This is a genomic window from Serratia sp. HNCC26DJ206, from assembly GCF_057180605.1.
In genome coordinates this window covers 1-56528 of the sequence record NZ_JBXUGP010000022.1, presented here as the reverse complement: position 1 = coordinate 56528, position 56528 = coordinate 1, and the positions used below count along the sequence as shown (strand labels likewise).

General features: G+C 54.8%; 57 protein-coding genes (1 of these 57 running past the window's edge). 22 read left to right on the top strand and 35 right to left on the bottom strand.

Features of this window, described 5'->3' with window-relative positions; genetic code table 11:
• Positions 1 to 1481, bottom strand: partial view of an aerobic respiration two-component sensor histidine kinase ArcB gene (arcB, locus tag AC2A1E_RS15715; protein WP_484384516.1) — the 5' portion only. It extends 859 nt beyond the left edge of the window; only the first 1481 of its 2340 coding nucleotides appear in the window; the start codon lies at positions 1479 to 1481; its stop codon lies off the left edge, out of view.
• Positions 1482 to 1595: 114 nt separating this feature from the next.
• Positions 1596 to 2522 carry a tRNA modification radical SAM protein MnmL/YtqA gene (gene mnmL, locus AC2A1E_RS15710; RefSeq protein WP_484384515.1) on the bottom strand — a complete coding sequence of 309 codons (927 nt, stop codon included), beginning with the start codon at positions 2520 to 2522 and terminating at the stop codon, positions 1596 to 1598.
• A gap of 696 nt (positions 2523 to 3218) precedes the next feature.
• Between mnmL and gltB the strand changes: the two genes are divergently transcribed.
• Entirely contained in the window at positions 3219 to 7679 is a 4461-nt protein-coding gene (gene gltB / locus AC2A1E_RS15705) for a glutamate synthase large subunit (RefSeq protein WP_484384514.1), read from the top strand.
• Positions 7680 to 7690: 11 nt separating this feature from the next.
• Entirely contained in the window at positions 7691 to 9109 is a 1419-nt protein-coding gene (locus tag AC2A1E_RS15700; RefSeq protein WP_484384513.1) for a glutamate synthase small subunit, read from the top strand.
• 122 nt (positions 9110 to 9231) lie between these two features.
• On the opposite strand, the gene sspB is transcribed toward AC2A1E_RS15700, so the two are convergent.
• The 5 genes from sspB to zapE form a co-directional block, all read right to left on the bottom strand.
• On the bottom strand, positions 9232 to 9729 hold the full coding sequence (gene sspB / locus AC2A1E_RS15695; protein ID WP_484384512.1) for a ClpXP protease specificity-enhancing factor: 498 nt from the start codon (positions 9727 to 9729) through the stop codon (positions 9232 to 9234).
• A 5-nt stretch (positions 9730 to 9734) separates the two neighbouring features.
• Entirely contained in the window at positions 9735 to 10376 is a 642-nt protein-coding gene (gene sspA / locus AC2A1E_RS15690; RefSeq protein WP_484384511.1) for a stringent starvation protein SspA, read from the bottom strand.
• A 388-nt stretch (positions 10377 to 10764) separates the two neighbouring features.
• A complete protein-coding gene (gene rpsI, locus AC2A1E_RS15685; protein ID WP_076942061.1) occupies positions 10765 to 11157 on the bottom strand; it encodes a 30S ribosomal protein S9 in 393 nt (130 codons plus the stop codon).
• A gap of 15 nt (positions 11158 to 11172) precedes the next feature.
• Complete coding sequence (gene rplM, locus AC2A1E_RS15680) at positions 11173 to 11601, bottom strand: 50S ribosomal protein L13 (protein WP_459400174.1); 429 nt, start codon at positions 11599 to 11601, stop codon at positions 11173 to 11175.
• Positions 11602 to 11821: 220 nt separating this feature from the next.
• Positions 11822 to 12949 carry a cell division protein ZapE gene (gene zapE, locus AC2A1E_RS15675; RefSeq protein WP_484384510.1) on the bottom strand — a complete coding sequence of 376 codons (1128 nt, stop codon included), beginning with the start codon at positions 12947 to 12949 and terminating at the stop codon, positions 11822 to 11824.
• Between the two features lie 231 nt (positions 12950 to 13180).
• On the opposite strand from zapE, the gene zapG reads away from it, so the two are divergent.
• The 3 genes from zapG (at position 13181) to degS (ending at position 16294) form a co-directional block, all read left to right on the top strand.
• Positions 13181 to 13582 carry a Z-ring associated protein ZapG gene (gene zapG / locus AC2A1E_RS15670; RefSeq protein WP_484384509.1) on the top strand — a complete coding sequence of 134 codons (402 nt, stop codon included), beginning with the start codon at positions 13181 to 13183 and terminating at the stop codon, positions 13580 to 13582.
• 190 nt (positions 13583 to 13772) lie between these two features.
• A complete protein-coding gene (gene degQ, locus AC2A1E_RS15665) occupies positions 13773 to 15146 on the top strand; it encodes a serine endoprotease DegQ (protein WP_484384508.1) in 1374 nt (457 codons plus the stop codon).
• Between the two features lie 89 nt (positions 15147 to 15235).
• Positions 15236 to 16294, top strand: a complete 1059-nt coding sequence (gene degS, locus AC2A1E_RS15660; RefSeq protein ID WP_484384507.1) for an outer membrane-stress sensor serine endopeptidase DegS — start codon at positions 15236 to 15238, stop codon at positions 16292 to 16294.
• A 44-nt stretch (positions 16295 to 16338) separates the two neighbouring features.
• On the opposite strand, the gene murA is transcribed toward degS, so the two are convergent.
• The 7 genes from murA to mlaF all read right to left on the bottom strand — a co-directional run bounded on the left by murA (position 16339) and on the right by mlaF (position 21126).
• Entirely contained in the window at positions 16339 to 17598 is a 1260-nt protein-coding gene (murA, locus tag AC2A1E_RS15655; protein WP_484384506.1) for a UDP-N-acetylglucosamine 1-carboxyvinyltransferase, read from the bottom strand.
• 54 nt (positions 17599 to 17652) lie between these two features.
• A complete protein-coding gene (gene ibaG / locus AC2A1E_RS15650; protein WP_459400180.1) occupies positions 17653 to 17907 on the bottom strand; it encodes a BolA family iron metabolism protein IbaG in 255 nt (84 codons plus the stop codon).
• Positions 17908 to 18036: 129 nt separating this feature from the next.
• Positions 18037 to 18339 carry a lipid asymmetry maintenance protein MlaB gene (gene mlaB, locus AC2A1E_RS15645; RefSeq protein WP_484384505.1) on the bottom strand — a complete coding sequence of 101 codons (303 nt, stop codon included), beginning with the start codon at positions 18337 to 18339 and terminating at the stop codon, positions 18037 to 18039.
• Positions 18339 to 18968, bottom strand: a complete 630-nt coding sequence (gene mlaC, locus AC2A1E_RS15640) for a phospholipid-binding protein MlaC (protein ID WP_484384504.1) — start codon at positions 18966 to 18968, stop codon at positions 18339 to 18341. The genes mlaB and mlaC overlap by 1 nt, the downstream gene beginning before the upstream one ends.
• Before the next feature lie 14 nt (positions 18969 to 18982).
• Positions 18983 to 19519 carry an outer membrane lipid asymmetry maintenance protein MlaD gene (gene mlaD / locus AC2A1E_RS15635; protein ID WP_484384503.1) on the bottom strand — a complete coding sequence of 179 codons (537 nt, stop codon included), beginning with the start codon at positions 19517 to 19519 and terminating at the stop codon, positions 18983 to 18985.
• A 4-nt stretch (positions 19520 to 19523) separates the two neighbouring features.
• Positions 19524 to 20306: a lipid asymmetry maintenance ABC transporter permease subunit MlaE gene (gene mlaE / locus AC2A1E_RS15630; RefSeq protein WP_484384554.1), complete on the bottom strand. Its 783-nt coding sequence runs from the start codon at positions 20304 to 20306 to the stop codon at positions 19524 to 19526.
• A gap of 4 nt (positions 20307 to 20310) precedes the next feature.
• Positions 20311 to 21126 carry a phospholipid ABC transporter ATP-binding protein MlaF gene (gene mlaF, locus AC2A1E_RS15625; RefSeq protein ID WP_473189721.1) on the bottom strand — a complete coding sequence of 272 codons (816 nt, stop codon included), beginning with the start codon at positions 21124 to 21126 and terminating at the stop codon, positions 20311 to 20313.
• A 433-nt stretch (positions 21127 to 21559) separates the two neighbouring features.
• On the opposite strand from mlaF, the gene AC2A1E_RS15620 reads away from it, so the two are divergent.
• The 11 genes from AC2A1E_RS15620 to npr all read left to right on the top strand — a co-directional run bounded on the left by AC2A1E_RS15620 (position 21560) and on the right by npr (position 29653).
• Positions 21560 to 22540 (top strand): calcium/sodium antiporter, encoded by a 981-nt coding sequence (locus AC2A1E_RS15620; protein ID WP_484384502.1) that lies wholly within the window; start codon positions 21560 to 21562, stop codon positions 22538 to 22540.
• 15 nt (positions 22541 to 22555) lie between these two features.
• A complete protein-coding gene (gene kdsD / locus AC2A1E_RS15615) occupies positions 22556 to 23542 on the top strand; it encodes an arabinose-5-phosphate isomerase KdsD (protein WP_459400187.1) in 987 nt (328 codons plus the stop codon).
• A gap of 17 nt (positions 23543 to 23559) precedes the next feature.
• Entirely contained in the window at positions 23560 to 24114 is a 555-nt protein-coding gene (gene kdsC / locus AC2A1E_RS15610) for a 3-deoxy-manno-octulosonate-8-phosphatase KdsC (RefSeq protein ID WP_484384501.1), read from the top strand.
• The gene (lptC, locus tag AC2A1E_RS15605) at positions 24111 to 24689 is read left to right on the top strand and encodes an LPS export ABC transporter periplasmic protein LptC (RefSeq protein WP_459400189.1); all 579 of its coding nucleotides are present in this window, start codon (positions 24111 to 24113) and stop codon (positions 24687 to 24689) included. Before kdsC ends, lptC begins: the two co-directional genes overlap by 4 nt.
• Positions 24658 to 25197, top strand: a complete 540-nt coding sequence (gene lptA, locus AC2A1E_RS15600) for a lipopolysaccharide ABC transporter substrate-binding protein LptA (protein ID WP_484384500.1) — start codon at positions 24658 to 24660, stop codon at positions 25195 to 25197. Before lptC ends, lptA begins: the two co-directional genes overlap by 32 nt.
• A gap of 6 nt (positions 25198 to 25203) precedes the next feature.
• Positions 25204 to 25929 carry an LPS export ABC transporter ATP-binding protein gene (lptB, locus tag AC2A1E_RS15595; protein WP_484384499.1) on the top strand — a complete coding sequence of 242 codons (726 nt, stop codon included), beginning with the start codon at positions 25204 to 25206 and terminating at the stop codon, positions 25927 to 25929.
• A gap of 30 nt (positions 25930 to 25959) precedes the next feature.
• Positions 25960 to 27393 carry an RNA polymerase factor sigma-54 gene (rpoN, locus tag AC2A1E_RS15590; RefSeq protein WP_484384498.1) on the top strand — a complete coding sequence of 478 codons (1434 nt, stop codon included), beginning with the start codon at positions 25960 to 25962 and terminating at the stop codon, positions 27391 to 27393.
• Positions 27394 to 27416: 23 nt separating this feature from the next.
• Positions 27417 to 27704, top strand: coding sequence for a ribosome hibernation promoting factor (gene hpf / locus AC2A1E_RS15585; protein WP_411753371.1), 288 nt, complete (start codon positions 27417 to 27419; stop codon positions 27702 to 27704).
• A gap of 230 nt (positions 27705 to 27934) precedes the next feature.
• Positions 27935 to 28396 (top strand): PTS IIA-like nitrogen regulatory protein PtsN, encoded by a 462-nt coding sequence (gene ptsN / locus AC2A1E_RS15580; protein ID WP_473189713.1) that lies wholly within the window; start codon positions 27935 to 27937, stop codon positions 28394 to 28396.
• Positions 28397 to 28529: 133 nt separating this feature from the next.
• Positions 28530 to 29384, top strand: coding sequence for an RNase adapter RapZ (rapZ, locus tag AC2A1E_RS15575; RefSeq protein WP_473189712.1), 855 nt, complete (start codon positions 28530 to 28532; stop codon positions 29382 to 29384).
• On the top strand, positions 29381 to 29653 hold the full coding sequence (gene npr / locus AC2A1E_RS15570) for a PTS phosphocarrier protein NPr (RefSeq protein ID WP_459400196.1): 273 nt from the start codon (positions 29381 to 29383) through the stop codon (positions 29651 to 29653). Before rapZ ends, npr begins: the two co-directional genes overlap by 4 nt.
• A 144-nt stretch (positions 29654 to 29797) precedes the next feature.
• Here the strand turns inward: npr and AC2A1E_RS15565 are convergent, their stop codons facing one another.
• From AC2A1E_RS15565 to AC2A1E_RS15550, 4 genes are all read right to left on the bottom strand, one after another.
• Entirely contained in the window at positions 29798 to 31291 is a 1494-nt protein-coding gene (locus tag AC2A1E_RS15565) for an aldehyde dehydrogenase family protein (RefSeq protein ID WP_484384497.1), read from the bottom strand.
• Between the two features lie 20 nt (positions 31292 to 31311).
• Positions 31312 to 31677 (bottom strand): cupin domain-containing protein, encoded by a 366-nt coding sequence (locus AC2A1E_RS15560; RefSeq protein WP_484384496.1) that lies wholly within the window; start codon positions 31675 to 31677, stop codon positions 31312 to 31314.
• Between the two features lie 189 nt (positions 31678 to 31866).
• On the bottom strand, positions 31867 to 33168 hold the full coding sequence (locus tag AC2A1E_RS15555; protein WP_484384495.1) for an NAD(P)/FAD-dependent oxidoreductase: 1302 nt from the start codon (positions 33166 to 33168) through the stop codon (positions 31867 to 31869).
• A 99-nt stretch (positions 33169 to 33267) separates the two neighbouring features.
• Positions 33268 to 34032: a response regulator transcription factor gene (locus tag AC2A1E_RS15550; protein ID WP_484384494.1), complete on the bottom strand. Its 765-nt coding sequence runs from the start codon at positions 34030 to 34032 to the stop codon at positions 33268 to 33270.
• 270 nt (positions 34033 to 34302) lie between these two features.
• Between AC2A1E_RS15550 and AC2A1E_RS15545 the strand changes: the two genes are divergently transcribed.
• Complete coding sequence (locus AC2A1E_RS15545) at positions 34303 to 35430, top strand: iron-containing alcohol dehydrogenase (RefSeq protein WP_484384493.1); 1128 nt, start codon at positions 34303 to 34305, stop codon at positions 35428 to 35430.
• A 365-nt stretch (positions 35431 to 35795) separates the two neighbouring features.
• Here the strand turns inward: AC2A1E_RS15545 and AC2A1E_RS15540 are convergent, their stop codons facing one another.
• From AC2A1E_RS15540 to AC2A1E_RS15495, 10 genes are all read right to left on the bottom strand, one after another.
• Complete coding sequence (locus AC2A1E_RS15540; RefSeq protein WP_484384492.1) at positions 35796 to 37712, bottom strand: BglG family transcription antiterminator; 1917 nt, start codon at positions 37710 to 37712, stop codon at positions 35796 to 35798.
• Between the two features lie 50 nt (positions 37713 to 37762).
• A complete protein-coding gene (locus tag AC2A1E_RS15535; RefSeq protein ID WP_484384491.1) occupies positions 37763 to 38959 on the bottom strand; it encodes a lactonase family protein in 1197 nt (398 codons plus the stop codon).
• A 214-nt stretch (positions 38960 to 39173) separates the two neighbouring features.
• Positions 39174 to 39914, bottom strand: coding sequence for a 2-dehydro-3-deoxy-phosphogluconate aldolase (dagF, locus tag AC2A1E_RS15530; RefSeq protein ID WP_484384490.1), 741 nt, complete (start codon positions 39912 to 39914; stop codon positions 39174 to 39176).
• A gap of 2 nt (positions 39915 to 39916) precedes the next feature.
• Positions 39917 to 41029 carry a DgaE family pyridoxal phosphate-dependent ammonia lyase gene (locus AC2A1E_RS15525; RefSeq protein ID WP_484384489.1) on the bottom strand — a complete coding sequence of 371 codons (1113 nt, stop codon included), beginning with the start codon at positions 41027 to 41029 and terminating at the stop codon, positions 39917 to 39919.
• Positions 41013 to 42152 carry an amidohydrolase/deacetylase family metallohydrolase gene (locus AC2A1E_RS15520; protein WP_484384488.1) on the bottom strand — a complete coding sequence of 380 codons (1140 nt, stop codon included), beginning with the start codon at positions 42150 to 42152 and terminating at the stop codon, positions 41013 to 41015. The genes AC2A1E_RS15525 and AC2A1E_RS15520 overlap by 17 nt, the downstream gene beginning before the upstream one ends.
• A 247-nt stretch (positions 42153 to 42399) precedes the next feature.
• Positions 42400 to 43050 (bottom strand): DUF4310 family protein, encoded by a 651-nt coding sequence (locus tag AC2A1E_RS15515; protein WP_459402878.1) that lies wholly within the window; start codon positions 43048 to 43050, stop codon positions 42400 to 42402.
• Between the two features lie 11 nt (positions 43051 to 43061).
• On the bottom strand, positions 43062 to 43838 hold the full coding sequence (locus AC2A1E_RS15510) for a DUF4311 domain-containing protein (protein ID WP_459400207.1): 777 nt from the start codon (positions 43836 to 43838) through the stop codon (positions 43062 to 43064).
• An 89-nt stretch (positions 43839 to 43927) separates the two neighbouring features.
• Complete coding sequence (locus AC2A1E_RS15505) at positions 43928 to 44224, bottom strand: DUF4312 family protein (protein WP_484384487.1); 297 nt, start codon at positions 44222 to 44224, stop codon at positions 43928 to 43930.
• A complete protein-coding gene (locus AC2A1E_RS15500; protein ID WP_459400209.1) occupies positions 44224 to 44589 on the bottom strand; it encodes an SFCGS family glycine-rich protein in 366 nt (121 codons plus the stop codon). The genes AC2A1E_RS15505 and AC2A1E_RS15500 overlap by 1 nt, the downstream gene beginning before the upstream one ends.
• A 36-nt stretch (positions 44590 to 44625) precedes the next feature.
• Positions 44626 to 44973, bottom strand: coding sequence for a glycine dehydrogenase (locus AC2A1E_RS15495; protein WP_484384486.1), 348 nt, complete (start codon positions 44971 to 44973; stop codon positions 44626 to 44628).
• 424 nt (positions 44974 to 45397) lie between these two features.
• Here AC2A1E_RS15495 and rnk point away from each other — a divergent pair, with 424 nt between their 5' ends.
• The gene (rnk, locus tag AC2A1E_RS15490; RefSeq protein WP_484384485.1) at positions 45398 to 45808 is read left to right on the top strand and encodes a nucleoside diphosphate kinase regulator; all 411 of its coding nucleotides are present in this window, start codon (positions 45398 to 45400) and stop codon (positions 45806 to 45808) included.
• 67 nt (positions 45809 to 45875) lie between these two features.
• On the opposite strand, the gene cybC is transcribed toward rnk, so the two are convergent.
• Positions 45876 to 46262, bottom strand: coding sequence for a cytochrome b562 (gene cybC, locus AC2A1E_RS15485; RefSeq protein ID WP_484384484.1), 387 nt, complete (start codon positions 46260 to 46262; stop codon positions 45876 to 45878).
• 133 nt (positions 46263 to 46395) lie between these two features.
• Positions 46396 to 47736, bottom strand: coding sequence for a metalloprotease PmbA (gene pmbA / locus AC2A1E_RS15480; RefSeq protein WP_484384483.1), 1341 nt, complete (start codon positions 47734 to 47736; stop codon positions 46396 to 46398).
• A 395-nt stretch (positions 47737 to 48131) separates the two neighbouring features.
• On the opposite strand from pmbA, the gene yjgA reads away from it, so the two are divergent.
• On the top strand, positions 48132 to 48680 hold the full coding sequence (gene yjgA, locus AC2A1E_RS15475) for a ribosome biogenesis factor YjgA (RefSeq protein WP_484384482.1): 549 nt from the start codon (positions 48132 to 48134) through the stop codon (positions 48678 to 48680).
• A 33-nt stretch (positions 48681 to 48713) separates the two neighbouring features.
• Here yjgA and AC2A1E_RS15470 read toward each other — a convergent pair whose 3' ends face one another.
• The 5 genes from AC2A1E_RS15470 to aaeX all read right to left on the bottom strand — a co-directional run bounded on the left by AC2A1E_RS15470 (position 48714) and on the right by aaeX (position 52763).
• Positions 48714 to 49013, bottom strand: coding sequence for a barstar family protein (locus tag AC2A1E_RS15470; protein ID WP_484384481.1), 300 nt, complete (start codon positions 49011 to 49013; stop codon positions 48714 to 48716).
• Positions 49014 to 49017: 4 nt separating this feature from the next.
• Entirely contained in the window at positions 49018 to 49476 is a 459-nt protein-coding gene (locus tag AC2A1E_RS15465; protein WP_484384480.1) for a ribonuclease domain-containing protein, read from the bottom strand.
• A 176-nt stretch (positions 49477 to 49652) separates the two neighbouring features.
• Positions 49653 to 51620: a p-hydroxybenzoic acid efflux pump subunit AaeB gene (gene aaeB / locus AC2A1E_RS15460; protein WP_484384479.1), complete on the bottom strand. Its 1968-nt coding sequence runs from the start codon at positions 51618 to 51620 to the stop codon at positions 49653 to 49655.
• A complete protein-coding gene (gene aaeA, locus AC2A1E_RS15455) occupies positions 51620 to 52552 on the bottom strand; it encodes a p-hydroxybenzoic acid efflux pump subunit AaeA (protein ID WP_484384478.1) in 933 nt (310 codons plus the stop codon). Before aaeA ends, aaeB begins: the two co-directional genes overlap by 1 nt.
• 7 nt (positions 52553 to 52559) lie before the next feature.
• Positions 52560 to 52763: a p-hydroxybenzoic acid efflux pump operon protein AaeX gene (gene aaeX, locus AC2A1E_RS15450; protein ID WP_459400219.1), complete on the bottom strand. Its 204-nt coding sequence runs from the start codon at positions 52761 to 52763 to the stop codon at positions 52560 to 52562.
• Between the two features lie 306 nt (positions 52764 to 53069).
• Between aaeX and aaeR the strand changes: the two genes are divergently transcribed.
• The 3 genes from aaeR (at position 53070) to AC2A1E_RS15435 (ending at position 56502) form a co-directional block, all read left to right on the top strand.
• Positions 53070 to 53981: an HTH-type transcriptional activator AaeR gene (gene aaeR / locus AC2A1E_RS15445; RefSeq protein WP_484384477.1), complete on the top strand. Its 912-nt coding sequence runs from the start codon at positions 53070 to 53072 to the stop codon at positions 53979 to 53981.
• Between the two features lie 262 nt (positions 53982 to 54243).
• The gene (locus AC2A1E_RS15440; protein WP_484384476.1) at positions 54244 to 55146 is read left to right on the top strand and encodes an acetamidase/formamidase family protein; all 903 of its coding nucleotides are present in this window, start codon (positions 54244 to 54246) and stop codon (positions 55144 to 55146) included.
• A 12-nt stretch (positions 55147 to 55158) separates the two neighbouring features.
• A complete protein-coding gene (locus tag AC2A1E_RS15435; protein WP_459400222.1) occupies positions 55159 to 56502 on the top strand; it encodes an APC family permease in 1344 nt (447 codons plus the stop codon).
• Positions 56503 to 56528 lie beyond the last annotated feature (26 nt).

The following is a 56528-nucleotide window of genomic DNA, read 5'->3' as shown; positions in this document are numbered from 1 at the left end:
CCCTGTACACTTTGCACGGTAATATCACCACCCATGCTCTGTGCCAGCCGCTTGGAAACCGCCAGGCCGATCCCCGTTCCCGTGGCAGGCCGCCCGCCGTGCTGATCTTTCACCTGATAATACATAGCGAAGATTTTATCCTGTTCATCCTGCGGAATACCCATACCGGAATCTTCCACTTCGAACGTCATCCGTTCGTGATCTTCATGCCGCACGCGCACCACAATCCGGCCCTGTGGGGTGAACTTCACCGCATTGCCGATCAGATTCCACAAGATCTGGCGCAGGCGCGTACCGTCGGTAATAATTTTCTGCGGCAACGGCAGTTGCGGCTCCATCACAAACTGCAGCCCTTTTGGCTGCGCCAGCAGGCCAGCGAGGTTTTCCAGGTCTGCCAGGAAACCGGTAAAATCTACCGGCTGATTATCCAACTGCACTTTGCGCCGTTCGAGTTTGTCCATCTCGATAATGTCGTTGAAAATATTACCGAGGGTAATGGCGCTGACGTGGATGGTTTTCAGGTAATTGAGTTGCTCATCATTCAGCTCGGTATCGAGCAGGATGCGGCTCAGGCCGACAATGCCATTAAGCGGCGTACGAAGCTCGTGGCTGATCGTTGAGATAAAGGTGGTCTTTTCCCTGCTGGCATTCTCCAGCGCGTCCTGGTAGCGCTTACGCTCGGTTATATCGCGCCCAAAGCCCATCAGCCCGTGACGTTTGCCCACGCGATCGTAAAACGGTACCTTGCGCAGCTCAAAACAGGCTTTGCGCCCGTCCGGGTATACCAGCCACTGCTCGTAGGTGAGAGAAACGTTGTGGCGGAACACTTTTTCATCGGTTTCGATGACTTTCTCGGCGACATCCTGGCTGTAAACATCAAACGGCGTCAGGCCAATCAGCTGCTTTTCACTCTTGCCGGTCAGCAGTTCCATGGCACGGTTGCAGCCGGAGAACTCTTTGTCTTCGTTGCGGTAGTAGACCAAATCCGGTGAGGCATCGAGGAAAGAGCGCAACAGCACCGATTGCTGGCCGAGTTCAACCTGCGCTCGTTCGCGCTGCTCCATTTCTTCGGTCAGCTTGTCCATCACCTGCTGGCGGCCTTCTTCCGCCTTGATGCGCTCGGCAATTTCCTGATTAAGTTGGGTGATGTTCTCTTTCATCTGCTGATTCAAAGCGAGATCGCGGTAGCGCATCTCCTCAAGCTTATCCACCAGCCGTGCCAGGCGCTGGCGCGACTCTTCCAACTGTTCAACCACCACCGAAAGAAAGTAGACCGCCCACGGCGTAATCAGCAGTCCAAAGAAGATGGAGCGCACCACATCGATACTTTCCACCTGACCACGCAGCAGCATGGTGACCGCCATCTGCACCACCATCGCCAGCACCACCAGCGCAGAAGCCAGCAACAGCGAAAAGCGCACCAGGCCAAGCTTTACCATTAAATCAACGTAGTACTGGGCTAACACCCGGATTTGCTTCATGAGCCATTCCCATCAGACATAATCGTTTAAATCATACCGTAAAACCTCGGTGAGATAAGAAACCTTGATGGGAAGTGTGGGAATGATTACAAACCCAAACTAACAGGATGGTTTTTAAAGAGAGTAGTGATGCGAAACATCAAGAGCACTGCCTTGGCCGCCACGACATTGCAGATAACTGCCGACCGCCTGCATGCCATTCCAGCGGTTTTCGCACCATAATGGTGCCAGCAGCGTTGGCCGGCGGGCGCTGGCAGAAATGCGATGATAGACAATCTCTTTCGGCGTATGGCGGATCATTTCCCCGGCGCTGGCGGCGTAATCGCTCAGCGCCAGCGCCGGTAAACGGCCCGCCTGCCAGGCTCGCGCCATGATGCTGCCGGTGACAATATGCAGCGGGTGCAGTTTGATGCCGTCCACACCGCACTCAACTACCGCCTGAAGCGTTGCCAGATGTTCTGCCTGTTTTTCCCCTGGCAGGCCAACGATAAGGTGGCTACAGACCTTCAGGCCGCGCTCACGCGCCCGCCGCGCGGTCTGTTGATAACAGGAGAAATTATGACCACGGTTGATGCGTTTCAGCGTTTTATCGTGTGCCGTTTGCAGCCCCAGTTCCAACCAGACTTCAAATCCCTGTTCACGATAACCCGCCAGCAAATCAAGCGCCGCATCGGGCACACAGTCCGGCCGGGTACCTACACAGATGCCGACCATTTCTGCCTGCAACAATGCCTGCCGATACATGTTGGCCAGCAATTCTACTTCTGCATAAGTACTGGTATAGGCCTGGAAGTAGGCCAGATAGCGTTTTGCCCGGTTGACTTTGCGTGCCTGCACGGCCAACTGTTCAGCGATACTCTGCTGCTGCATCTGTTCATCGGCAAACGACGCCACGTTGCAAAAAGTGCAGCCACCACGGCCAAGCGTACCGTCACGATTCGGGCAGCTAAACCCGCCATGCAGCGTGAGTTTGTGGATCTTCTCGCCATAGCGGCGCTGAAGATCGCTGCCAAACATATTGACTAATTGCGGCAACTGCATAATCTTGGTGCTTCTCTGTGTTCAAAGCCCGTGATGTTAGTCAAAGGTGGCTTTTCCCGCGATGACAGAGATCAACGCTTTTCTCCAAAGGCCGCCTTAGGCATAACTATTCATTATTACTGCAAATAAAGTCACTTCCATCACGATGAATTTTTCTAATCTGCGCAGCGTTATTAACCTCTTTATGACAAAGCGATGAAAAACAGTCATAACCAACAATAAATCAATATTTACTAGAATAAAATTCTGACATTCCCATCCGCACTAGCATGGTGCAGAGATTCAGCCCCTGCACTATAGTGAGACAGCTCACATTTCACGGGCCTTCTCCTTGCCTTCACACGGCGAGCAAAATGTCTGAAAAATCTTATTTTTCAAAATAATAAGCCTGATTTATCCATCAGAAAACCTGATTAAGCCCATATTTGACCTGCGTATTCTTTCTCGTATAAGTTGGAAGTCCGCTGGAAGCTTTCTGGACGGGCAAACGTCTCGTCATATTTATGCAATATTTTAAGACTCCCTCTTAAAACAAGTCATTTACCACTTGTGAAAACCGTCACGAGAGGCCATTGATGGAGGGCGGAAAAGCAGTTCGGCGCTATTCACCTCGCCGTTCGGACTTCCGCCTGAAACCAGGAAGCCCCCTCGTGGGTGGTTGTGAGAGTCACGCAGAGCCTGGGGAGGTTCACTGATATGTTGTACGACAAATCCCAAGAGAGGGACAACTGTGGTTTCGGCCTGATCGCCCACATAGAAGGCGAACCTAGCCACAAGGTAGTGCGAACGGCTATTCACGCACTGGCCCGCATGCAGCACCGTGGCGCAATCCTTGCTGACGGCAAGACTGGCGACGGTTGTGGCCTGTTATTGCAAAAGCCCGATCGCTTTTTCCGCATGGTGGCGGAAGAGCGCGGTTGGCGTTTAGCCAAGAACTACGCGGTTGGCATGATGTTCCTCAGCACCAACGAAGAGGAAGCCCGCGCCAGCCGCCGCATTGTGGAAGAAGAGTTACAGAACGAAACGCTGTCGATTGTCGGCTGGCGTGAGGTTCCCACCAACCCGGATGTGCTGGGTGAAATCGCCCTCTCTTCCCTGCCGCGTATTGAACAGATTTTCGTCAACGCCCCTGCGGGCTGGCGTCCGCGTGATATGGAACGCCGCCTGTTTATAGCGCGTCGCCGTATCGAGAAGCGTGTTCAGGACGACAGCTTCTATGTGTGCAGTTTCTCCAACCTGGTGACGATCTACAAGGGCCTGTGTATGCCTGCGGATCTGCCACGTTTTTATCTGGATCTCGCCGATCTGCGCCTGGAATCCGCCATCTGTCTGTTCCACCAGCGTTTCTCCACCAATACCGTGCCGCGCTGGCCATTGGCGCAACCGTTTCGCTATCTGGCGCACAACGGTGAGATCAACACCATCACCGGTAACCGCCAGTGGGCACGCGCCCGTACTTATAAATTCCAGACTCCGCTAATCCCGGATCTGCATTCCGCCGCGCCTTTCGTTAACGAAACCGGCTCCGACTCCAGTTCGCTGGACAACATGCTGGAGCTGCTGCTGGCGGGCGGGATGGACTTGATCCGCGCCATGCGCCTGCTGGTGCCACCGGCCTGGCAGAACAACCCGGATATGGACACCGATCTGCGTGCGTTCTTCGACTTCAACTCGATGCACATGGAGCCGTGGGACGGCCCAGCGGGCATCGTGATGTCCGACGGCCGCTATGCCGCCTGTAGCCTGGATCGTAACGGGCTGCGTCCGGCGCGCTACGTGATCACCAAAGACAAGCTGATCACCTGCGCCTCGGAAGTGGGCATCTGGGATTATCAGCCCGATGAAGTAGTGGAAAAAGGCCGCGTTGGGCCGGGCGAACTGATGGTGATCGATACCCGCAGCGGCAAGATCCTGCACTCCGCCGAAACCGATAACGATCTGAAAAGCCGCCATCCGTATAAAGAGTGGATGGAGAAAAACGTTAAGCGCCTGGTGCCGTTTGAAGATCTGCCGGACGATCAGGTGGGTAAACGCGAACTGGATGACGCCACGCTCGAAACTTACCAGAAACAGTTCGGCTACAGCAGCGAAGAGCTGGATCAGGTAATCCGCGTGCTGGGCGAAATCGGCCAGGAAGCAACCGGATCAATGGGTGACGACACCCCGTTTGCCGTGCTTTCCAGCCGCCCACGCATTATTTATGACTACTTCCGCCAGCAGTTTGCGCAGGTCACCAACCCGCCGATCGATCCGCTGCGTGAAGCGCACGTGATGTCGCTGGCCACCAGCATCGGCCGCGAGATGAACGTATTCTGCGAAGCCGAAGGCCAGGCACACCGCCTGAGCTTTAAATCGCCGATCCTGCTGTACTCGGATTTTAAACAACTCACCACGCTGGAAGGGGAATATTATCGCGCCGATACGCTCGATCTGACCTTCGATCCCGCCGAGCAGGATCTGGAGCAGACGGTCCGTACCCTGTGCGATGAAGCGGAACGTAAAGTCCGTGACGGCGCGGTACTGCTGGTGTTATCCGATCGCGCCATCAGCAATCAACGCCTGCCAGTACCGGCCCCGATGGCCGTGGGTGCGATCCAGACCCGTCTGGTAGAAAAAAACCTGCGCTGCGACGCCAACATCATCGTTGAAACCGCAAGCGCACGCGATCCGCACCACTTTGCCGTGCTGTTGGGCTTTGGTGCTACCGCTATCTATCCGTATCTGGCCTACGAAACCCTGGCCAAATTGGTAGACAGCCAGGCGATCGACAAGCAATACCGCGAAGTGATGCTGAACTACCGCAACGGCATCAATAAAGGGCTGTACAAGATCATGTCCAAAATGGGCATCTCTACTATCGCCTCTTACCGTTGCTCGAAACTGTTTGAAGCCGTAGGCCTGCACCGTGAGCTCTCCGATCTGTGTTTCCAGGGCGTGGTCAGCCGCATTGGCGGTGCCAGCTTCAGCGATTTCCAACAGGATCTGCAGAATCTGAGCAAGCGCGCCTGGTTGAAACGCAAACCGCTGGAACAGGGTGGCCTGCTGAAGTTTGTTCACGGTGGCGAATATCATGCCTACAACCCAGACGTGGTGAACACGCTGCAAAAAGCGGTGCACAGCGGCGAATACAGCGATTATCAGGCTTATGCCAAGCTGGTGAACGAACGCCCGGTTGCCACGCTGCGCGATCTGCTGGCGATCAAACCGCAAGGCACGCCGATCCCGGTCGATCAGGTTGAACCGGCCGAGTCACTGTTCACACGCTTCGATACCGCAGCCATGTCCATCGGGGCGCTGAGCCCGGAAGCGCATGAGTCGCTGGCGATCGCCATGAACAGCCTTGGCGGTTTCTCCAACTCCGGCGAAGGCGGTGAAGATCCGGCACGTTACGGCACCCACAAAGTTTCCCGTATCAAGCAGGTGGCTTCCGGCCGCTTCGGCGTGACCCCGGCTTACTTGGTTAACGCCGATGTGATCCAGATTAAAGTCGCCCAGGGCGCCAAGCCGGGTGAAGGCGGTCAGTTGCCAGGGGATAAAGTCACACCGTATATCGCCAAACTGCGTTATTCGGTGCCCGGCGTCACCCTGATTTCCCCACCGCCGCACCACGATATCTATTCGATCGAAGATTTGGCGCAGCTGATTTTCGACCTGAAACAGGTGAACCCGAAGGCGATGATTTCGGTGAAGCTGGTTTCCGAGCCGGGCGTAGGCACCATCGCGACCGGCGTGGCGAAAGCCTATGCCGATCTGATCACCATTGCCGGTTACGACGGCGGCACCGGTGCCAGCCCGCTGTCTTCGGTGAAATATGCCGGTTGCCCGTGGGAACTGGGCCTGGTGGAAACCCAGCAGGCGCTGGTGGCCAACGGTCTGCGTCACAAAATCCGCCTACAGGTGGATGGCGGCCTGAAAACCGGCGTCGACATTGTTAAAGCGGCGATCCTCGGTGCAGAAAGTTTTGGCTTCGGTACTGGCCCGATGGTAGCGCTGGGTTGTAAATACCTGCGTATCTGCCACCTCAATAACTGTGCCACCGGCGTTGCGACCCAGGACGAAAAACTGCGCCGCGATCACTATCACGGTCTGCCAGAACGTGTGGTTAACTACTTCCACTTTATCGCTCGGGAAACCCGCGAAATTATGGCGGAGCTGGGCGTCAGCCAACTGGTCGATCTGATCGGCCGCACCGAGTTCCTGACTTCACTTCCAGGGATCTCTGCCAAGCAGAACAAACTGGATCTGTCGCCGTTGCTGAAAACTGCCACGCCACACGCGGGCAAAGCACTGCACTGCACCGAAAGCAGCAACTCGCCGTTCGATCAGGGCTTGCTGAACAAAGAGCTGATGGCGCAGGCAAAACCGCATGTGGAAGCCAAGCAGAGCAAGACCTTCTACTTCGATATCCGCAACACCGATCGCTCCGTCGGGGCGACCTTGTCGGGTGCAATTGCGACCCTGCATGGCGATCAGGGCATGGCGGCCGATCCGATCAAAGCGCACTTCTCCGGTACCGCAGGCCAGAGCTTCGGCGTCTGGAATGCTGGCGGGGTTGAACTGACCCTGACCGGCGATGCCAACGACTACGTGGGTAAAGGCATGGCCGGAGGCCGCATTGCCGTACGCCCTCCGGTGGGCTCCGCCTTCCGCAGCCATGAAGCCAGCATCGTGGGGAATACCTGCCTGTATGGCGCAACCGGTGGCAAGCTGTTCGCCGCTGGCCGCGCTGGTGAGCGTTTCGCAGTGCGTAACTCCGGGGCTATCACCGTGGTTGAAGGGATTGGTGATAACGGTTGTGAATACATGACCGGCGGTATCGTCTGCGTACTCGGCAAAACCGGCATCAACTTTGGTGCGGGCATGACCGGTGGTTTCGCCTATGTGCTGGATGAAGACGGCGAGTTCCGTAAACGCGTCAACCCAGAGCTGGTGGAAGTGTTAGACGTCGACCAACTGGCGATCCACGAAGAGCACCTGCGCGGTTTGATTACCGAGCACGTGCAGGCCACCGGTTCATCACGCGCCGAAGAGATCCTGGCCAACTGGCCGGAATGGGCACCGAAGTTTGCTCTGGTTAAGCCGAAGTCCAGTGATGTTAAAGCATTGTTGGGTCACCGTAGTCGAAGCGCCGCCGAGCTGCGGGTTCAGGCACAGTAAGAGGTCATGAAATGAGTCAGAATGTTTATCAATTTATCGACCTGCAGCGTGTTGATCCGCCAAAGAAACCGCTGAAGATCCGTAAAATTGAGTTTGTAGAGATTTACGAGCCGTTTTCGGAAACCCAGGCGAAAGCGCAGGCCGATCGCTGCCTGTCTTGCGGCAACCCGTATTGCGAATGGAAATGCCCGGTACACAACTACATTCCGAACTGGCTGAAGCTGGCGAACGAAGGCCGTATTATGGAAGCCGCCGATCTGGCGCACCAGACCAACAGCCTGCCGGAAGTCTGCGGCCGCGTCTGCCCACAGGATCGCCTGTGTGAAGGTTCCTGTACCCTGAATGATGAGTTCGGTGCGGTCACCATCGGCAATATCGAGCGTTATATCAGCGATAAAGCCATCGAAATGGGCTGGAAGCCGGATATGTCGCACGTGCAGCCCACTGGCAAGCGCGTGGCAGTGATCGGCGCTGGCCCTGCGGGCTTAGCCTGTGCCGACGTGCTGACCCGTAACGGGGTCAAAGCGGTGGTTTACGATCGCCATCCCGAGATCGGCGGCCTACTGACCTTTGGTATTCCGGCCTTCAAGCTGGAGAAAGAGGTGATGATCAAACGCCGCGAGATCTTCAGCGAGATGGGTATCGAGTTCCAGCTCAATACCGAAATCGGTAAAGACATCACCATGGATGCGCTGTTAAGCGAATACGATGCGGTATTCCTTGGTGTGGGCACTTACCAGTCGATGCGCGGCGGGTTGGAGAACGAAGAGGCTCCGGGCGTTTACGATGCTCTGCCATTCCTGATCGCCAATACCAAACAGCTGATGGGTTATGACGCTACGCAGCACGAGCCCTATGTCAGCATGGAAGGTAAACGCGTGGTGGTGCTTGGCGGTGGCGATACCGCGATGGACTGCGTGCGTACCTCCATCCGCCAAGGCGCAACGCAGGTAACCTGTGCCTATCGCCGTGATGAAGTCAACATGCCGGGTTCCAAACGCGAAGTGAAGAATGCGCGTGAAGAAGGGGTAGAGTTCAAATTCAACCTGCAACCGCTGAGCATTGAGCTGAACAGCGCGGGTCGCGTGGCTGGCGTGAAGATGGTGCGCACTCAGTTGGGTGCCCCGGATGCCAATGGCCGTCAGGTTGCCGAGCAGGTCGCAGGTTCAGAACACGTACTCGACGCCGATGCGGTGGTGATGGCGTTTGGTTTCCGCCCACACAAAATGGACTGGTTGGCAGCGCACGACGTGCAGCTCGACAAACAGGGCCGGATTGTGGCGCCAGAAAGTATCGATAACGCCTTCCAGACCAGCAATCCGAAGATCTTCGCCGGTGGCGATGCGGTACGCGGTTCCGATCTGGTGGTGACCGCAATTGCCGAAGGGCGTAAAGCGGCGGAAGGTATCATGAGTTACTTGGAAGTGTAAGCCACTTCTCTGCACTATCCCAAGGGGCCAGCTTGCTGGCCCTTTATTTTTTGGCGAGCGCCCAAGATCCGGGCAACAAAAAAGGCACAGCATGCTGTACCTTTTTATCCTGCTTGCTGCGATTACTTCACGACGCGCAACGCCGGGCGGCCACCGCGTGGCGGCTGCGGCGGTTCATCATCAGGCCCATGATCATCACGAATATCCTGGCGATCGCCGTCGATCACTGACATCAGGTTCTCCGAAGAACCGGTTTGATTATCCAGACCTTCGAAAGTCCCTTCCGCTTCATAGGCGGCTTCAGGTTCGAACATGGTGCCAGCACCGTTTTCGCGTGCGTAGATCGCCAGCACTGCTGCCATTGGCACCCACACCTGACGCGGTACACCGCCAAAACGGGCGCTGAAACTCACGTCACTGTCACCCAGTTGCAGGTTACCCACGGCACGCGGCGCGATGTTCAGAACGATCTGGCCGTCGCGGGCAAATTCCATCGGCACCTGAACATCAGGGCGCATAACATCCACCACCAGATGCGGGGTGAGCTGATTATCCAGCAGCCAGTCATAGAATGCCCGCAACAGATAAGGACGGCGCGGGGTCATCTGAGACATATCCATGACGCTTAGCCCCGAGTCTGCAGGCGCATTTCGCGCTCGGCTTCGGTCAGGGAGGCCAGGAATGCATCACGCTCGAACACACGGGTCATGTAGCCTTTCAGCTCTTTGGAGCCGGTACCGCTCAATTCAATACCCAGTTGCGGCAAACGCCACAGCAACGGTGCCAGGTAGCAATCCACCAGGCTGAATTCTTCGCTCATGAAATACGGCGTCTGGCCGAAGATTGGCGCGATCGCCAGCAGTTCTTCACGCAGTTGACGACGAGCTGACTCAGCTTCCTGCGCATTACCCTGCTCGATTTTGTACATCAGCGAGTACCAGTTTTTCTCGATACGCAGCATCATCAGGCGGCTTTCACCACGTGCAACCGGGTAAACCGGCATCAACGGCGGGTGCGGGAAACGCTCATCAAGGTATTCCATGATGATGCGGGATTCATACAGCGTCAGTTCGCGATCGACCAGCGTAGGTACCGTTTGGTAAGGATTGAGGTCAATCAGATCCTGTGGCAGGTTATCCGGTTCAACCTGCTCGATCTCGACGCTGACACCTTTTTCCGCCAGTACGATACGTACTTGATGGCTAAAGATGTCGGTCGGGCCAGAAAACAGCGTCATTACCGAACGTTTGTTGGCAGCGACAGCCATGAAAACCTCCAAGTGTTATCTAGAAAATACTGCGAATAGCCAACTTCCCTTTGTCTTTCAAATACTATCCTGCGGCAATTTGAAATCTATTGGGTCTATCAGGCTGCTATCCTGAATATTCTTGACCGCAAGCCAGCAGCTCGCAGATAAACCTGGCTCGAGAAACGGGCCTCGGAGGTAGACTGACAGCAACTGCACGGCGAACAGGCGCAAAAGTGGGTGATAGTCTACCAGATTTTGACTGTTTTGTGGTGACTATGCGGCAATTTCATGTTGAATTGTCAAGCGAGTTGCAAATTTTCATGAAGTTTCAAGGAATTTCAGGCATAAAAAAACCCGGCGAAGCACCGGGTTTTTCGCGCAAATCGCACTGCCGAAGCAGCAAGAATTAACGCTTGGAGAACTGCGGACGACGACGTGCTTTACGCAGGCCGACTTTCTTACGTTCAACCTGACGAGCATCACGAGTAACGAAGCCTGCTTTACGCAGTTCGCCACGCAGAGTCTCATCATATTCCATCAGTGCACGGGTGATACCGTGACGGATAGCACCAGCTTGACCAGAGATACCACCACCTTTAACGGTGATGTACAGGTCAAATTTACCAACCATGTCGACCAGTTCCAGCGGCTGACGAACTACCATGCGGGCAGTTTCACGACCGAAGTACTGTTCCAGGCTGCGCTGGTTAATAACGATGTTACCACTGCCCGGCTTGATGAAGACGCGAGCGGCGGAGCTTTTGCGGCGACCAGTGCCGTAGTATTGATTTTCAGCCATTGCCTATAATCCCGATTAGATGTCAAGAACTTGCGGTTGCTGTGCCGCGTGATTGTGCTCAGTGCCCGCGTAAACTTTCAGTTTACGGTACATTGCACGACCCAGCGGGCCCTTCGGCAGCATGCCTTTAACCGCGATTTCAATCACACGCTCAGGACGGCGGGCAATCATCTCTTCAAAGGTCGCTTCTTTGATACCACCGATGTGGCCGGTGTGATGGTAGTACATCTTGTCTGTACGCTTGTTGCCGGTTACAGCAACTTTTTCTGCATTCAGAACGATGATGTAGTCACCGGTATCAACGTGCGGAGTGTATTCCGCTTTATGCTTGCCGCGCAGACGACGAGCCAGTTCAGTAGCAAGGCGGCCTAAAGTTTTACCGTCTGCATCAACAACGTACCAGTCGCGTTTTACGGTTTCTGGTTTAGCTGTAAAAGTTTTCATTAAAAGCTTACCCAATAATTAGTTACACGTTGGTGAACACCCAAACGCTCGAAAACAGCTGAGGCTCACACGACCATCAAGTCCAGCAAACCTACCCCTTCGAATAGCCATTGCCGGCACTATAAAGTTTTTGGGAAAAAAACTTTGTTGTAACGTGGGGTCGCAGGATTATAGAGAAGTCGCCCACAAAGGTCGAACAGTTTTTGAGGCAAACAGCGATTTACGGTAAGTGAGGCAGCTTCAGATACTCCTCACTCTGCATCTCCTGCAACCGCGACAAGCAGCGCTGGAACTCAAACTTCAGCCGCTCGCCCTGATAAATCTCGAACATTGATGCCTCGGCGGTAATCACCAGTTTGACACGACGCTCGTAGAACTCATCCACCAGAGCCAGAAAACGGCGGGCAGTATTTTCCTTCAGCGGCCCCATAATGCGCACGTTATACAGCATCACGCTGTGATACAGACGCGACAGCGCAATATAGTCCAACTGGCTGCGCGCCTCTTCGCACAGGGTGTGGAAGTCTACCGCCAAAACCCCTTCCACCGCACGGATGGTCGGCAACGGCCGATGGTTGATTTGCAGTACCGGTGCATCTTCACCTGCTCTGCCCGCCAGTTTCAAAAAGATCTGATCCATTGTGCCCTGGTTTTGTGGCGTGAGCGGTGTCAGATACAGATGCGCCTGTGTCAGGGTGCGCAGGCGATAATCAATGCCGGCATCGACGTTCATCACCTCACAATGTTCCTTGATCAACGCGATGGCAGGCAGGAAGCGAGCACGCTGCAAGCCGTTATGATAGAGGTGATCCGGCAGAATGTTGGAGGTTGCCACCAAGGTGATCCCACGGGCAAACAGTGCCTGCAACAGCGTTGCCAACAGCATGGCATCGGTGATATCCGAAACGAAAAACTCATCGAAGCACAGCACATCGGTCTGTGCCTTGAAACCGTCGGCCACGATCTCCAGCGGATTTTCCTGCCCCTGCAATTCCGTCAGTTCTTCGTGTACCCGCAGCATAAAGCGGTGAAAATGCAGCCGCAGTTTGCGTTCGCCAGGCAGGCTGTGGAAAAACAGGTCCATCAGCCAGGTCTTACCGCGGCCAACGCCCCCCCACATATAAAGCCCCTGCACTGGGCGCTGGCTCAGCGTTTCGCTGCTTTTACCCCACAGTCGGCTGAGTTTGCCGCGTAGACCTCCCGGTGTTACCGCTTGGGCAGGTAGCTGCAGCAATGCCTGATAGATCTGATCCAACTGCGTAACGGCCTGACGCTGAACCGCATCGGCCTGGTATTCCCCTGCCTCCAGCGCCTGCTGGTAGCGTGATAACGGTGACTGTGCCTGCATTTATTCGACGATCCCTAAGAACGCTGAGAATTTATTTAACCCATTTTCGCGGCGTTTTGCTGCCGCTTCGCACCCTGTTCGCCACATTTACCCGCGCTGTGGCCGGAGAAAAACCCGGCAAACATTCGGTTACGGTTTATCAGGATTCCACTCAGACAAGGTTAACGGTTATAGTGGACATTATTAAGTGAAAAATCCCTGCGGAACAACGAAGTCAAAATAGGAGTCATCATGACCTGGGAGTATGCGCTAATTGGTTTGGCCGTCGGTATCGTGATTGGTGCGGTAGCGATGCGTTTTGGTAACAGTAAACTACGCCAACAACAAGAGTTGCAAAGCGAGTTGGATAAAAGCAAAACCGAGCTCGAGGAGTACCGTCAGGAGTTGGTTGGCCACTTTGCTCGCAGTGCCGAACTGCTGGATAACATGGCGCGCGACTATCGCCAGCTGTACCAGCACATGGCGAAAAGCTCCAACAATCTGCTGCCGGATCTGCCGCTCCAAGACAATCCGTTCCGTTATCGTCTGACCGAAGTGGAAGCCGATAACGATCAGGCACCGGTAGAAATGCCGCGGGACTATTCCGAAGGAGCATCTGGTCTGCTGCGTGGTGCAACACCACGCCGCGATTAATCTCTCTAATGTAACCCGTGGGCCATCCCACGGGTTTCTTGATTTTGTCCACGCCTTACCCCCTGCATCTGAGCTATTCTTGCTACTGACGATTAAGTGAACTTTTCACGCAAATTCACACTCTTACATGGGTATCGCTATTGCTTTATCATCAGAATTTCACCGGCAGGTATTAAGAGAGTTACTATCAATGAAGAAAAAATCATTAATTCTTAGCGCGTTAGCAATGAGTATTAGCCTGACGCTGACTTCTGTACCGGCAGCCAACGCAGTCATGCCGGTTGCCGTTCAGGGGCAACCGCTGCCAAGCCTGGCACCGATGCTCGAAAAAGTCCTGCCCGCAGTGGTGAGCGTGCGAGTGGAAGGCACCCAGGTACAAAATCAGCAACAATTGCCAGAGCAGTTTAAATTCTTCTTTGGCCCCAATATGCCATCACAGCGGCAAAGCTCGCGTCCTTTTGAAGGCCTGGGTTCTGGTGTGATTATTGATGCGGAAAAAGGGTATGTCCTGACCAACAACCACGTCATCAATAACGCCGACAAGATCAGCATCCAGCTCAATGATGGCCGTGAATACGATGCCAAACTGCTGGGCCGTGACGAGCAGTCCGACATTGCTCTGCTACAGGTCAGCGCTGCCAAAAATCTGACTGCGGTAAAAATGGCAGACTCCGACCAACTGCGCGTGGGTGACTTCGCGGTAGCGGTCGGTAACCCCTTCGGCCTCGGCCAGACGGCAACCTCCGGCATTATCTCCGCCTTGGGCCGCAGCGGCCTGAGCCTGGAAGGGCTGGAAAACTTCATCCAGACCGATGCTTCCATCAACCGTGGCAACTCTGGCGGCGCGCTGGTTAACCTTAACGGCGAACTGATCGGTATCAACACCGCCATTCTGGCGCCGGGCGGGGGCAATATTGGTATCGGTTTCGCGATCCCTAGCAATATGGTGCAGAGCCTGAGCAAGCAACTGATTGAGTTCGGTGAAGTCAAACGCGGTCTGTTGGGTATCAAGGGCAGCGAAATGACCGCCGATATGGGGAAAGCCTTTAATACTGACGTTCAGCGTGGTGCCTTTGTCAGCGAAGTGCTGCCAAAATCTGCCGCCGCCAAAGCAGGTATCAAAGCCGGTGACATTCTGGTATCCATTGAAGGCAAACCGATCAGCAGTTTCGCTGAACTGCGCGCCAAAGTCGGCACCACCGCACCAGGCACCACCATCAAGGTGGGTCTGTTGCGCGAAGGCAAGCCGATGGAGGTTGCAGTAACCCTGGACAACAGCGAGAGTGCCGCCACCAACGCCGAGACGCTGTCTCCTTCGCTGCAAGGGGCATCCCTCAGTAACGGTGCTCTGCCAGGCGGTGAGAAAGGCGTGAAAATTGAAAACGTCGAGAAAGGCACCCCGGCGGCGCAGATTGGCCTGCAGAAAGGGGATGTGATCATCGGTGTCAACCGCGAACGGATTGAAGACATCACTGCGTTACGTAAACTGCTCGAAACTAAGCCAGCCGTCACGGCATTGAGCATCATGCGCGGCAATGAAAACATTTATCTGTTAATGCGTTAATTTGTCTTAAAACCGGGTTCGGTAACATACTGAACCCGGTTAACTCATGCTATCCTCCGTTTATCTTCCATTTCTCATATTAAAAATCCATGTTTGCTAAGCTTTTGCGTTCCATTGTTATTGGTTTGATTGTCGCCGGCCTGTTGTTGGTTGCCCTGCCCGTGCTGCGTTCTTCCAGTAATCTTTTCGCAAGCAAGCCTGGCAACACCAGTGACGAAACCCCTGCCAGTTACAACACCGGCGTACGCCGCGCTGCGCCTGCGGTGGTGAATATCTATAACCGCAATATGAGTGGCACTGCCAACGTGCTTTCGCTGGGTTCCGGCGTGATCATGAACGATCGCGGTTACATCATCACCAATCGCCATGTGATCAAAGATGCTCAGCTGATTACCGTGGTGCTGCAAGATGGCCGCCGTTATGAGGCGCTACTGGTGGGCTCCGACAGCCTGACCGATTTAGCGGTGCTAAAAATCGATCCCGGCAATTTGCCGGTGATCCCGATCAATAGCCAGCGCCCGGCGCATATTGGCGATGTGGTGCTGGCGATCGGCAACCCCTACAATCTGGGGCAAACTGTCACGCAGGGGATTATCAGTGCCACCGGCCGTATCAGCTTGAGCACTACCGGGCGGCAAACCTTCCTGCAAACCGATGCTTCCATCAACCGCGGCAACTCTGGCGGTGCGTTAGTCAACTCATTGGGTGAACTGATGGGTATCAATACGCTCACTTACGACAAAGTGACCGATGGGGAAACGCCTGAAGGCTTGGGCTTCGCCATTCCGACGGCGCTGGCAACCAAGATTATGGATAAGTTGATCCGCGATGGCAGGGTGATCCGCGGTTACTTCGGCATTCAGGGGAAAGAGATTATTCCGGTTCGCACCTCCAATACCGGCATCGATCGCCTGCAAGGCATTATCGTTACCGAACTCACGCCCAATGGGCCAGCCGCCAAAGCTGGTTTCCATATCAACGACATCATTATCAACGTCGATAACAAACCGGCAGTGGCCGTGTTGGAAACCATGGATCAGGTGGCCGAAATTCGCCCAGGCACCGAAATCCCGGTTGTGGTATTGCGTGAAGGTCAACGCCTGACGCTGAAGATGACGGTGGGTGAATTCCCGGAAGATAATAACTAAAAAGCCCGGTTTCCCAGGCTTCTCTGTAGCGACAAACGGTAACCTTACGCTTCTTTCACACGCTCGATATTAGCACCCAGCGCGCGCAGCTTGTGCTCGATACCCTCATAACCACGATCGATATGATAGATACGATCAACCATCGTCACGCCTTCAGCAATACAACCTGCCAGCACCAGGCAAGCGGAAGCACGCAGATCCGTTGCCATCACCTGCGCACCGGAAAGCTGCTCAACACCGTGGCAAATCACGGTATTGCTCTCGATCTCCGCATGTGCCCCCATGCGAATCAGTTCAGGAACGTGCATGAAACGGTTTTCAAAGATGGTTTCGGTGATCACACCGGTGCCTTCTGCCACCAGGTTCAACAGGCTGAATTGCGCCTGCATATCGGTGGGGAACCCCGGGTGCGGCGCAGTACGCACGGTTACCGCTTTCGGACGCTTGCCATGCATATCCAGGCTAATCCAGTCGGCACCCACTTCAATATCGGCACCGGCTTCGCGTAACTTGGCCAACACCGCATCCAGCGTATCCGGGCGCGTATTACGGCACAGAACTTTGCCACCGGAAACCGCCGCCGCCACCAGGAAAGTACCGGTTTCGATACGATCAGGCAGCACGCGATAAACGCCACCGCCCAAGCGCTCAACGCCTTCAATCGTGATGCGGTCAGTACCTGCACCACTGATTTTGGCACCCAGCGTGTTGAGGAAGTTGGCGGTATCGACAATTTCCGGCTCACGTGCGGCGTTCTCAATGGTGGTGGTGCCCGTTGCCAAGGTTGCCGCGCTCATAATGGTCACGGTCGCGCCTACGCTGACCTTATCCATCACGATATGTGCGCCTTTCAAGCGCCCGTCCACGGAAGCCTTGACGTAGCCCTCTTCCAGTTTGATCTCAGCCCCCAGTTGTTCCAGGCCGGTAATGTGCAAATCAACCGGACGCGCGCCGATGGCACAACCGCCGGGCAGCGAAACCTGACCACGACCAAAACGTGCGACCAACGGCCCCAAGGCCCAGATGGATGCACGCATGGTTTTCACCAGATCGTACGGCGCACAAAACTCATTCACCTCGCTGGCATCAACGAACACCGAGCCATTACGCTCGATTTTGGTACCTAACTGGCTGAGTAATTTGATGGTAGTGTCAATGTCCTTCAGCTTCGGGACATTCTGTAACTCGACAGGCTCTTCCGCCAACAACGCGGCAAACAGGATCGGCAGGGCGGCATTCTTTGCCCCGGAAATGGTCACTTCCCCGCTCAGACGGGTCCGACCCTGCACACGAAATTTATCCATTTGACTACTCTCTGTTATTTGTTCTGAGCTGCCTGCCTGACAGGGCAAACAGCCTTAAAATCCGTTGAGCTTGCGATCCCGCCGCCACTCTTCTGGCGTGAATGTTTTTATCGACAAAGCATGAATGCGGTTATCCGCGATGTATTCCATCAACGGCGCATAGACGGTCTGCTGTTTTTTGACGCGGCTCAGGGTGGCGAACAGTTCACCCACCACGATCACCTGAAAGTGGCTACCATCACCGGTAACATGGACTTCATCCAGTACCAACGCGCGCATCAGTACGTCTTTAATTTCGCTATTTTCCATAGTATCCAGTTCTGTATCAAAAGGATCATCATCAGCCTTGTATCTTAGTGGAATCCGGCGCTTTCTTAAACTAAAGAAAAAGCCCCTCGGTAACAGGGGCTTTCAGCGCGCAGCCAACTAAAAATAGGGCTAACTGACGGTATTGGCAGGCATTATCGCTTGCAGATTGTAGAGCGTAATCAACGTTTGCAGCCGTTCTGTCACGCCAGAAATTTTTAACTCGATACCCTGCTGGTGTTGTTGCTCGCGCAAATGCAGCAACATTGCCAAGCCGGAAGAGTCAACACGCTGCAATTGCGCTACATCAAGGGTGGTTTTATCCGCCATCAACACCTCGCGCTGTTGCCACAACGGCAACAGCGTTTCGCGAGTCAGTTCACCGCGCAGGGCCAGAGTTTGCTGCTGTGATTCCCAGCTCAGAGCCCCGGCCATCACTTTTTCTGATCCAGCGTGATCGGCTGCTGAGCTGCAACCAGCAACTGCTGAGTCAGGCCATCAACCCCTTTGGTACGCAGAGTCGACGCCCACTCGTTCTGCTTGGTGGTGATCATACTGACGCCTTCGGCGATCATGTCATACGCTTGCCAGTAGCCAGTCTTGCTGTTTTTACGCCATTGGAAATCCAGGCGCACCGGCGGGCGGCTACCGTTATCAATGATCGTCACACGAATGGCGATAATATCGGCATCACCTACAGGTTGCGCCGGTTCGATCTGGTAGGTCTGCCCATGGTACAGCGCCAGTGCCTGGCCGTAAGCCTGCTCCAGATAAGCCTGGAAGGCGGCAAAATAGGCCTCGCGCTGCGCCGGAGTGGCTTCTTTGTAGTAACGGCCCAATACCAGCGCACCGGCATATTTCACCTGAACAAAAGGCATCAACTCTTCATGCACAATGGTACGCAGATAGTTGGGATCCTGCTTGATCTTCGGCTGCTCGGTTTTCAGGCGCGTGAAGGTTTTATTCGCAGCATCCTGCATCAGGCTATAAGGGTTGGTCTGATCAACCGCAGAAGCCAGCGGTGCAACCACCAGCAGAGCCACCATCAGTAAACGTTTAAACATGCAGGTTTCCTCTCTTAATGACTTGGGGCAGGTTGTGGAACAGCATCGGCTGCTGGTGTTGCTGCGGCAGGTTTGCCCGCACTATCGCCACTCTTATACAAAAACTGGCCGATCAAATCTTCCAGCACCATGGCTGACTTGGTGTCCTGAAGGGTTCCGCCATCTTTCAGAATGGCGGTGCCCATATCGGGATCTTCAAAACCAACATTCAACGCCAGATACTGCTCCCCCAACAGACCGGAGGTACGGATCGCCAACGAACTGGTGTCCGGGATCTGGTTGTATTTATCCTGAATGTCCAGCGCCACACGCGGGGTGTAGGTTTTTGGATCGAGTGAGATCTCAGCCACCCGGCCAATCACCACACCACCGATTTTCACCGGAGAACGCGCTTTCAAACCACCGATATTATCGAAGGTGGCATAGATACGGTAAGTCGGATCATTGCCGATCGATTTAATATTTGCCACCTGCAGGCAGAGGAAGACGACGGCACACAGTGCAATCAGCATAAACGCCCCAACCCAGATTTCACTCTTCTTCGTTTGCATCGAATCAATTCCCAAACATCAGTGCAGTCAGCACAAAATCCAATCCCAACACCGCCAGTGACGAATGTACCACGGTCCTTGTCGTTGCCCGGCTAATCCCTTCAGAAGTCGGCACCGCATCATAGCCGTTGAAGATCGCAATCCAGGTGACGGTAATAGCAAATACCACGCTTTTGATCAGGCAGTTGAGTAAATCCTTGCGCCACTCAACCACTCCTTGCATGGCAGACCAGAAGAAACCGCTGTCGATCCCCTTCCAATCCACCCCCACTACCGATCCCCCCCAGATCCCGACGGCAACGAAAATGATCGTCAGCAGCGGCATGCTGATCAAGCCAGCCCAGAAACGCGGGGCAACGATGCGCCGCAGCGGATCGACCGCCATCATTTCCAAGCTCGAAAGCTGCTCTGTCGCTTTCATCAGACCAATCTCGGCGGTCAAGGCAGAACCGGCACGGCCAGCGAACAGCAGCGCGGTCACCACCGGCCCCAGTTCGCGCAGCAGCGATAGCGCCACCATCATACCTAAGCTAGCCTCTGCGCTGTAGGTGGTTAGTACCAGGTAGCCTTGCAGCCCCAATACCATGCCGATAAACACGCCGGAAACCATGATGATCAATAACGATTGCACGCCCACGCTATAAAGTTGCTTGATCAACAGCGGCCACTGCTTACGCGGTTCCGGGCGCCCGACCAGCGCGTGGAACAGCATCAGCCCGGCACGCCCAAAGGAAGCGCTGGTGTTGATGCCACGGCGCCCTAACGACGCTAACGCCTGTAAAAACATGAAGTTAATTACTCCCATTCCTTAGAAGCTCAGTCTGGTAATCACTGGCCGGATAGCGGAACGGTACCGGCCCATCGGCAATACCATCCAGGAACTGACGCACGCGCGCATCAGGGTTGTTCTGCAATTGCGGTGCTGTACCCTCGGCAATCACATGGTGATCCGCCACGATATAGGCGTAATCAGCAATGCTCAACACTTCTGGCACATCATGTGACACCACGATACAAGTGATGCCCAGCGCATGATTCAACTCGTCAATCAGCTTGACCAACACGCCCATGGTGATCGGATCCTGGCCGACAAAAGGCTCGTCGAACATGATCAATTCCGGATCCAGCGCAATGGCCCGTGCCAGTGCGGCACGCCGCGCCATCCCACCAGACAGTTCGTTGGGCATCAGTTCGGCAGCGCCACGCAATCCCACGGCTTCGAGCTTCATCAGCACCGTGCTGCGCAAGATCGGTTCCGGCAGGCGGCTGTGCTCACGCAGCGGAAAAGCCACGTTTTCAAACACCGTCAGATCGGTGAACAGCGCCCCCGATTGGAACAGCATGCTCATTTTTTTACGCGATTCATACAGTTGATGGCGCGATAATGCAGGAATGTTATCACCATCAAACCAGATCTCGCCGCGATCTGGTGCTAACTGGCCACCGATCAGGCGTAACAGCGTGGTTTTGCCAATCCCCGATGGCCCCATGATCGCCGTTATTTTGCCACGGGGGACCGTCAGATTGATGTCTTCGAATATCAGCCGATCGCCGCGAGAGAAGCTCATACCGCGCACTTCGACCAGATTATCTGCCTTCTGGTGCATGTTTATTGATCCTTTACCGGTCATTCTTGCTAAGAGCCTGCTTCTAATAGGACGATTGTGCAGGCTCTAAATCTATCCGTGATGTTAAAGCAACAGACGCAATGCGTCTTATCTTTACAAAAACTTATCGTCATTTCGCTACCAATGATGCCATTGGTTTTACTTTTAGGCTTCAGGCAGTCAAAATTAAGAAATAACGCAAAAAAATGAAACTGTTCGACTTTTAGCCGGGAAAATACGTTGTTCTTTGCACAACGATGGGCAAGCAAGATGGCCGAATTTCGGCTTTACCAACGAACCGGGATGATACCCAATGGATTTCAAGTTGTAGCCAGGCGGTCAGTCGGTGCCCCAATCACTGGGGTGAACGTGCACAACCCACAACACTGCAACCTGAAAAACCAGGGGGATTATACCCAATAAAGGACCCTGCATGTTTCTCGCGATAGTATTGTTAATCGTTGGTTTATTTTTACTGGTGTATGGAGCGGATCGATTAGTTTATGGTGCGGCGGTGATTAGCCGCTCCTTGGGCGTACCACCGCTGATTATCGGGATGACCATTGTCGGCATCGGCACTTCCTTGCCGGAGCTGATCGTTTCGGTGACGGCGGCGCTGAACGGGCAGACCGATATGGCCGTTGGCAACGTGTTAGGTTCCAACATCGCCAATATTTTATTGATCCTGGGGGTTGCTGCCCTGATCCACCCTTTGGCCGCACGTTCTGAAATCCTGCGGCGCGAACTGCCGCTGATGTTAGCGGTCACCGTCTTGTGCGGTTTTGTGCTGATGAACAACAGCCTCAGCCGGTTGGATGGCGTGGTGCTGCTGACCGCGGCCGCCGGGTTTATTCTGCTGATGCTGAAAATCGCCCGCCAGGCCCAGCGCGAAGGCAATGACAGCCTGACCATGGAACAGCTCGCCGAACTGCCGCAGGACAGCAGCAACACCGTGGCGGTGCTGTGGCTGGTGCTGGCCTTTATCATCCTGCCGCTCTCTTCGAAGATGATCGTCGACAACGCCACGGTGATTGCCCATTACTTTGGCCTGAGCGAACTGGTGGTCGGCCTGACGATTATTGCCATCGGTACCAGCCTGCCCGAACTGGCCACCTCGATTGCCGGAGCACTAAAGGGTGAAGATGATATGGCGATTGGTAATATCATCGGCTCCAACATTTTTAACACGGTGATTGTTCTGGGCGTCCCTGCCCTGCTGTCGCCGGGCAGTATTGATTCTGCCGCTTTCCAGCGCGATTACTGGGTAATGCTGGCGGCCAGTATCCTGCTCAGCGCCTTGTGTATCGGGCGTAAACATCGCATCGGCCATCTGGCTGGTGCTCTGTTATTATGTGGTTTTATTGCGTATCTTGCGGTGTTGTTGTTTAACCCTTTCAGCGCGTTTTTTGGCTAAGTGATGGGAATAAGTATGTCGAACATTCAGTGGCAACCGGGCTTTGATTTTCAGCAGGCGGGCAGAGAAGTGCTCCAGATTGAGCGCGACGGCCTGGCCCAGCTTGATCAGTACATCAATGCCGATTTTACCCGCGCCTGCGAAATGATCGCCGCCTGCTGCGGCAAAGTCGTCGTCATGGGCATGGGCAAATCCGGCCACATCGGTAGCAAAATTGCCGCTACCTTGGCCAGCACGGGCACCCCAGCGTTCTTCGTGCACCCGGCAGAGGCCAGCCACGGCGATCTTGGCATGGTTTCAGCACAGGACATCGTATTGGCCATCTCCAATTCCGGCGAATCCAATGAGATTCTGGCCTTGATCCCGGTGCTGAAACGCCAGCAGATCCCACTGATTTGCCTGACCAACAACCCGGAAAGCTCAATGGGCAAAGCGGCGGAAGTGCATCTGTGCATTAAGGTGCCGCAAGAAGCCTGCCCGCTCGGCCTGGCGCCCACCACCAGCACCACGGCTACGTTGGTGATGGGCGATGCCCTGGCGGTGTCGCTGCTGAAAGCGCGCGGTTTTACGCCGGAAGATTTTGCGCTGTCGCACCCCGGCGGGGCGCTTGGCCGCCGCCTGTTGCTGCGCGTCAGCGATATCATGCACAGCGGCGATGAGATCCCGCAGGTGAGCGCCGATGCTTCTCTGCGTGATGCCTTGCTGGAAATCACCCGCAAAAACCTCGGCATGACCGTGATCTGCAACGATCTGATGAAAATCGCCGGGATTTTTACCGATGGTGACTTACGCCGGGTCTTCGATATGGGCATCGATCTCAACAACGCTAAAATCGCCGATGTGATGACGTTGGGCGGCATCCGGGTGCGCCCGAACATGCTGGCGGTTGACGTACTCAACCTGATGCAGCAGCGCCATATCACCGCCGTGCTGGTTGCTGATGGCGACCAGTTGCTGGGTGTGGTACATATGCATGACATGCTGCGCGCCGGCGTCGTCTAATGAAAGGAACGAAGTGAATGAGTATGGTCGAAACCTGCTACGGGCCGGTAACTGAAAGCGTAATGGCACGAGCCGGGAAGATCCGCCTGCTGATTTGTGATGTCGACGGCGTGCTGTCTGACGGCCTGATCTACATGGGCAACCAGGGTGAAGAGCTGAAAGCCTTCAACGTACGCGATGGCTACGGCATCCGCTGCCTGAAAACCTCAGGCATTGACGTCGCCATCATCACCGGCCGTTCCGCCAAATTGCTGGAAGATCGCGCAAAAACGCTGGATATCACCCATCTGTATCAAGGGCAATCCGATAAGCTTTTGGCCTACCGCGAACTGTTGGATAAACTGTCGTTAACGCCTGATGAAGTCGCCTACATCGGTGACGATCTGATCGACTGGCCAGTGATGGCCGAAGTGGGTCTGGCGGTCGCCGTAGCAGATGCGCATCCGTTGCTGACACCGCGTGCTCATTACGTTACCCGCATTGCCGGTGGGCGTGGTGCCGTGCGTGAACTGTGTGACATTATTCTTTTGGCTCAGAACAAGCTGGAAGGGGCCAAAGGGCTGTCGATATGAGTAAAACCAAGCTTTGGATCACCCTGATACTGGCGGTGATCGTACTGGCGCTGATCGGCTGGAATATGGCCGACTTCAGCGATGACGACAGTTCGGTGCCGATCAATCATCAGGATCCGACCTACCAGAGTCAGCATACGGTGACCGTGGTGTACAGCCCAACCGGTAAGCTGAACTATAAACTGGTGGCCGAAGAGGTGAAGTATTACACCGCCGATGAATTAAGCTGGTTTACCCAGCCGGTGATGACGCTGTTTGATCAGAATGCCGTAGCCACCTGGTCGGTACGTGCCGATCGCGCCAAGCTGACCAAGGATCGTATGTTGTATCTGTACGGCCACGTTGAGGTGAACAGCCTGACCACCACCTCGCAGCTAGAAAAAATCAAAACGGACAATGCTCGGGTTAATCTGGTCACACAAGATGTCTACTCCGATGATGAAGTGACCCTGTTCGGGACCAATTTTACCTCTAACGGCATGAAAATGCGTGGGAACTTGCGGGACAAAACCGCTGAGCTGATTGATAAGGTCAAGACCAACTATGAAATTCAGAACCAAAAAACAACTCCGTAATCTGTTGATCGCCAGCCTCGTTTTGACCGCCAGCACTCCGGTTCTGGCGTTGAAATCCGACGCCGATCAGCCAGTGAATATCAATTCACTGAAACAATCGCTGGATATGCAGAGCAACGTCAGCACCTTTACCGACGAAGTGGTGATCAAGCAGGGCACCATTGAGATCAAAGCCGATAAAGTGGTGGTCACCCGCCCTGATGGCGATCAGAACAAGACCTACATTGAAGCCTTTGGCAAGCCGGTCACGTTTTACCAGATGCAGGATAGCGGCAAGCCGGTGAAAGGCCATGCGCAGAAAGTTCGTTACGACGTTGCCACCCAGTTAGTCACGCTCACCGGCAATGCCTATCTGGAGCAGCTCGACAGCAATGTGCAGGGCGATCGCATCACCTATCTGGTGCAACAGCAGCAGATGCAGGCGTTCAGCGATAAAGGCAAACGCGTGACCACGGTGCTGGTGCCATCACAGTTGCAAGACAAAAACGGTCAAAAGAAGAGTAACTAATCACTTATGGCAACACTCATCGCAGAACATCTGGCGAAAGCCTATAAAGGCCGCAAAGTCGTCGAAGACGTCAGCCTGAAAGTGAAATCCGGCGAAATCGTCGGCCTGCTGGGCCCAAACGGTGCCGGTAAGACCACCACTTTCTACATGGTCGTGGGTATCGTTCAGCGCGATGCCGGGCGTATCGCCATCGATGAAGAAGACATCAGCATTCTGCCGCTGCATGCGCGTGCACGCCGCGGCATCGGCTATCTGCCACAGGAAGCCTCGATCTTCCGTCGCCTGAGCGTTTACGACAACCTGATGGCCGTGCTGGAGATCCGTGACGATCTCACCAGCGAACAGCGTACCGATCGTGCGATAGAGCTGATGGAGGAGTTCCATATTTCTCATCTGCGCGACAACCTGGGTCAGTCACTTTCCGGTGGTGAACGCCGCCGCGTGGAAATTGCCCGTGCGCTGGCCGCCAACCCGAAATTCATCCTGCTGGATGAACCCTTTGCCGGGGTTGACCCGATTTCCGTTATCGACATCAAGAAAATCATCGAGCACCTGCGTGACAGCGGCCTGGGCGTGCTGATCACTGACCACAACGTGCGCGAAACGCTGGACGTGTGTGAACGCGCCTACATCGTCAGCCAAGGCAAATTGATTGCCCATGGCACGCCAGATGCTATTCTGGCCGATGAGCAAGTGAAACGCGTTTATCTGGGCGAAGAATTCCGCCTCTAGGTTCTAGCTAACGGAAGTAACCTGAAGATTATGAAGCAAGGTTTGCAACTCAGGCTCAGCCAACAATTGGCGATGACTCCCCAACTGCAACAGGCAATACGTCTGTTGCAGTTGTCCACGCTTGAGCTCCAGCAGGAAATCCAACTGGCGTTAGAGAGCAACCCACTGCTTGAACAAACCGACCTGCACGACGAGATCGACACCGAAGAACGCCCCGAGACCGAAGCGCTGGATACCCGTGAAGCGCTGGAACAGAAGGATATGCCCGAAGAGCTGCCGCTGGATGCCACCTGGGATGAAATCTACACCGCAGGGACTCCGTCCGGTAACAGCATCGATTACGGCGATGATGAACTCCCGGTCTATCAGGGGGAAACCACCCAGACGTTGCAGGACTATCTGATGTGGCAGGTGGATTTAACGCCGTTTTCCGATACCGACGCGGCCATTGCCACCTCGATCGTCGACGCCGTTGATGATACCGGCTATCTCACCGTGCCGCTGGAAGACATTCTGGAAAGCCTCGGTGATGACAATGTGACCATGGACGAAGTCGAAGCGGTATTGAAACGCGTACAGCGTTTCGACCCGATCGGCGTTGCGGCGCGCGATCTGCGTGATTGCCTGCTGATCCAGCTTTCTCAATACGCCAAAGACACGCCTTATCTGGCCGAAGCACAATTAATCGTCAGTCATCATCTGGATTTGCTGGCCAATCACGACTTTCGCAGCCTGATACGAACAACTCGCTTAAAAGAAGATACACTGAAAGAAGCGATGGCGCTGATCCAGTCGCTCGATCCGCGCCCTGGTCAGTCGATCAACACCGGTGAATCAGAGTATGTGATCCCGGATGTGCTGGTGCGTAAGGTACAAGATAAATGGCAGGTTGAACTCAATACCGACAGCATCCCACGGTTGAAGATCAACCAGCAGTATGCGGCGCTTGGCAATAGCGTGCGCAACGATGCCGACGGCCAGTTTATCCGCAGCAATCTGCAGGAAGCGAAGTGGCTGATTAAAAGCCTGGAAAGCCGTAACGACACTCTGCTCAAAGTGACCCGCTGCATTGTCGATCAGCAGGAAGCGTTCTTTGAACAGGGGGAAGAATTTATGAAACCCATGGTGCTGGCCGATATTGCCCAGGTCGTGGAGATGCACGAATCGACCATCTCGCGCGTGACCACGCAGAAGTTTCTGCACAGCCCGCGCGGCATTTTTGAATTGAAATATTTCTTCTCCAGCCATGTGAATACCGACAGCGGCGGCGAAGCCTCCTCCACGGCGATCCGTGCGTTGGTGAAGAAGTTGATTGCGGCGGAAAACCCCGCTAAACCGCTTAGCGACAGCAAGCTGGCCACAATGCTTTCCGATCAGGGGATCATGGTGGCACGGCGCACCGTTGCCAAGTACCGAGAGTCTTTGTCCATCCCGCCGTCAAATCAGCGCAAACAGTTGATTTGACCTCACTAGAGAAGGAAGACATTATGCAGCTCAACATTACCGGACACCACATCGAAGTCACTGAACCCATGCGTGAGTTCGTGAACACCAAGTTCGCCAAACTCGAACAGTATTTTGATCGCATAAATCAGGTGTATGTCGTTCTTAGTGTGGAAAAAGTGCAGCAGATTGCTGAAGCAACGGTGCACGTGAATGGAGGCGAGTTGCACGCCACCTCGGAAAAAGAAGATATGTATGCCGCAATTGACTGCCTGATCGATAAACTGGCGCGCCAATTGAACAAGCATAAAGACAAACTCAAGCAGCACTGACATTAAGGCCGCGATCGCCCAGGCGAAAGCAGCCCAAATTGTAGTCATTGGCTACTAGGCAACCCTCGGCGTGTTACCCTGAATGGGGCACGCCGATCAGCCATCAGGGTTAAACCGGCGAAAAAAACCGATTCATTAAGCGTAATCGGCACAGGCAGTTTGCACACCACCCGCGGTGGTTTCAAATCGCCAGTCACAGCGTTCGATGAGGTTTTTTAAGTGAAGATGAGATGAACAACGAAATAATGCAATTAAGCTCGGTATTAAACATCGAGTGCACCAAAAGCTCGGTACACTGCACCAGCAAGAAACGGGCGTTGGAAATTATCAGCGAATTGGCCGCCAAGCAGCTCAACCTGCCTTCGCAGGTGGTGTTTGAGGCAGTTCTCACCCGGGAGCGCATGGGCAGTACCGGTATCGGCAACGGTATCGCGATCCCCCATGGCAAGCTGGAAGAGGACACCCTGCGTGCCGTTGGCGTGTTTATCCGTCTGGAACAACCCATCGCCTTTGACGCCATTGACAACCAGCCGGTCGATCTGCTGTTCGCCTTGCTGGTCCCGGCCGATCAGTGCAAAACGCATTTGCATACGCTGTCGCTGGTCGCCAAACGGCTGGCGGACAAAACCGTCTGCCGCCGCCTGCGGGCTGCGCAGACCGACGACGAACTTTATCAGATTATCACCGAATAACCGTTGGCTGGCGTGACTTTCAGCCATGAAAAAGCTACTGTTTTACTGATAATGCATCCAGGCTACGGCCTGGATAATAAAAGATCCTAACGGTGGCGATAAGCGCCATTGAGATGCCAGGGGGAGTTGCCACATGGTGCTGATGATTGTCAGCGGCCGTTCCGGTTCAGGGAAGTCTGTCGCCCTACGGGCGCTGGAAGATATGGGTTTTTACTGCGTTGATAACCTGCCGGTAGTCCTGCTGCCGCAGCTCGCTCAAACGCTGGCTGAGCGTAATACCTCTGCGGCGGTGAGCATTGACGTGCGTAACATGCCCGAATCACCGGAAGTGTTCGAATACGCAATGACTCAGTTGCCGGAGAGCTTTTCGCCGCAACTGCTGTTCCTCGACGCCGATCGCAATACCCTGATCCGCCGCTACAGCGATACTCGCCGCCTGCATCCTCTTTCTGCCAAAAATCTGTCGCTGGAAAGCGCGATCGATGAAGAAAGCGATTTGCTCGAGCCCCTGCGTTCGCGCGCCGATCTGATCATCGACACCTCAGAAATGTCGGTGCACGAGCTGGCCGAAATGCTGCGTACCCGTCTGCTGGGTAAACGCGAACGCGAGTTGACCATGGTGTTTGAATCCTTCGGCTTCAAGCATGGCCTTCCTATTGATGCCGACTATGTGTTCGACGTGCGTTTCCTGCCAAACCCGCACTGGGATCCCAAACTGCGCCCGATGACCGGCCTGGATAAACCGGTGGCGTCGTTCCTTGACCGCCACACCGAAGTGCATAACTTCATCTACCAGACGCGCAGCTATCTGGAACTGTGGCTGCCGATGCTGGAAACCAACAATCGCAGCTATCTGACCGTGGCTATCGGCTGTACCGGTGGTAAACACCGTTCGGTGTATGTCGCTGAACAGCTGGCTGATTATTTCCGTTCGCGCGGCAAGAACGTGCAATCACGCCACCGCACGCTGGAAAAACGCAAGCAATGACGGTCAAGCAGACGGTAGAAATCAAAAACCGGCTGGGCATGCATGCCCGGCCAGCGATGAAGCTGTTTGAACTGGTGCAGAGTTTTGACGCCGAAGTGCTACTGCGTAATGACAGCGGCACCGAAGCGGAAGCCAGCAGCGTGATCGCACTGCTGATGCTGGATTCCGCCCAAGGCCGCCAGATCGAAATTGAAGCCACCGGGCCGCAAGAACAACAGGCCCTGGCGGCGGTGATTGAGCTGTTTAATTCCGGCTTTGATGAGGATTAACCTCTCCTCATCTCAGAATACCCTATGGATTTCAAGTTGCAGCTAGGCGGCAAGGGCGTGAATCCCCAGGAGCTTACTTAAGTAAGTGACTGGGGTTCACGCACGCAGCCAACAACGCTGCGGCTTGAAAGACGACGGGTATGCTTAGTACCTCATCATCACCGATTTCAGCTCGGTATAATGCTCGATAAACGCGCTGCCAAATTCACGCCCAATCCCTGACGATTTTACCCCGCCGAACGGCAATGCCGGATCGAGGAAGGTGTGCATATTGATCCACACCGTACCGGCTTCGATCCTCGGGATCATGCGCATCGCCTTGCTCAGATCGTTGGTCCATAGGCTGGCCGCCAGACCGTAGGGCGAATCGTTCATCATGGCGATCATCTGTTCTTCATCGTCATAGGCCAGGAAGGTGCCCACCGGGCCGAAGGTTTCCTCACGCATCAACAGATCGTTCGGCCCATTGGCGCGGATAGCCGTCGGGGCCACAAAGAAACCAGGGCCAGCAAGCGCATGGCCGCCGCAGACAATCTGGCTGCCTTCGGCACGCGCCTGATCGAACAGGCCAAGCACCTTGCGATAATGGGCTTCGTTGGCTAACGGGCCGACCTCGGTGGTTTCGTCCAGTGACGACCCTACCTTCATGGCACCCAAACGCTGCGTCAGCTTTTCCAACACCTCATCAATATGGCTGGCCGGCAGATAAAAACGCTCGGCCGCTGCGCAGATTTGCCCCTGATTCAGGTAACCGGCTTCGATGATACCGTCGACCATCTTGTCGACTGATACATCGGCCAGAAACGCTGCGCCATTTTTACCCCCCAACTCCAGCGTGGTGCGCACAATCCCCTGCTCCATGGCGGCTTTACCCACGGCAATGCCGGTCGGCACCGAGCCGGTAAAGGTCACTTTGGCGCAATGAGGGTGAGCGATCAGCGCCGGGCCCAAACGCGCACCAGAACCGTTGATCACATTAAGCGCACCGTCCGGGATCCCCGCGGCTTTCGCCAGCTCAGCCACCCGCAACATGGTCAGCGGCGTATATTCACTGGGTTTCAGCACCACCGTGCAGCCGCAGGTCAGCGCCGCAGCCAGCTTCCAGATGGCGATCATGATCGAGAAGTTCCACGGGATAATACCCACCACCACGCCCAGCGGTTCACGCCGGGTGAAGGCGGTGTACTGTTCTCCCTTGAAGGAAGGCAATGAAACGTTGAGCGTTTCCCCGCTGATTTTGCTCGACCAACCGGCAAAGTAACGCAGGAATTGCGCAGCCATGTCGATTTCCAAGCCACGCGCCAGTTGAATGGTTTTACCGGAACATAGGCTTTCCAACTGCGCCAGCTCTTCACGATGCGTTTGTAACAAATCGGCCAAGCGCGTCAGGCAGTTGCCGCGCTCCATCGGCGAGACCTGCGCCCAGGCACCGTGGAAAGCGGCAAATGCCGCCTGCATTGCAGCATCCACCTCTTCCTGCCCGCCTTCCATAACCTGCGCAATGGCCTGCCCGGTTGCCGGGTTAACCACCGCAAACCTTTCCGTTCCTGTTCCGCTCAGTAACTGGCCATTAATGTAGTGACCATGATCGCGGCCCAGAAATGCCGTCACCTGCGGCAGCAGCGTAATATCAGTCATCGCCTCACCCTCTTTCAGCGTTAGCCTGCAACAATCGCCAGATAGTGCTTAACAAAGCGATCGGAGGTAATTTCCCAGCGTACCGGGGTGCCTTTTTCCACAAACCAAGAATCACCGGCTTGATAGTGCCCCGATTCGCCGGTGTTTTGGTTGGTCAGCGTCGCGGTGCCTTCCCACACGGTGGCATGCTCAGTAAACGGATATTCCATCACGAACGTGCCCCGGGTGCAGCTAAAGACGCCGCAATTCAGGTTGTCTGACGCTTCACCAAAGATCATCGCCACACCGACGTTCGGTTCACCGGCAACCACCGTCGCCCCCAGGTTGCTGACGCTGCCGATTTGCTGCAGTTCTGGTAGTGTTTGCTTAAGCAGTAATGGTTTCATAGTTTTTCCTTTTAAAATCAATGATGGGATTTTCCCCTCACCCTAACCCTCTCCCCAAGGGAGAGGGATTGTCTAGCGCATCGCTGCAACAACAACGTTCGCCTGCAAAGTGGCACCTTGCACCAACAGAGCCGCTAACGTCTTTTCCCCCTCTCCCTGGGGAGAGGGCCGGGGTGAGGGGCGACAGAATCAACGGCGGCCCTTCCAGTAGCCCGAAGTCTGGTGCCAGGCTTTACCAGCGGTGAGCATCACCCGGCGCAGCTTGTCTTTGCCGAAAATATTGATATGCGGGATCGAGCTCATCAGATCGTAACGATCGGAGCCCTCACTCATGCCCTCCGCCAACACCTTGCAAACGATATGGCTCGGCGTCACGCCAAAGCCGGAATACCCCTGCACATAGAACACATTGTCGTGCTGTGGCAAGGTACCAATCTGCGGGAACAGATTGGCGCTACAACACAGCGGCCCGCCCCAGGCCAGGTCGATCTTCACGTCTTTCAGATAAGGGAACACCTTCAGCATCAGGTTACGGTTCCAGGCTTTCAGATCCGATGGGATGTACTCGACCAAGCGGGTCGTGCTGCCAAACAGCAGCCGGTTCTCGTTGGTGACGCGGTAATAGTCGATCACCGGCCGGATATCGCTGTAAGCGCCGCGAATCGGGCTGATCCGGTTGATCAACTCGTCAGATAAAGGCTCAGTAGCCAGTTGGAAGGCATAGGTGTTGATGGTTTTGTTATAGATGAAAGGCTCCATGCCATTCAGGAAACCATTGCAGGCCCAGAGCATTTTCTTGGCACGCACCGAGCCCATCGCCGTGCGCACGGTAATACGCGAACCGTATTCCACGTTCAGCACGCTGCTGTTCTCGAAGATTTTTACGCCGTAACCCGTCAGCGCCTGTGCCTCACCCAGCAACAGGTTGAGCGAGTGGACGTGGCCGCCGCCCATATGTTTCAGCGCACAGGTATAGGCATCGGAACCCACCACCTGTTTCACCTCAGAACCGGTATAAAGTTCGATCTCTTCATCCGGTGAAACCGCCTTGAACTCCTTCAGCCAGCTACGCAGGGTTTTCTCCTGCCGCGCATTACTGCCCAGATAGCCGTAACCGAAGCAGAAATCCGCATTAATGTCGTATTTTTTGATCCGTTCGCGGATGATCCCGGCCCCCAGATTGCTGATCTTGAAAATAGTTTCCAGCCCAGCCGGGCCAACGTGGCGTTTGATCTTTTCCAGATCGTGGCCAATCCCGGCCATCACCTGCCCGCCGTTGCGACCGGTACCGCCGTAGCCCAGATAGCGGCCTTCCAGAATGGCAATGTTGGTGATGCCTTTTTCCGCCAGCTCCAGCGCGGTGTTAATGCCGGAGAAGCCACCGCCGATGATCACTACGTCAACGTCCAGATCTTCTTCCAGCGTCGGGAAGCGCAGATCGTATTTCTTGGTCGCCGCGTAGTAGGTTAACGATTCGATTTCATTACTCATTCCTGCACTCCCGTTTACCCATTGCCTTAGCTGGATTATCAGGAGAGTGAGTGCGGGCGGCTATGTCCCTTTAGGGATATTTGCAACAGAATTTTAACATTATGCGGTGCGCCGCAGCGGCGTAGTGAGGAACAGGCTGAACAACTCGGCCTGAGAACCGATCTTCAACTTGCCGTAGATGTTTTTACGGTGATTTTTTACCGTACCCAGGCTGATGAACAGCCGTTCGGCAATCTGCTGCGAGCCGTTACCGTTAAGGATCAGATCGACAATCTCACGCTCACGCGGCGTCAATGCATAACGCGCCTGAGCGGCATTATCTGTCAGCGGAGTTACAGATACCGGCACATTAGCAGGCACCACCTCGCTGTGCAGCCGCGCGACGCTTTTCACCAGCGTTAACGCCCCGCGTAAATCCGCCAGACGGGGAGCGCGCACCCCTACCGTTTGCCGTGCAGAGCCAAAAAACACCCCCAAGCCACGCTCCGGCGTCAGTTGCAGCAACACGCCAGCTTCATCGTGCCAGCCAGTTTTACGGTAGAAGTTGCGGTAATAGTCCGTTTGATAGAAACCGCACGGGGCCAATTGGCGCAGGGTAAACACCTCCCCATGCCCACTGTCATTCAACACCCGGTAAAAAGGATCCTCAAGGTAAGCCCCCTGCTGATAAATCTGGTTTACCGCATCGCTGTTTTCCTTTTCGGTCTTCATCAAACAACGCGGTGCCTGGCCATGCTCAAAGGCATAAACGATGGCACTATCAAAAGCAAAGAACCCTTCCAGATAAGCCAGCAGATGAGGATAAAACTGGCGGGTCGCCACTGCATCGATCACCGCTGATAATCTTTCGATCTGAATATCCATGCCGCCCCCAAATCATTAATAGATTAACAATAGGCTTTTTCCCGATCATAACCCGCCGGTTTGGGCCATAGGCTATAAAAAGCATTCAACCAGCAAGAATGCAAGGCTGTAACTGTTTACATGTTAATCAAATCACAAGTTCACCGGTTTGGCTAAAAAGCAGAAGTTAACATATTAACAATTACGAGTTAGTACCGTAAAAAGCGTTGGTTCACTTCAAGGGCTGAATTATGCTGTGGTTTCCATGCCGACGAGCACCAAGGAGAGAGCATGACCACTAGCCTGATGATTACTAACCGGCAGACCTGGTTCGGCCACGGTAGCATCCAGCAACTGATCCCTCTGTTGCAGGCTGAGCCTCAGGCGACGCTGCTGTTCACCTGCCGCTCATTTATTAATAGTCCCATTTACTCTTCGCTGGCGGATGCGCTGACGCCACTGCTGGTTGGTAATGAAGTTGTTGCCCATGAGGCTTCACCGCAGGAGATCGACGCCTGGGTAGCACGCTGGCGTGGCAAGGTAAAAAGGGTGGTTGCTATTGGCGGGGGCAGCGTATTGGATGCCGCCAAAGCTTTTGCTGCCATCATCGAACACCCATTGCCCACGCGGCGCTATATGGAAAAAATCGGTGACTGCCAGATCAGTGGGGCTACGCTGCCGATGATCGCCATTCCTACCACCGCGGGTACGGGCAGCGAGGCCACGCAAAACGCCGTGCTCACTGACACCCAGCTCACTAAAGTGAAGGCCTCATTACGCCACCCTAATTTTGTCCCACAGGTGGCGATCCTCGATCCCGATCTGCTGAAAGGGGCTCCTGACAAGGTGCTGGTCTACTGCGGCATTGATGCTTTCACTCACTTGCTTGAGTCGTATCTGTCCAAAACGGCCAGCAGCATGTCACGCACCATGTCGCTGGCAGGTCTCCAACACTTCCTCAGCGCCTGGCCGATGTTGAAACACAGCGATGAGGCGCGGGCAGCAATTATGCAGGCTTCCTACCTGGGCGGTCTGACGCTGAGTATGGCAGGGTTAGGGGTGATCCACGGCATTGCTGGCGAGATTGGCGCATTGCGTAATTACCATCATGGCCAGGTATGCGCCCGCCTGCTGTTACCCTTCCTGGAATTGCTCAATGAAAGTGAACACCCGCAGCAGCGGGCCTTGATGGCAGAACTCGCCCAGCGCTTGTTCCCTAAGGAACAGGGCAGCGCGGAGCATTTCCTGATCGATTTCATTACCCGTAATGCCATAGTGCCATTCTGGCAGAACGATTTACCGCTCACCCGTAACGAGCTGAACATCGTCTTGGAGAAATCTAACAGTAAAAATGCTTGGGTCACCTATTCAGAACAACAGCAACAGTTGATGATCGAAGGGGCGTTCCCGATTACATGATAATATAATCAGATCAATATACCCGTCATACTTCAAGCTGCATGTGCGTTGGCTGCGTTCGTTCACCCCAGTCACATAGTTGTCTATGCTTCTGGGGACTCACTCACTTGCCGCGTTACTCGCCCCAAGTCTGGGCCTCGCCCCTTCGGGGCCAGCACAAGTGCTGTTCAAAAACGCGTTGCGTTTTTGTCCTGCAACTCGAATTATTTAGGGTAAAAAATAGCGGGAGAACGAATATGGGTATTATCGACTGGATTTTAACCGGCATTGCGGTTGGCCTGATCGTTGGCGCGTTGATCAAGATCTTTGGCAAGAAGAAAGAGAAATAAACTGACAGTCTCCTCTCCCGCCGGGAGAGGATCCTTTCAAATCCGGCTCAGGCAATCCAGCGCCACCGCCTTGAAACTGTCGAAATTGTCACTGCCCAGCAGGCGGCTCATCGAGCGTTCGCGCACAAAGGTGACGAACAGATCGTAAATCGCCATCGCTTCTTCGTAATCGCTTTTACTGATCGCCAGCAGGAATATCACATGGGCGATTTCCCCCTCGCCCCAGGCAATGCCTTGCGGAGCCAACAAGGTGACCACCACGGTCTTTTTCGCCAGCAAGCCCAGTGAGTGTGGCAAGGCAATGCCCTCGCCCAACAGGGTGGAAACGATCGCCTCGCGCTCAACCACCGAAGGGTAAAAATCGCTGCCTACGTAATCTTCCTGCTCCAACTGGGTGCAGACTTTTTTAAACAGTTGCTCCTGCGTCAGCGGCTCGTTGACGATCATGAAATGATTGGCGTCGAAGAATTTTTCCAGCATATACGGCTTGGTGCGATCCACCAGCACCAGCTTGCCCAGTTGTTCTAGCTGATATTCGGTCGGGAACGGCGACATCACTACCACCGGCTTATTCTTCTCGCTAATACGCGCGTTGGAAATCACGAAATCTTCCTCGATCTGGCCGAGGATCTCGTAATCACGCAGCGAAACAATGCGCGTCATCACCAGTTGCGGATACTTGCGCGCAATCTGCGCCTGGATCATACGTACCGTGGAGTTGCCGGTATCACACACCAACATCACCTGCGGATGGCGCTCATAGCCGATATTGTAATGCCGCTCCAGGCCAACACCGATATGCAGCACCAGATAGCCGATTTCATTCTCACTCAGGATATAAGGCGTGTGCTTACCCCAACTGGATACCGCCGCCAGCGTCACGTCGTAGGCCATTGGGTAGTGTTGCTTGATGTTGGCCAGCAGCGGATTCGGGATGGTGATCTGGTATTTCACCCTGGTTATCATGGTTTTGATATGGGTGAGCAGATCGGCGCGCAGCTGTTTGTCGCCCTGTAAATTGTAGTTATAGTGCGTATTGATATAAGACAGAATGTAATCCACCAGCGCATCTTCGTCATCGGCATTGATTTCCGTCGGCTGTACTTCCTGCACCCGCCGGGCGGCAATATTCACCCGTAAATAAGCTTCTTCCGCCGCCGAGATCTCTTTGCCCGCGGCTTTGCGCAGTTCGCTTGCCAACCGGCTGGAGACTTTGCGTACCGCATCATCACCGTCCTCAACGTCAAAATCCGGCAGCGGATAACCGTCGATAATGCGCCGTAGCGCCACCGCACAGTAAAAAATCAGGTATTGCTCACCTTCGTCCGTCAGCCGGATGGCGTACTGCGAAAACAGCGGATGCAGCAGCCCGGCAAAGGCCACTACCTGCGGCTGATGCAGGATCTCATTGTTCAGCAGCGGATTTTCCGGGTCAGCCAGATGCAACTGAAACAGCAGATCGGTGAGACAGGCACGGATCGCCATTTCCGAGCCGAACAGCTTCATGCCATAACGCGGTTTGGTTTCAATGGTTAGCTGGTAATGCGCCAAGCGCTCTCTCACCTCAGCCATGTCGTTTTGCAGGGTGCCTCGGCTGACAAACCATTCGTCAGCTAAATCTTCCAGCTTGAGGGAAAAGGCTGAGGTCAAGAAGCGAATCAACAGATAATGCACCCGCTCCTGCCCACTGCGCGGGGTAACCTGTTTTTTGCGTTCCTGATGCTGCAATGCGCTGAACAACGTCGCATCATCCACCTGCAAGCGATAACCCGCTCCACGGTTATGCACAAACCGCGCACCGTATTTTTCCAGAATGTCATTCAGCGCAGTGATATCCGCACGCACGGTTCGCGTAGACACGGCAAAACGCTTCGCCAGTTCTTCCTGAGGCAAAGTCTCAGACTGCAAAGCATCAAACAGATAAGCCAAACGTGGATAGGGGAAGCGCACCATTCTCTTTCCGTTATTAACGTGCCCGCCGATCGCGCCGGACGGGCCACTGGTTATGGCATAAACACCATGTGTGACGGACTGCCCACCGGGGTATAACCGGCAACAAAGCTGAGTTTACCGCTCTGCTTGTCCACGCTGAAGCGAGTGATGTTATCGCTGCGCTGGTTCAGTGCGTACAGGTAGCGGCCACTCGGATCCAACGTGATAGTGCGCGGATAATCCCCACGCGTCCAAACCTCGGCCACCGGTTTCAGCTCGCCATTGCCGCCGACGCTGAACTGCGCAATGCTGTTATGCAAACGGTTGGCGACGTACAGGTTTTTGCCCTCGGCACTCAACGCCAAACCAGCAGCAAAGCTGGTGCCCCGATAATCAGCAGGTAAGCTCGACATAACCTGCAACTGCTTCAGCGTGCCTTTCTGGCTGTCGAAACGATAGCTGGTCAATGTTGATGCCTCTTCGTTGATCAACAGCACCGTTTTGCCATCTGGGTGGAACACGAAGTGGCGCGGCCCGGCACCGGCGGAAGAGGCGTTAATCCATGGCGGATCGTTCGGCGTCAACTTGCCGTTACCGTTATCAAAACGCCACTGGTAGATGCGATCCAACCCCAGATCGGTGGAAAACACAAATTTGCCGCTCGGATCGCTGGCAATCATATGCGCGTGCGGGCCGTTGTGATCGCTGATGGCAAAACTGCCCTCGACCGCGCCGACAGGTTTAGCCACACCCGCCGGACCTTCAGCCTGCTGCACCGAGCTGGCCTCACCCAGTTTACCCTCACCGTCTAGCGGAAAGGCCGCCACGCTGCCGCTGACATAGTTAGCCACCAGCAAATGCCGCCCGTCAGGCAACAGGGAAAGGTAAACCGGCCCAGCCCCCTGCGAATCCACCTGGTTAAGCGGCGTCAGGCTGCCGTCTTGCTGGTTGATGCGATAAGCAACAATGCCCCCGTGCTTAGTGCCGTTAAAATCCGCCACTTCACTGGCCACGTAGAGCGTCTGTCCTTTAGCATCCACCACCAGTTGGGCTGGATTCGGCAGCTTGCTGACCAGCGTTTTGTCGCTCAACGCCCCGCTTTTCGCATCTACTCGAACCCGGTAAACCCCCTCACCATTAGGATTATAGGTGCCGATATAGGCAAAATGTGACGATGGTGATTTCATTACGTCCTCAGCATGCAGCGCCGGGCTGGCAACCGCCAACAGCGCCAGGGATAGCGTTGTGATTCGTAAAGAGTTTCGCATAGTTATCCTTTTTAACAGATAAAGGGGCGCAGTCTGTTGCACCCGCGATTAGAAAAGACGTTAACTCTTAACCCTGACACGACGCCCCCTTACCCTACCCCTCCCACAAAGGGGGGGTAACGTGCCACAAATCTGCTCCTACACTTGACTACAGCACCGAACCCACTCCCTCTCCTTTGGGGAGTGGGGAAAATACAACTCTCGGCGTCCGGTTTTAACCCACCAGTTTTTTGGTCATCTCCAGCAAGGTTTTCACATCCTGCGGGCGGGTATTGCCGCTGGCAGAATCAATGATCGAGCTGTAAATATGCGGGATCACCTGCTTCACACCGGCAGCCAGCGCGATCTCCATAATGGCCTCGTAGTTATCCAGATCGATGCCCCCGGTTGGCTCCAGCAAGAAGTCGTGCTCGGCACAAGCCTGCGCCACATACTGGAATTCGTCTTTATGCTTCAGACCGCCCATCGGGAAATACTTGATGGAGCTGCCGCCCATGTCTTTCAGCAGTGCGATCGCCGTTTCGACCGGCACGATACCGTCTGCGGCCTGCGCACTCAGCGGCCCGGTGGAGATTTTTACCAGGCCCACGCGGCCGGTCGGGGATACCAGGCCATTGACCACGGTTTCGCGCTGTCCCAGCAGCGCACGGCTGGCACCGACGCCGGTAAATACCTGGTTCACATGCTGCGGTTGCACCTTCCAGGCGATCTGGCTGACCATATTGGACTGCTTCGGATCGCCCGCGCCCAAGCCGATAGAAAGCGCGTTTTCGATCAACCGGGCATAGTGCGTCATATCCGCTATCGCGCTGTCCACGTCCGGATAGTTTTTGGACAGCACCCCCACCAACACATGCCCCTGGGCCGCCTCATAGATTTCCTGCGCGTTGTCTTTCGAACCGGCCAACACGTTCAGACATACGCGGTCTTTATAGTAATTCGGCTTCAGCTTCATGCTTATTGCTCCATAAACAGGTTTTTAATACAGGTGAAAACGGTCATCAGCTGTTGCTCATTGACGCTGCGCACATCCACTTCGATCTTGCCTTCGTTGGCTTTATAGCCACGGAAATAGATGGCGATGTCACCAGTTTTTAGCCGCTGCACGATGTCGACGGTCGACATGCCCAGCACCGCTTCATCAAAGGTAATTTCAGCTCTGGCAATATCGCGCCCTGCGCTGTCCCACACGGTTTTGGCACTGACGCCGCTCAGGGTACTGAGATGGGTGATAAACGGCATCATGCGCTCTACCATCTGCGCACCGCTGGTTTTCTCCAGAGTCAGATAGCTTTCAATCGCCTGCGTCAGGCCCAGAATGCCCTCTTTACCCACCTTCATCGCCCGGCCAATACCGTTGGATTGCTGTTTCACCCAGGCAACGTACTGTTTTTTACCGATCACCAACCCGCTGGTTGGCCCTTCGATCGCCTTAGCGCCGCTGTAGATCACCAGATCGGCCCCCATCTGGTAGTAGCACATCAGGTCTTCTTCCGCCGCCGCATCGACGATCAGCGGCAGGTTGTGCTTACGCGCCACGACCGCCGCTTGTTCGACGGAAAGAATGCTTTTCTGCACGCAGTGGTGGGATTTGACGTACATGATGGCCGCCGTTTGCGGCGTGATGCAGGCTTCGATCTGCTCTGGGGAACATTCATTGGCGTAACCCGCCTCTACCACTTTGCCACCGCCGAGAGCGATCATGGTGTCAACCGGCGCACCAAAGTTAACGTTATGGCCCCGTGGCAACACAATCTCTCGCGGTTCATTCACCGCTGCCGAATGCAGGTTGACCAGCAGGTTGGCGTTATCTTTGACGATCACCGCCGCCACCGACTGGGCAATACCGGCAGAAGCACAGGAGACAATCACCGCATCTTCCACGTTCAGCAGGCCAGCAATATAAGCGCCGGTTTTGTTGACCAGATCTTTGATTTCAAAGTAATGATTCAGGCCGTAATCCACCGCGTCAATCACCTCCTGGCGCGGCGTAGAGACGCCAAGAATGGTCATGCGGCCAGAAGTATTGATCACCTGTTTTAAATTATATTTTTCATAGACTGAAGACATGGGTGGCTTTCCCTTCATCGGTTAATAGAACTTCCCCGGCCACCACGGCGGCCAGCGGCACCAGCAATTGTTCGCCGTTAACTGACTCCCCTTCGGAGTCGGCAAACACCTGTGGCGCGGTGCGAAGCTCAAAAATGGTCAAGTCGGCATCTAAGCCCGGCTGCAAGCGCCCTTTGGTGGTCAGGCGCAGCGCCGCAGCGGCGTTTGCCGTCACACAGTCAATCACCTGCGGTAATGAGAGCCCAACGGTAAAGAATTTGGACATCACTGCCGCCAGGCTGTATACCGGGCCACTGATGCGATTACGGCAGTAGATATCGGAACTGATGGTGTGCGGCAAAATACCCAACGCAATCGCCTGTCTGGCGACCGCAAAACTGAAGCTGGCGGTGCCGTGGCCCACATCCAACAGCACCCCGCGCTTCAATGCACGCTGGATTGACTCGCGCAGCGTACCGGCTGGGGTCAGGATGCGGTTCGGTTTACCGTTATAGCAGTGGGTGATGATGTCGCCCTGGGTCAGCAGATCGGCAATCTCGTCCAGATCTGGCGGGTTGTTACCGATATGCACCATCAGCGGCAGTTGATGGTTTTCCTGCTGGATCTCTTTCGCCAACACCAGCGGTTGGGTGCCGTTCTGGCCCACCACGCTGCTGCTCATCCGCGCCTTGATGCCGATGATAAAACCCGGTTTGCCATCAATGGCTTTTTTGACGTCCTGCTTATTAATATCCGCCATATCCGCCAGCTCATTCTGCCGCAGCAGGCCGATGCGCGAGATATTCAGGAAGGCAAATACGTTGGTTTTGGCACTGCGCGTCAGGGCGTAGAACTCATCGATATCGTCGGTGCCGGTGCTGCCCGCATCCACCACCGAGGTGACACCGCTGGCAACGCCCACCCGATCCGGTTCGTCCTGGTAGATCGGCGAAGAGGGGTAGCAGTGTACGTGCGAGTCGATCCAGCCAGCGCTCAGGTAATAATTCCCCGCCAGATCCCGTTGCTGATGCGCACTAGCGTCTGCGGCCACCTGCCCCACGGCGGCAATTTTGCCGTCTTGGATGGCCACATCGGCCAGGGTGCCATCCACCAGCCTGGCGCGGCGGATAATAAGGTCATACATACTTCGCTACTCCTTTTATACTCGTCGCCCTTCAAGCTGCAGGGGTGTTGGCTGCGTTACTCGGCCCATGCTGGGCCTCGCCCCTTCGGGGCCGCCACAAGCGGCGTTCAAATCTGCAAAGCAGATTTGTCACTCACCCCAGTCACTTACTAGTGTAAGCTCCTGGGGCTTCGCTCAGTTGCCGCCTACCTGCATCTCGAAGTAACTCGGGTATAACGGGCACGCAAAACGCGTACCTGTGCCAACATTAAGCAATCGCCACCGGGAAAATCGCGCCTAAGATCATTGCACCCAGGATTGCACCACCGGTAATCGGCTTGCCCCAGATGTAGAACAGCAGTGCGCCCAGCAGGGAACCGACGCCGATCGGAATCGAAGCGGCGATAGCAGACAGGATGATCAACGGCCCAAGGAAACGCCCGGAAGAGTTACCGGCACCCATCATCACGTCAGCACCGTAGGTGGAGTTGCTCTGGTTGATGGTGAATTTACGCGCCAGAATAATCAGATAACCAATCGCCAAGCCAACCACTAGGCCAGTGACCAGCGATGCGGCAAAGTTGGCCACCGGGAAAATAATCCCGGCACCGAGCAACAGCGCCGGAACGCCGAGGCCAACACCGGTCTGGATCGCCCCGCCGATATCCAGGATCCCCACCAGCGAACCTTCAATGATGCGGGCAAACAGGAAGCTGGCACCAAACGCCGCTACCGCGCCATACACCCCGGTATCCATGCCAGCACGCAGCATAGAGACGAACGCCACTTCGTTAAATGCGCCAATACCGTACAGGTAATACATGTGCGTCCCGGCAAACACGCCGGACGACAGCAGGCCAACAAAAATCGGGAACGACCAGTCGGCGTACCAGAAGCCTTTTTGAGTTTGTGTTTCCATCATTCAGCTCCTTATTTACCGCTCAGGGTGTTATGGATGGCATCCAACCAGCCAGGCACGCCAAGGCTGAAGGACTCGAGGAGTTTCATATCGAAGCCGCGGAAGAAGCCGCTCATCACGAACAGCAGCACAATCACCGCCATCATGATCTTGGTGACTTTGTTCCAACCGCTCTCTTCTACGCCTTTACCGATCAGGATCCCCAGTACCAACCCCGGCACGGCGTTACCCATAATCAGTTGCGCCAAGCCACCAAAGATGGTGCCCCAGAAGCCGGAACGCTTACCGGCTTCAATCGCTGCCAGCCAGAAGATCACCGGCATCACGGTGTTCACCAGCAGGTTGGCCGCCGGTACCAGCACCTTGATCGCCGTCACCTGCAAGGCCGCAGGCACCGCCGATGCGGTGGTGTTAAGGAACGTCACTACGAAGATGCCGATCAGGCCGCAGGCGATCGCCATTTTTTTCGGATCGTGCAGCGTTTCGGCCACGTTACGGTTCTTGATCATCAAGGCCGCAGCGCCCCAGTTGGGGATAATGCGGTGGTCAACGTCCTGCGTGAAGGCACCCGCCGCCACGGAAGACGCCCAGGCGTTGAAGAAGAAGCCCAGACCAAATGAGAAATGAGAAGCCGGATCGCCTTCGCAGGAATTCAGCTCACCCAAGGTGCGGAAAGCACCCATACCCTGTGTCGTCGGGGCGTGGAACATACGTGCGGCACCGGCACCTACGCCGACACCTACCAGCCCGCCGATAATAATCGACTTAAATAAGATGATTAAAAACATTCACATCCCCTTTTTATGCTATATCCCGTTGCTTTCACATTGTCAGTAGCCAATAACGCAACCGCTTGAGAAAGGGGGGATATAACGTTTTATTTCGTGGTAAAGATCACTTTTTCGGTATTGATGATCGTCACATTCACGGTTATTTCCAAAGAGACGGCATAACTTTTTCTTTCACGTGGCAGAAAGAAGAACAGAAATTTCTCTTTGGTGGTTTTCTCTTCCGCTTTTAATACCTTGACGTCCTGTGGCTCAATGCGCAGCAAGACATTACTGGTGGACTTTAATATTGTCCCCTGCACAGTTGCCAATGCGGAAGCAAAGGCTTTCGCCTTACTGTCGCCTTTACCTTCCACGTTTACCGAGGTGGTATATTGTTCTTTCATTACGCGTTGCCGTATTTTTTGATATAAGCTTCCACCAGCCGCTGGCCCAACTCCTCTTTATCCATAAAACCGAAGCCTAATACGTTGTAGCCTTCATTAATCGCCGTTACGCCTTCCTCTACGGAGCGCATACCATATTTGGCTTTATAGCCATGCTTGGTTTGTGCCGTAATGGCACCGGCACCGCCGCTGCCGCAGAAGGAAATGCCCAACTGTGCGTTTTCTGCTTTCATCACATCGCCCAGTTTCATATCTGCCGCCACGCCTGGGATGACGATGGCTTTTGCGCCAGCATTTTCAATGCCTAAGCCGACTTTCTGGCCTTTGCCCAAACGATCGCCAATCACTACGGTAATTTGACCCATGGTATTCTCTCCTGATTGAATTTAATCCAGTAAAACCTATTGGTTATTATCTTTAGCGACTTCAAAGTGCACGGAAAGTAAATAAGCCTCCTCAATAGGTAACGTGGCAAATTTATCCACTACCCGCTCTGCCATTCGCATTGATTCAGCAGAGATCTCGTCAAACAGTGATTTATCCACTTCCGGCAAAGGTTCACCGGTTATCGAACGCAATACCATGGCGCGAATATGTGACTCCAGCATTTGCTGTTGCACCGCATTGGTAAAAATATTCTCTGCACCCAACATTGCGGTGATATCTGCCAGCACCTGCGTGGTGATCGTCGCCGCCTTGCTGATATCTGCCTGTTCAATTTCACTTACCGAAGCAGTTCCTTCATTCACTTTTCAGTCACCCCTGGTTTCGGACATTAATCTGTAAGTTGTAAAGCGCATCATCGAATAATCCACTTTATCGGATGCCTTTACCCTAACCTTAAGAACATTTCGTGTGTAGCCTGTTTTTTTCCAGTTCAAACTGGAAATTGCGTGACGCTTAGGGATCCATTTCGCAAAACGTGGTTTTGGCCAATAAGTTAATGAGATTACAAAAAGATAGCGCAACCCTTTGTTTACAGTGGACGAGAACGCGGCAAAAAACTTCGTGATCGGGATCTCTTCCTTTTCCGTGCTTAACCGCCTACTATCAGTAGGACAAGTCGAGATTTCTTACACCCCCGCTCCAAACGGCGCGGGGGTGTTGCTTTATGTTGTTTTTCCGAATTTATGGGCGCAGAAAGGGCGCCCTTTGATTTGACTGGAGAGTGGAATGACCAAACCAACCATTACCATTAATGAGCTGGATGCGGAACGCCTGGATGCACTGCTGGCGCAGCCTGCCTTTGCCAACACTGACGTCGCAACCATGCTGAATGCCGAACTGGATCGCGCTGACATCGTGCCGCCATCACAGATCCCGGCCAATGTCGTCACCATGAACAGCCGCGTGCGTTTCCGCGATTTGCACACCACAGAAGAACATGTGCGCACGCTGGTGTATCCGGCTTCGCTCAAAGACAGCAACGAACAGCTTTCCGTAATGGCACCGCTGGGTGCAGCGCTGCTGGGTATGCACGTTGGCAAACAGATCAACTGGCAGTTACCGAATGGCGAAGAAACACGGATTGAAGTGCTGGAGCTGCTGTATCAGCCGGAAGCCGCGGGTGAATATCACCGCTGATAGCTGATGACGGAAGGCGGCGGGAATAAACGGGCGGCTTGAAAACACTTCCGCCCGTAACTGGCAGTTAGCGGAACTTCTTATGATTGGTATCGCGGGTTTGCTTGAAATCCTGCGCGACTTTACGCGCCTCTTCCAGTTTGCCCTGATTCGCCAACGCCAGTGACTGGTCGATCTGCCCGATCAACGTGGTCATGCCGTGACGGAAGTCTTTCATCTCGGCGCTATCAGGCGCTTTACCTTCCAGCTTCGATGGCGTGCCCTTCTCTGCGCTTACTGCGGCAGCACGCATATTTTGCAGGCTCTGTTTGAACGTATCGGCAGAATCGGTTTTCAATACGGTTTTGTAATTGCTGGCGATAGTATCCATATCGTTGGCCAGATCGACTGCCATCAACGTCGAACTCGCCCCCAGCAGCGTCAATGCTACTAATACTTTCCATGTTTTCTTCATGCTCACTCTCCCGTTGTTGTTTTATTTAACCCATAGATAACATAGGCAGAGAACGATAAATTCGAAACCCTATATTTGCAACAGAGATTAACAAAGGAGACTCGGCCGACAGAACGCCGGCCGAAAAGTTTGATTACTGACCCGCGATCTTCATTTCCGGCAACAGAACGGAACCGCATTGAATATTACTGCGAGTCTCGATATCACTGCCGATGCTGACAATATTACGCAGCATGTCTTTCAGGTTACCGGCAATGGTGATCTCACTGACCGGATACAGGATCTCACCGTTTTCTACCCAAAAACCAGAGGCTCCGCGCGAGTAGTCACCGGTAATACCACTGACCCCCTGCCCCATCAGTTCGGTCACTACCAGGCCAGTACCCAATTGCTTGAGCATTGCGGCAAAATCATTACCCTGCCCGGCAATGCGCCAGTTATGGATACCGCCCGCATGCCCGGTGCTGTGCATACCCAGCTTGCGTGCCGCGTAGCTGGTCAGCAACCAGGTCTGCAATACGCCATCTTTGACGATATCGCGGCGTTCGGTACGTACCCCTTCACTGTCGAACGGCGTGGAAGCCAAGCCTTTCAGCAGATGCGGATGTTCTTCAATGGTCATCCATTCCGGCAGGATCTGTTTACCCAGTGAATCCAGCAGGAAGGTGGATTTGCGATAAACGCTGCTGCCGCTGATAGCGCCTACCAGATGGCCAAACAAGCCGGTTGCCACTTCAGAAGCGAATAAAATCGGTGCCTTCATGGTGGCAAGCTTACGTGGCGAAAGACGCGCCAGCGTGCGGCGAGCACACTCCTGGCCAACCCACTCGGGGCTTGCCATATCCCCCATAGCACGGCCGATGGTATAGGCGTAGTCACGCTCCATATCCCCGTCGTGCTCGGCAATAACGCTGCTGGAGAGGGAATGACGGCTGGAGCAATAGCTTTGCAGCATACCGTGGCTGTTACCGAACACCTTAATACCGTAATGGCTGTTGAAACTGCCGCCTTCGGTATTGGTAATACGTTTATCTGCCGACAACGCCGCCTGCTCGGCGCGTGCCGCCAGCTCAATCCCGCGTTCGGCATCCAGTTCGGCCGGGTGGAACAGATCGAGATCCGGAGCCTCAAACGCCAGCAGATCTTTTTCTGCCGGGCCGGCATGAGGATCTGGCGAGGTATAGCGAGCAATATCCAGCGCCGCCTGCACGGTGCGAGAAATGGCATCCGGGCTCAGATCGGTGGAAGAGGCGCTGCCTTTACGCTGTTGGTAATAAACGGTGATACCCAACGCCCCGTCGCTGTTGAACTCGACGTTTTCCACCTCACCGAAGCGGGTGCTGACGCTGATACCGGTGGTTTTGGTCACGGCAACTTCTGCCGCATCGGAACCGGCACGCGCCAGTTCCAAAGCCTGTGAGACGGCTTGTTCCAGCGCTTTGCGCTGTTCTGCAACTTGAGTGACTACTTTCATCAATCTGCCATAATTAATCAGGAAATCGCTGAGAAAAGTGCCGTGTCGGCGCAATGCCCGTCAGTTAAGCAGAAAAGTGCATCATTGGCGCAATGCTAACAGCGGCGCCCCCTCTCCCTGTGGGAGAGGGCCGGGGTGAGAGGCTGTAGTCCGGTGATCTTCCCCTCACCCTAACCCTCTCCCCTAGGAGAGGGAATTGGTTAGTCTTAACTGACCTGCATCACGTATCGGCGTGGTTTTGCGCGGTATAACGCGCCAGAATAATTTCAGGCTGTGCCCACCCGCAACAGCGCAGAATACCGCCTAATCTGTATTTGAGTCTAACAGGAACTGCGTGGAATTTCGCATAAAGCCAGCAACCTGTTAGGATTAGCCTCTTTTTGACGGAGCCTACCATGAACAAACAGCCTGAAGACTGGCTCGACGATGTCCCTGAGAACGAAAATGAGGACGATGACGAGATTATCTGGGTCAGTAAAAGTGAAATTAAGCGTGATGCTGAAGCGCTGAAAGACTTGGGGACCGAGTTGGTCGAACTGGGTAAAAATGCGCTAGAACGCATTCCGCTGGATGAAGACTTGCGTGCCGCCATCGAACTGGCGCAGAAGATCAAAAAAGAAGGCCGCCGCCGCCAGATCCAACTGATCGGCAAAATGCTGCGTGCCCGTGATGTTGAGCCGATCCAGACCGCGCTCGATAAGCTGAAGAACCGCCATAACCAACAGGTGTCGCTGTTCCACAAGCTGGAGGCACTGCGCGATCGCCTGGTGGCTGAAGGTGATGATGCGATCCCGTCCGTGCTGGAACTCTATCCAGAGGCCGATCGCCAGCAGTTGCGTGCGCTGGTGCGTAACGCGCAAAAAGAGCAGGCTGCTAACAAGCCGCCGAAATCGTTCCGCCAAATCTTCCAGTACTTACGCGAACTGGCCGAGGCGCAACAGTGATCGTCAGCAGCATCACGATGGGATGAACCTTGTTCATCCCCGGTGATGCACCGCTGCACCGCTGGCTTCACGAATATTGAACCGCAGATCCCCCTCCAACTCTTCCTCCGCCTCTTCAAACAGCAGAATAATGGCACCAAAACGGCGTTTGCGGCGGGCGTTGAGATGGGTAAATTCAATCTCGACCGGCAGGCTGATATCGCCGGTAACCACATCCCACAGCGCGTCCAGATTGGCGCCAAATCCTTCACCCAGCGCGAACCGGTCGGCAAATTGCTGATAGAACGCCGGTAGATCGGGTATCTGGTTAAAATCGAACTCTATTTTCACCATCAACTCACTCCATCCGAATGAAGTTTTTATAATGGTCGCGCGTGACAAAAATCAGACCGTCGCTGGAATACAGCAGGCGATCGGCCCCGCGTCGGCCGCATTGGTAATTGACATCCGCCTCGCGCCATACCCGGTTGTTGGCCACCGGTAAACGCCCTTCACGGTTAGAGAAACGATCGCCGCCAATCGCCTTACCCGGCAAGGCCAGACACAGGTTGCCGTCAGCCGCATCCCAACCCTGCTCGCGCGCCTGTTTTTTGGTGAGGTAGTAATCCGGCAACCGCTGATGCTGTTGCAGATAGCGGGCAACGCGCTTGGGTTCCGTCAGCTTATCGATACTCTCAGCGGCAACGGTGGCCGCCGGCACAGGGGCGATCACCCGGTCAGTATCATTACCGCGCAGCGCGCTAAAAGCGGCGACCACAATGGCGATCAGCATCGCCACAAGGGTACGTTTATTCATATTTTCCCTGAATGAGGCGAATGCCCCATGATGGCTAAATTTATAGCAAAGAATAATGAATCGAAGATGACTTATATGTAACGTTTTTACCTTCAGAACCACTATGACTATCAATCATGCCACTTTCCAGCGCCGCTGACACGCGGAACACGCCCCGATTTTCAGCCTAAAAGTGCTCAATCGATCAAGGCGTGGCGATAGAGATGCAGCATATCCGCCAAGCGTTTGACCGGCCCGGTCACGCTGAGCGGCGCACTGTTATCCACCAGTTTCTGCTGGTATTCGTTCATCTCTTTCAGCAGCCGATCGTAGTAATAAGCGCGTTTCCCATCGCTCTTGGCGGATACCACGTGATCGGCGGTATTGCGGATCTGCTTATGGAACACCGACAGCTCTTCCTTGGCCGGGATCTCGGTCATCTGCATGCGCTGGTGAGCGATAATCAGGTTGAGCCCCAGGCGGTATTTGGCAATGTCGTTCGGGAACATCATCAGCAACTGATTCAAACGCTGATACAGCGCGGGCAGGTGGTTTTCACGGCGACGCGCCGCCTGAGTGGTCAACGCCGAAACCGCGCTGCTGACCAGTTGGTTCATCAGCGTGCGGCCAGTGCGCTCGCGCGAGGTATCACGGATCAGGAACAGCACGATCATCGCAACAAAACAGCCGATGATCTGGCCGATGGCGCTGTCGATAAAAGTCGTCACCGAAAAATGCATCGGGTTGCTCAACACGATGATATTGATGGTACTCGCCAAGGTGCCCAGCGAGCCCAAACGGCGCTTCTGCACTTCAATACCGGTGAAAAACGCCAGCGTGCCCAGGCTCAGGCACAGCAGGAACATGCTTTGCTGGGTCTGTGGCAGGATAAACATATAGAACAGCGCCCCCATCGGAAAGGCGATCAGCACCCCCACCAGGAAATCGAACGCCATCATTTTCGGGTTCGGTGTACGCATCGCCAAAGCGGTCACCACGGCGATCATCACCATGCAGACGCTGCCGGAGGTCCAGCCGGTCCACAGCCAGAACAAACAGCCAATCGAGGTGGCCGCCCAGGAACGCAGGCCGTTGATCAACGCATGATGACCTTCTGCCGAAGGGGTTTTCACCACCACTTCACTGGCCAGTATCTCGTTTTCAACGGCGTTGATGCCGCTGTTAGTGTGCACCCCTTTCGCCACCAGCAGGTAGCGCGTCGCCGTACCCACCCAGGTACTGACCGTAACCAGGGTTTCATTGGTGAGGTTGGTGGCCAATACCTGACGTACCCGTTTCAAGTGCTGATGCACTTCCTGCGGTGTTTCAGCGGGCATCATCAACAGCTCGCGAATATTCTCCTTCACCGCATTGGGGTAATTCAGCAGGATCAGGTAGGTTTCACAGGCCTGAGTAATCAGCGTCAGCGAAAGGGTATGCAGTACGCGTACCCGCTGGTTTACCCGCTGCCAACGCGAAGACTCCAACATCAGGTTGCTGCGCATCCCGTTCAAAGCGGTGGTGCTTTTCACCAGATCGCCCCAGGCACGGTCGATATCCTCTTTCTCTGCATTGCTGATACACATTTGCATCAGCCGGTATTGCCCCACCAGCAGTTGATCGACTGCGCGATCGATATCCTGTTTGATCGAACGCGGCGAAAACAGCAGATCGGCCAACACCGCGCTGAGAATACCGAGCACAATCTCGCTACAGCGCTCAAGCGCGAACTGCGGCGCTTGCATCAGCGCAGAGGTACTGCTGGCCGAAGTGACGATAATAATCAACGCCGTATAGCCCGCCAGCCCCCAGGCATAAGAGTTCTCAACTCTGACCAGCGATGAAATCCAGGTGCACACTCCGAGCCAGATGCAGCAGAGCATCAGCATCACCACGGGCGCGCGCGCGCAGGTGACGATAATCACCAGGCCGACAAAGCAGCCCACAAAGGTGCCGATAATGCGCAGCCAGCCGCGATAACGGATGGCACCAGAAAACGGCTCGCCCCCGGCGGCAAACGCAGGCCCGGCCACGACGATCGCCGCCGTCAGCACCGACCAGCGCGGGGTTTCCAAGTTAAGGTGAAAACCGACAAACAGGGCAAAAACAATCGCAAAGCTGAGTTTGCAGGCAAATCTCAGGCGAATAAAGGTTGGGCTCGTCATCAGCCAAACTCACGTAACCGGTGCATCAGCCGGATAAACGGCGAACCGTTGTCGTTGCGATCGTTCTTGCCGGTAATCACCACGGTGGCGGTAGTTCCCGCCGGGTAGGGATGCTGCTGATCCTTCTCATCCAGCACAATTTTCACCGGCACGCGCTGCGCCAGGCGCACCCATTCCAGGTTGCTGTCGATCGACGCCAATCCCTTACTGTTAACGGTGCTGCTGCTGTTATTAACCGCCGCCGCCAGGCTGTCGACGGTGCCATGCATAATGCGGTTGCTGCCCAGCGGGGTGATTTCCACCCGATCGCCTTGCTGCAGGCCGTTCAGTTTGGTTTCTTCCAGATAGGCCAGAATGTAAAAGGTGTTTTTCTTTACCAGCGCCACGGCGGTGGAGCCACGGGTGATAAATTCCCCGGCGTGTACGTTCAGGTTGGTTACCCAGCCGTCGTCGGGCGCACGTACCGTAGTGCGATCGAGATCCAGCTGTGCCAGATCGCGGGTAGCCATCGCCTTGGCCAACTGGTGCTGCACGGTTTGCAATGAGTTGCTCGACTGATCGATCTCTTCCTGCGACATCGCCTGAATGCCCAAGCGCACGCGGCGGCCAGCCTCACGTTTCTTCTCTTCGGCCAGCGCCTGATAATAGGCGACATCAGCATTGGCTTGCGCCAGCGCCTGCTGGTAGCGTGGCCGATCGATCACAAACAGGATCTGGCCCTTCTTCACCAGTTGGTTGTCCGTAACCGGTATCTCGGTCAGCAGGCCGCTGACGTCTGGGGCGATCGCCACCACGTCGGCGGTGAATTTGGCATCACGCGTCCACGGCGATTCGGTGTAAAACGACCAGGACTTGAACACCGCAATGGCGGCCAGCACGACAACAATCAACGTGATCGCGATTCGGGTTATTTGTATTGAAAAAGTTTTCACAGCCACCTCAAACAAAAAGACATGAAACCAGATAAAACAAGCAGCAATACAGCGCAGTATTGAACAGCGCGGGATGCCAGACAAAATCGTAAATCCCGGTCGGCAGCAGTAGGCGACGCATGACAAAAAACAGCACCAACGACGCCAACAGCTCAAAAAACACCGGCGGGAACGACATCCCAAAAATGACCATAACCGGAAGCAAACTCATCACTTTTTCCTTAATTGTTTACTGCACCGGGGATCGCGCCCTGCTGATTTCACATTCTCTTTACATTTTGGCTAACGGACGCCAAACGTCGCACCTAGACAGTTGCCAGGCCACGAACCTGAAAAAAGGGTTAAACTACGAACTTAGACTCATGAAAGGGAATGCATGACAGACGACAATAAACCACGACATTGCTGACCACGCTCAAGCGCTCAGAAGGATACACCCGACCCGATTATATTAGCCTGCTTACTATAAGCTCATCTACAATATGTGATCTAAATCACTTTTAAGCCAGAGTGAACAATGGAAAGACTAAAACGGATGTCAGTGTTCGCCAAAGTTGTTGAGTGTGGGTCGTTTACTGCGGCGGCGCGCCAGCTCGATATGAGCGTTTCGTCCATCAGCCAGACAGTGTCCAAACTGGAAGATGATCTGCAAGTGAAGCTGCTTAACCGCAGCACGCGCAGTATCGGCCTGACCGAAGCGGGCAAAATCTACTATCAAGGTTGCCGCCGGATGCTGCAAGAAGCCACCGAAGTGCATGAACAACTGTATGCGCTGAACAATACCCCAATCGGCACCCTGCGCATTGGCAGTTCCTCCACCATGGCGCAAAACGTGCTGGCCACCATGACCGCCGAAATGTTGCAAGAGTACCCCGGTTTAACGGTGAATCTGGTTACCGGTATCCCAGCCCCCGATCTGATTACCGACGGATTGGATCTGGTGATCCGCACCGGCGCGTTGCAGGATTCCAGCCTGTTCTCCACGCGCTTGGGTTCGATGCCGATGGTGGTTTGCGCTGCCAAAAGCTACCTCAACCAACACGGCACGCCGCAAAAACCGAGCGATATGGTGAATTTCTCCTGGCTGGAATACAGCGTGCGGCCAGACAGCGAATTCGAGCTGATGGCCCCGGAAGGCATCAGCACGCGTATTTCCCCACAGGGGCGCTTCGTGACCAATGACTCGCAAACCATGGTCCGCTGGCTGAATGCCGGGGCTGGCATCGCTTATGTCCCGCTGATGTGGGTGATCGAAGAGATCAAACGCGGTGAGCTCGAAATTCTGTTCAAGCGCTACCACTCAGATCCCCGCCCGGTATACGCCCTGTACACCAAGAAGGACAAGCTGCCGCTAAAAGTGCAAGTGTGTATTAACTACCTGACGGAATACTTTAAACGCGTGGCGGCGGCCTATCAGGGTTATCGCTGATGGATATTTTACCTGCTGCTTACTCGCTCGATGGCAAAGTAGTTATACGGCATTATTTCCTTTTAGCTAACGTAAAAAACCAGCATGACTTTTAATTAAAGGATATTCCTCCGAACAGCCGCCGGGTAGGATTTTGCCGCACTTGCCTCTGCCCCGGCGGATGTGATTAATTATTTCAGGCAAGGTTATTTACACTGTCTCTGGCAGACTGCAATTAACGCCTCTCATAAGAAAAAATCAGCACAACTTTACAGGAATCACCATGGAAAGAATTCCCCGCACGCACGTGGTTTATGCCATGTCGCGTGATAACGCTCCCGTGGCAAGAATTGCCAGCGGCAGCGACGTTTGCTTTGAAACCTGCGACTGTTTCGAAGATCAGATTGCCTCTGAACAAGCCGCATTTACCGAGCTGGACTGGAACCGCATCAATCCGGCCACTGGGCCGGTCTACGTGCAGGACGCGCTACCGGGCGACGTACTGCGGGTAGAGATCAAACGCATCACCCCACGCAGCCACCAGGCGGTGATGGTAACCGCACCGGGTCTGGGCGTGATCGGTGATGAACTGCAACAGCCACAGATCCGCACCGTGCCGCTGGAAGAGGGCTTTGCCCTGCTGCCGGGTGGCGTGCGTTGGCCACTCAAGCCGATGATTGGCGTGATTGGCGTAGCTCCTGCGGGTGAAGCGGTGCCATGCGGCACGCCGGATGCGCACGGCGGCAATATGGACTGCAAGATCATCACCGAAGGCAGCACGCTGTGGCTGCCGGTCAACGTGGAAGGCGCGCTGTTTGCGCTCGGCGATCTGCATGCCGCCATGGGCGACGGTGAAGTCTCGGTATGCGGCTTGGAGATCCCCGGTGAAGTGGTGGTGAATCTGACCGTGGTGAAAAACCGCCCGCTGCCTACGCCGATGATCAGCACCGCAGACGCGCTGTACACGCTGGCCTCCGCCAAAACGCTGGATGAGGCCGCCCAACTGGCGACCCGCAATATGGCGCACTTTATTGCCGATCACAGCACAGTGACGCTGGCCGACGCCATCAACCTGATGAGCATCACCGGCGATTTGCAGATCTGCCAGGTGGTTGATCCGCTGAAAACCTGCCGCTTCGCTCTGCCACGCAGCGTTGCCGCTCAGTTAAACATTCAGTTGGATTAAGGAGCCAAAGCAATGTCTGTTGAACAATTTGGCTATAAGCAGGAGCTGCATCGCACCCTCACCCTGAAAGATCTGGTGATTTACGGCATGATCTTTATGGTGCCGATCGCACCGTTTGGCGTCTTTGGCTACGTTTGGGAAGGCTCGCAGGGCATGGTTGCCTTGGCTTACCTGATTGGTATGGTGGCAATGTTCTTTACCGCCATGAGTTACTGGTCCATGTCGCGCGCGTTCCCGGTTTCCGGTTCGGTGTATGCCTATGCACAACGCGGTATTCATGAAACCGTCGGCTTCTTCGCTGGCTGGCTGATCCTGCTGGATTACATTCTGGTGCCTTCGCTGCTGTATATCGTCAGCGCCGCGGCCCTCGGCCCGATTCTGCCGGGCGTACCTGCCTGGGTGTGGATCGTGACGTTTATCGCCATTAACAGTGTGATCAACCTGATCGGCATTCAGTTCACCGCCAAAGCCAACCGCTACATTCTGGTGGCAGAGATCGTGATCCTGGCGATCTTCGTGGTGATGGGGCTGATTGCCCTGTACGCCGGTGAAGGTTCGGGCGGTTTGACGCTCAATCCGCTCTACAACGCCGAGAAATTCAGCCTGCCGCTGGTGATGGGAGCGGTGTCGATCGCCGTGCTGTCATTCCTGGGCTTTGACGGTATTTCGACGCTCTCTGAAGAGAGCAAAGGCGGAGCTGATGCGGTGGGCAAAGCCTCGCTGTTTGCCTTGCTGCTGGTCGGATCGCTGTTTATTCTGCAAACCTGGATCGCCGCCGATCTGGCCGCAGGCAACAACTTCACCAACCTGGATACCGCGTTTTACGACACCGCCAACTTGGCCGGTGGCGCCTGGCTGAAGCAGGTGACCATCTGGGCCACGGCGCTCTCTTGGGGTATCGCTAACGCCTTGGTGGCACAGGCGGCAATTTCGCGCATTCTGTTTGCCATGGGGCGCGATCGTCAGTTGCCGAAAATCCTGGCGAAGGTGCATCCTCGTTTCAAAACCCCTTACGTCAGCACCCTGCTGGTGGCGGTGATTTCACTCGGTTCCGGGCTGTATTTCAACGGCAGCATCGACAACCTGAGCCGCTTGGTGAACTTCGGCGCGCTGATGGGCTTTTTGATCCTGCACCTGTCGGTGATTAACCATTACATCATCCGCCAGAAATCCACCGCTTGGGTAAAGCACCTGCTTTTCCCGCTGGTTGGCCTGGCGATTATCGGCTTTGTGCTGTACGAAATGGATATGGAAGCCAAAATCCTCGGCCTGAGCTGGCTGGCGGTGGGCATTGTCTATTACTTCGTGCTGCGCGTGGTGCTGAAGCGTAAACCAGTACTGGAATTAGAAGGGTAATACCATCAATATGCCCCGGTTAATAC

What these genes read in the sequence shown, in the direction of transcription:
- mnmL (WP_484384515.1), bottom strand. Translation starts at nt 2,522, where the DNA reads ATGCAGTTGCCGCAATTAGTCAATATGTTTGGCAGCGATCTTCAGCGC.
- gltB (WP_484384514.1), top strand. Translation starts at nt 3,219, where the DNA reads ATGTTGTACGACAAATCCCAAGAGAGGGACAACTGTGGTTTCGGCCTG.
- AC2A1E_RS15700 (WP_484384513.1), top strand. Translation starts at nt 7,691, where the DNA reads ATGAGTCAGAATGTTTATCAATTTATCGACCTGCAGCGTGTTGATCCG.
- sspB (WP_484384512.1), bottom strand. Translation starts at nt 9,729, where the DNA reads ATGGATATGTCTCAGATGACCCCGCGCCGTCCTTATCTGTTGCGGGCA.
- sspA (WP_484384511.1), bottom strand. Translation starts at nt 10,376, where the DNA reads ATGGCTGTCGCTGCCAACAAACGTTCGGTAATGACGCTGTTTTCTGGC.
- rpsI (WP_076942061.1), bottom strand. Translation starts at nt 11,157, where the DNA reads ATGGCTGAAAATCAATACTACGGCACTGGTCGCCGCAAAAGCTCCGCC.
- rplM (WP_459400174.1), bottom strand. Translation starts at nt 11,601, where the DNA reads ATGAAAACTTTTACAGCTAAACCAGAAACCGTAAAACGCGACTGGTAC.
- zapE (WP_484384510.1), bottom strand. Translation starts at nt 12,949, where the DNA reads ATGCAGGCACAGTCACCGTTATCACGCTACCAGCAGGCGCTGGAGGCA.
- zapG (WP_484384509.1), top strand. Translation starts at nt 13,181, where the DNA reads ATGACCTGGGAGTATGCGCTAATTGGTTTGGCCGTCGGTATCGTGATT.
- degQ (WP_484384508.1), top strand. Translation starts at nt 13,773, where the DNA reads ATGAAGAAAAAATCATTAATTCTTAGCGCGTTAGCAATGAGTATTAGC.
- degS (WP_484384507.1), top strand. Translation starts at nt 15,236, where the DNA reads ATGTTTGCTAAGCTTTTGCGTTCCATTGTTATTGGTTTGATTGTCGCC.
- murA (WP_484384506.1), bottom strand. Translation starts at nt 17,598, where the DNA reads ATGGATAAATTTCGTGTGCAGGGTCGGACCCGTCTGAGCGGGGAAGTG.
- ibaG (WP_459400180.1), bottom strand. Translation starts at nt 17,907, where the DNA reads ATGGAAAATAGCGAAATTAAAGACGTACTGATGCGCGCGTTGGTACTG.
- mlaB (WP_484384505.1), bottom strand. Translation starts at nt 18,339, where the DNA reads ATGGCCGGGGCTCTGAGCTGGGAATCACAGCAGCAAACTCTGGCCCTG.
- mlaC (WP_484384504.1), bottom strand. Translation starts at nt 18,968, where the DNA reads ATGTTTAAACGTTTACTGATGGTGGCTCTGCTGGTGGTTGCACCGCTG.
- mlaD (WP_484384503.1), bottom strand. Translation starts at nt 19,519, where the DNA reads ATGCAAACGAAGAAGAGTGAAATCTGGGTTGGGGCGTTTATGCTGATT.
- mlaE (WP_484384554.1), bottom strand. Translation starts at nt 20,306, where the DNA reads ATGTTTTTACAGGCGTTAGCGTCGTTAGGGCGCCGTGGCATCAACACC.
- mlaF (WP_473189721.1), bottom strand. Translation starts at nt 21,126, where the DNA reads ATGCACCAGAAGGCAGATAATCTGGTCGAAGTGCGCGGTATGAGCTTC.
- AC2A1E_RS15620 (WP_484384502.1), top strand. Translation starts at nt 21,560, where the DNA reads ATGTTTCTCGCGATAGTATTGTTAATCGTTGGTTTATTTTTACTGGTG.
- kdsD (WP_459400187.1), top strand. Translation starts at nt 22,556, where the DNA reads ATGTCGAACATTCAGTGGCAACCGGGCTTTGATTTTCAGCAGGCGGGC.
- kdsC (WP_484384501.1), top strand. Translation starts at nt 23,560, where the DNA reads ATGAGTATGGTCGAAACCTGCTACGGGCCGGTAACTGAAAGCGTAATG.
- lptC (WP_459400189.1), top strand. Translation starts at nt 24,111, where the DNA reads ATGAGTAAAACCAAGCTTTGGATCACCCTGATACTGGCGGTGATCGTA.
- lptA (WP_484384500.1), top strand. Translation starts at nt 24,658, where the DNA reads ATGAAATTCAGAACCAAAAAACAACTCCGTAATCTGTTGATCGCCAGC.
- lptB (WP_484384499.1), top strand. Translation starts at nt 25,204, where the DNA reads ATGGCAACACTCATCGCAGAACATCTGGCGAAAGCCTATAAAGGCCGC.
- rpoN (WP_484384498.1), top strand. Translation starts at nt 25,960, where the DNA reads ATGAAGCAAGGTTTGCAACTCAGGCTCAGCCAACAATTGGCGATGACT.
- hpf (WP_411753371.1), top strand. Translation starts at nt 27,417, where the DNA reads ATGCAGCTCAACATTACCGGACACCACATCGAAGTCACTGAACCCATG.
- ptsN (WP_473189713.1), top strand. Translation starts at nt 27,935, where the DNA reads ATGAACAACGAAATAATGCAATTAAGCTCGGTATTAAACATCGAGTGC.
- rapZ (WP_473189712.1), top strand. Translation starts at nt 28,530, where the DNA reads ATGGTGCTGATGATTGTCAGCGGCCGTTCCGGTTCAGGGAAGTCTGTC.
- npr (WP_459400196.1), top strand. Translation starts at nt 29,381, where the DNA reads ATGACGGTCAAGCAGACGGTAGAAATCAAAAACCGGCTGGGCATGCAT.
- AC2A1E_RS15565 (WP_484384497.1), bottom strand. Translation starts at nt 31,291, where the DNA reads ATGACTGATATTACGCTGCTGCCGCAGGTGACGGCATTTCTGGGCCGC.
- AC2A1E_RS15560 (WP_484384496.1), bottom strand. Translation starts at nt 31,677, where the DNA reads ATGAAACCATTACTGCTTAAGCAAACACTACCAGAACTGCAGCAAATC.
- AC2A1E_RS15555 (WP_484384495.1), bottom strand. Translation starts at nt 33,168, where the DNA reads ATGAGTAATGAAATCGAATCGTTAACCTACTACGCGGCGACCAAGAAA.
- AC2A1E_RS15550 (WP_484384494.1), bottom strand. Translation starts at nt 34,032, where the DNA reads ATGGATATTCAGATCGAAAGATTATCAGCGGTGATCGATGCAGTGGCG.
- AC2A1E_RS15545 (WP_484384493.1), top strand. Translation starts at nt 34,303, where the DNA reads ATGACCACTAGCCTGATGATTACTAACCGGCAGACCTGGTTCGGCCAC.
- AC2A1E_RS15540 (WP_484384492.1), bottom strand. Translation starts at nt 37,712, where the DNA reads ATGGTGCGCTTCCCCTATCCACGTTTGGCTTATCTGTTTGATGCTTTG.
- AC2A1E_RS15535 (WP_484384491.1), bottom strand. Translation starts at nt 38,959, where the DNA reads ATGCGAAACTCTTTACGAATCACAACGCTATCCCTGGCGCTGTTGGCG.
- dagF (WP_484384490.1), bottom strand. Translation starts at nt 39,914, where the DNA reads ATGAAGCTGAAGCCGAATTACTATAAAGACCGCGTATGTCTGAACGTG.
- AC2A1E_RS15525 (WP_484384489.1), bottom strand. Translation starts at nt 41,029, where the DNA reads ATGTCTTCAGTCTATGAAAAATATAATTTAAAACAGGTGATCAATACT.
- AC2A1E_RS15520 (WP_484384488.1), bottom strand. Translation starts at nt 42,152, where the DNA reads ATGTATGACCTTATTATCCGCCGCGCCAGGCTGGTGGATGGCACCCTG.
- AC2A1E_RS15515 (WP_459402878.1), bottom strand. Translation starts at nt 43,050, where the DNA reads ATGGAAACACAAACTCAAAAAGGCTTCTGGTACGCCGACTGGTCGTTC.
- AC2A1E_RS15510 (WP_459400207.1), bottom strand. Translation starts at nt 43,838, where the DNA reads ATGTTTTTAATCATCTTATTTAAGTCGATTATTATCGGCGGGCTGGTA.
- AC2A1E_RS15505 (WP_484384487.1), bottom strand. Translation starts at nt 44,224, where the DNA reads ATGAAAGAACAATATACCACCTCGGTAAACGTGGAAGGTAAAGGCGAC.
- AC2A1E_RS15500 (WP_459400209.1), bottom strand. Translation starts at nt 44,589, where the DNA reads ATGGGTCAAATTACCGTAGTGATTGGCGATCGTTTGGGCAAAGGCCAG.
- rnk (WP_484384485.1), top strand. Translation starts at nt 45,398, where the DNA reads ATGACCAAACCAACCATTACCATTAATGAGCTGGATGCGGAACGCCTG.
- cybC (WP_484384484.1), bottom strand. Translation starts at nt 46,262, where the DNA reads ATGAAGAAAACATGGAAAGTATTAGTAGCATTGACGCTGCTGGGGGCG.
- pmbA (WP_484384483.1), bottom strand. Translation starts at nt 47,736, where the DNA reads ATGAAAGTAGTCACTCAAGTTGCAGAACAGCGCAAAGCGCTGGAACAA.
- yjgA (WP_484384482.1), top strand. Translation starts at nt 48,132, where the DNA reads ATGAACAAACAGCCTGAAGACTGGCTCGACGATGTCCCTGAGAACGAA.
- AC2A1E_RS15470 (WP_484384481.1), bottom strand. Translation starts at nt 49,013, where the DNA reads ATGGTGAAAATAGAGTTCGATTTTAACCAGATACCCGATCTACCGGCG.
- AC2A1E_RS15465 (WP_484384480.1), bottom strand. Translation starts at nt 49,476, where the DNA reads ATGAATAAACGTACCCTTGTGGCGATGCTGATCGCCATTGTGGTCGCC.
- aaeB (WP_484384479.1), bottom strand. Translation starts at nt 51,620, where the DNA reads ATGACGAGCCCAACCTTTATTCGCCTGAGATTTGCCTGCAAACTCAGC.
- aaeX (WP_459400219.1), bottom strand. Translation starts at nt 52,763, where the DNA reads ATGAGTTTGCTTCCGGTTATGGTCATTTTTGGGATGTCGTTCCCGCCG.
- aaeR (WP_484384477.1), top strand. Translation starts at nt 53,070, where the DNA reads ATGGAAAGACTAAAACGGATGTCAGTGTTCGCCAAAGTTGTTGAGTGT.
- AC2A1E_RS15440 (WP_484384476.1), top strand. Translation starts at nt 54,244, where the DNA reads ATGGAAAGAATTCCCCGCACGCACGTGGTTTATGCCATGTCGCGTGAT.
- AC2A1E_RS15435 (WP_459400222.1), top strand. Translation starts at nt 55,159, where the DNA reads ATGTCTGTTGAACAATTTGGCTATAAGCAGGAGCTGCATCGCACCCTC.